Genomic DNA, 47,440 nt, shown 5'->3' on the forward strand with positions numbered 1-47,440 from the left:
GTAAATTCTGGTTCTGAGACGAGTCGACTCCGTTCGCGAAGGCTCAGAACCAGAATTTACTGGCCGCGAGCCCTCTTGTGATGTAGTGCTACCTTCTGAAGATGGCGAAACGCCATCCAAATCTTGATCCACAACTTCCGACAGACCAACATTAGCATCGTAGACCTCTCTTAACAAGGTCAGCCTTGCCTTATCTCGCTGTCTACGCAATTTAACGTCCATTCGCGAATTTGCGAAAGAAGTCAGCGAAAATAACTGATATCTCTTATTTAGCAGTAAAACGTAACGTCGCTCAATCCAATTATCAAAAATATGCCTAAGCATGTTCTCATCTGGCCATTGCCTCACATCGGGATATACCAGGCGTAGAAAGCCTACAACTTCGGTCGGTGTCGCGGGCTGAATTGCACCTAGTCCCCAAAGTAAAAAGCTGATCATTGAATTTAATACTCATGATCCGCTCGGCCTTCCTCTGGAGCTAGTAAACCAGACATTTCGTCGAGTTCTGAGTCTTTCTAATATTGGCGTAGTATCAAAATCAGAAAGATCCCCATGAAGAAGTTTTCCATAATTATCAATTGCCTTCGCTGGACCTTCATTCAAATAAGAGATATCGTCTTTGAACTCCTGATTCAAAATTAGAATAAAGTCAGTTCCTCGTGAATTATCCCTGACATGCTGGTGAGAGAATAAGCCAAGCTCACAAAATGACCCGACGCTAGAGGCAATTAACAGAACAGAATTGCTATGGCCTTTTATAAACTGGAGTTCATTTTCATGAGCCATACCTGAATATTTATGCCTAAGCTCTTCTAACCCGTCGTCTTCTCCAAGTACTACCTCAAACCCATCAGCCTCTAGCTCATTTTTCAGACGTAACCTCAAAGCTGATGCATCATCTTCATTTGCTTTTGATAGAGTCGGCCCACAAAGAAAAACGACATACTTCCTTTCTTCAAACGCCCCTTCTAAATCCTTTGCGAAATTCTGTATAGACTCTTTGAGAGGTTTCTTTCTCACATAATCCTCCCTGAAAAAGCCGCTGCCAATAATGATTGTCTATTGTTCTCTGCTTTAGAAAGCTGAATATCTAGGTCAATGTTCAGCCTATCGATTCCATCGAACTTCTCTGACACAAGTCGCGTTATTTCAGTTTGCTCCTCAAATGGAGGTAATGTTATTTCAGTATTTTTGACATCCTGCTGATTAATACTAGCTTGGTTTACCGCCCATTTTGCGCTCCGTATTAGCTTAGAACGACCGAATTTTGATTGAATGTAATAATCAACGTAATCAGAACTAACATTTGATGATAACTCCGATTTCATCATGTTTGACTCAAACAAACATGGCGTATAATCTTCTTTAACGACCATACATTTACCCAAATGCGTTGGGCTATTAACGCGATTAATAACCAAATTCCCTGTTTGAAGGCTATAGGTCTCAACCTCTGATTTGTTCGCGTTTACCTTTTGCAAATTGTCATAGGGTCGAACATACCCGTCTTGAAAGTCATCAATACGAACTATTGGTACGCCACTTCCGTATTTTGTCTTTGGCTGATACAGCCCATTTTGTGGCCCCCCTACAATTAGCGAATCTAGGCAAACCCACTCCCAATTACCAGGTAGGTCTTCTAGTTCTGCCACATTCTCTAGCTGTACTGGTTCTTTATATTTCTCCTTCCACTTATCATCCTTAGGCGTTTTTCCTTTTGCTTTGAATTTTTCAAGTTGTTGTTCTTCCCACTTTTGGCGGCGTTCTTTGAGGATACGTTCGAGTAGTTGGGAGGCAGGTTCGAGTTCGGTCGCTCCCGGCATCCTGCCTCCCGCGACATTAGCACTTCCTTGTGCGTCATCTTTGAGTCTTGCTTCACGCCATTCTTTGGTGAGCTCACCGGTGACGGCGGCTTTGAGGACGGATTGGCGGTATTGTTTGAGGAGTTGTTTGGCTTTTTTTAGGGCTTCGATGCCGGCGTCGATATGGGAGAAGAGTTCTTCGATTTTGGCGACGATGCGTTTTTGTTGTTCGGGTGGCGCCAATTTAAATGACACCTTATAGGCATCGTTACGATTCAAGCCTGGTATTGCTGTTGATTTATCTAACCTTGCTAGATTCAATTGCCCCAATTGATAGTACAGATATTTAATATCAATACCTTCTGGCGGAATTACATAATAGACTGTATCAATCGGCCAGCACGGCTGATGACTTATAAATATGTTACCAACATTACCTTTTCGACCTACTATCAAGCATGGTTCATCTATATAGGCTTTATTATGGCGCCCAACATCCCCACTGGACCCATAAACTGCCACTTCACCTGTTTCATCGCGTGTCTTTTTCGTTAAAGCCTTTCCATACTCTAGCTTTATTACGTCACCTAACGGGACAGCAGCCCATCCGTTTGGTAATCCACTATTTTCTACAGCACTCATGCAATGAGGTATCCATTTAATTCTTGAATTAAGTTATCCAAATCTTCCCCAAACAACTCCCTCGCCTTTAACAGCCCACCCTCCTGGTTAAAGGGGATATAGTTAAAGTCGTCTACTGTCATTTCGGCATTTTGGGCGATTTGGTCTTTTATTTTGTTTAGCAAGGCTAGTTGGTCTGGGGAGAATCTGTTTGTTTGGAGGTTGTCACCCTCTCCCCGGCCCTCTCCCGTCGAGGGAGAGGGGGTGGTTGTTTGGCCCTTTCCCACTAAGGGTGAGGGGATTTGATTTTGTTGTTTTAGCCAGTTGTCGAAACGCTCGTTGACCAGTTCGGTAAAGGGTTCGAGTACGTCGGTGATACCGGTGGCCAATCTGATGAGGCTGATCAGTATGGGTAATTTGCTCGCGGGCGGCGCGCCTCTTACTTTGGCTTTTTTCAGTTGTTCGTAGGCCTTCCAGACTTCAAACGGGGCGATATGGTACGGCGGTTGCTCGATCTCTTCGACCAGTTGGTTGATCATGTCGTAGCTGAGATGGCGTTTTTGGTAGGGTTGTTTGTAGATTAGCTCGATGGCGTCGATTTCGTTTTTGTGGTCCTGGATGAATTGTTGCCAGTTGTTGATGAGGCCTTCGGCTTTTTCCTCATCGAAACCGGTGCCTTCGATGATTTTATCAGGGCTGTCGTCGATGAGTTGGTCGGTGTCTTTGCGCAGGGTTTCGATGAGTTCTCGCAGGTCCGGGTTGTGGAAGGGTTTGATGAGTTTATCCGCTTTGGGTTTGAAGGTCTTTTGGATCTCTTGTTCGGTGACCTCTTCTTTGCCTACTTTGGCTTGAGCGGCTTTTATCAACTGTTCTTCGTTGGTTGAATGTATTAGGTTTGATGCTAGCGCAGTTAACGTGGTTGGTGGGATTATATCCCCCTCTCCCCAGCCCTCTCCCGCGAGGGGAGAGGGGGTTTGCTGCGTTTCTTTGAGTAGGTCGTTGATGCGTTTACGTTGGGGCTCGTTGAGTTTGAGGTCGAGCCGGATTAGGCGGTTGCCCAGGGCGCGCAGGGTGTCGGCGTGGCGGTCGCCTCGGGCGATCTGTTCCATGAGCTTTAGGGTGGAGACGCTGGGTTTGGTTTCGAGTGACTTGGTTTCGGTTTTGTCGGTTTCGGTGACACCGACGCAATCGACCAGAACAAAGCGACTTTTGCCGGGGGCATCGGGGGTGACTTTGTGCAGTTCGTCGCGGCTGATGATGCGGGTGCCGCGGCCTTTCATCTGTTCGTAGTAGGACTGGCTTTTGACATCGCGCATGAACATGACGCATTCCAGGGGCCGAATGTCGGTGCCGGTGGCGATCATGTCGACGGTTACGGCGATGCGGTATTGGGGATCGGTGCGGAAGGCTTTGATCGATTCTTCTGCGGTTTTTTTGCCGACTTTGTAGGTGATTTTTTTACAGAAGGCGTTGCTTTCGTTGAAGACTTCGCGGACGGCATCGACGATGCGGTCGCAGTGGTCGTCGTCTTTGGCGAAGATTAGGGTTTTGGGGACCCATTCCATGCGTTTTTCACCCTCTCCCCGGCCCTCCCCCGTCAAGGGGGAGGGGGTGTTTGGTTCATGCTTGTCCCGAGTATTTCCTTTCGAGGGTGTTAGGTCGTTTGTTTCACCCTCTCCCCAGCCCTCTCCCGTCAAGGGAGAGGGGGTGTTCGTGTTGCCCTCAGCTGAGGCTGACGAAATATGCCATTGACGTTCTGGGAAGCATTCGGGGAGGCAGCGGCTTTTGTAGGCTTGGATGACGGTACGGATCTGGTTGGGGGCGAGGACACTGCGGTCGAGTTGTTTGGCGAGCCACTCCTCTTCCTCGTCGAGCACTTCGAGGCGTTTTTGTTTGGTGAGGCGGTCGCGGATTTCGACCGCGGTGCCGGCGTCGATTTTGTTGCCCTGTTCGGTGAGCTCACTTTTGATGCGGTAGATGTCGTAGCCCACATTGACCTTGTCGACCACGGCGTCTTCGTGGGTGTATTCGGAGACGAGGTTTTGGTTGAAAAAGCCGATGGTCTTTTTGGTGGGCGTGGCTGTGAGGCCGATCAGAAAAGCATCGAAGTATTCCAGCACCTGGCGCCAGAGGTTGTAGATGGAGCGGTGGCATTCGTCGATGATGATGACATCGAAGGCTTCGATGGGGATATCGGGGTTGTAGCTGACGGGCCTTGGCTCTTTGCTGATTGTTGACCCTTCTACCTCAAAGCCTGAGTGTTCGTCTGCCTCGTCATCCAGCTCCTGGCCGGTGAGTTGGGAATACATGCGCTGGATCGTGGAGATGGTGACCTTGGTGGCGTCGGGAATACCGGCGCGGCCGAGGATGTTGACGTTGTAGTGTTGGGTGAATTTGCGGCCATCGTGGGGGATGACGAATTGTTCAAATTCATCCTTGGCATTGGTGGCGAGGTTGCCCCGGTCGACCAGGAACAGGGCGCGATTGATCTTGGCGAACTTGGACAGGCGATAGACTTGGGTGACGGCGGTGTAGGTCTTGCCGGAGCCGGTGGCCATTTGCAGCAGGGCGCGGGGTTTGGCTTGTTTGAGGCTCTGTTCGATACCATGGATGGCGTCGATTTGGCAGGTGCGCAGGTTTTCGGTGTTTAGCTCGGGTAGCTGTGCCATTCTGGCGCGGAGGGTGTTTTCCTCTTGCAACCAATCGAGCAGGGTTTCCGGGTGGTGAAAATGGAACACGAAGCGTGAGCGTGGGGATGGATCGCGCTCATCGCGGAAGCGGATTTCGTGATTGGTTGCTTCGTAGAGTAGGGGGAGCGGTTGACCCTCGGGCACCCAGCGTTGGATAAATTGAGTGTTTGAGCTGGCGTAACGGGCCGATTGTTCGGCTACCCCACCCAGGTCGGTCCCTTCCCGCTTGGCCTCGATGATGCCGCAGGCCTTGCCATCGACGAAGAGCATGTAGTCGGCGGGGCCGGTACTGGTGTCCATCTCCCTGACAGCCACACCGAGGGATTCATGCAGGTTAATTCGGTTTTTATCCTGGATGACCCATCCGGCGGCGATCAGTTTCTGGTCAATGATCTTGCGGGCTTCTGCTTCGTGGAGTGTCTGCTCGGGGGGTGTCATGGCTGGCACCGCCTGCATTGGCGCTGCTGTTGCTGCTCTTTAAGGGTCTTGAAAGAACGATGTGCTTTTTTATGGCTCAATGGCGTCTTCCATGAAGTCTGGGGCAGAAGTGGGTTTGAACCCGTTCATGTTTAGCTTATTTAACTATTAATATCAATGTAATGGTGAATTGAGGTGATTTGGGTGGGCGGTATAGGAAAGAGGTTCTTTTTTGAGGGGGAGTGTTTTTATTCGTTCCCACGCTCTATGTGGGTAAGAGGAAATGTTGCGGTAGGGTTGGCGTTATCTGGGATAGGTATGGCGGTTGTTTGGTGGGGCCATGCCCCACCTTTTCGAATCTTTGCATAACAGAACAACCTCTCGATTGTGTCTATTCCTATGCTTCATCTGAATGGAACTCTAGCAGTTATAGCAACTCTCAAGTGACCATCACGCTCATTCAAGCTAGAATGCTCGATTGTTCGAGCCGGCCTCTCCATGACGGTTAGAATTTTTCTTAAGCTCCTAATGCAGAAAAAACCATCAGATGTTGATTAAGTACACGCTCCCTACCCTGCTGCTGCTGTTTATTACCGGCTGTTCCAATTTAAACAGTAAATCTGATGACGAAGCTTCGGTCGCTGTTAAAAATAGTTTTCCACCGGGTCACCTGTTGCCGGGAGGCGCCCAGGGTGAACAAGATGCTGGTCTGAAAACCTTTGATCAGGAGAAGCCGAAAGAGAAACAGGCCAGTAAAGATAGAACTGAGATTTTCTATGGCACTGGGCAGTTTGTGAAAAGCGATAAATCGATCGATAAGGCTGCGGCTTCAGCACCTGCAGGCGATATTACCCTTAATTTCGAAAAGGCCGATCTGCGTGAGGTGATTCAGACAATACTCGGGGAGCTACTCGATGAGAGCTATATCCTCGATCCGGCGGTAAAGGGCAATGTGACCATCCAGACAGGAAAATCGTTGAGTCGTGCGGATCTGCTGCCGACCCTGGAGACCCTGCTGAGGATGAATAACGCCGCCATGGTTAATGTGGATGGGGTCTACCGTGTTCTGCCCCTGGGCAAGGCTGTACAGGGGCAAAAGGTGCCCAGGCTTGCTGATAGCAGCGCGCCAATACCGGCCGGGTACGCCCTGCAGATTGTACCGCTGGAGTATATTGGCGCCCGCGAAATGGCAGAGATACTCCAACCGTTAGCGCCGAAAGAGAGCATCATAAGGGTCGATGCAGTGCGCAACCTATTGGTTATGGGCGGTACCGGCGCCGAGATGGCGGGGCTTCTGGAGACAGTCAATCTTTTTGATGTGGACTGGATAAAGGGGCTGTCGGTCGGTTTCTTCCCCCTGAAGTATGCCAAGGTCTCCACTGTCACCAAAGAGCTACAGGCGATAGTCGGCAGTATCGATAGCAACCCCCTGCAGGGCATGTTTCGCATCGTACCGATTGATGAAGCCGATGGTATCCTGGTGGTGACACCACAAAAGCGCTATCTGGATCGGGTGGCTGAGTGGATTCCAAGACTCGATCGGGTCGATACTCAGGACGCCGGAACCGGGCAGCGTCTCTATGTCTACCGGGTACAAAATGGCGATGCAGAAGATCTGGCGGATATGCTTCAGCAGCTCTTCTCATCCGCAGCTTCAACACGCACAAAAAACAAATCTGCCAAGGTCGCACCAGGAAAAACAAAAAAGACGCTGAGCAGTTCAACAGATAGTGAATCAAAGACTGTATCGTCTACATCCGTGACCCGTATGACCCTGACCGGTACAGTGGGCGACTCATCTGATAAAGAGATCAGGGTAGTGGCCGATGCCAAACACAACTCTCTGGTGATCACGGCAACCCCCTCACAATATGCAAGCATGTTGGAAGCACTGGAGAAGTTGGATCAGCGCCAGCTTCAGGTAATGGTTGAGGCGACCATAATCGAAGTGGCGTTAACAGATTCACTAAGATATGGCCTTCAATGGGCATTTAATGGTGGTGTAGATGGTGATAATTTTACTGGTATCGGGGGGCTTACTCTTGGTACCGAGACTGCTAATTTTGGAACAACATTAGCGTACACCCTTCCCGGTTTTAACTTCTCACTGTTACGTAATGCGAGCGATGTTCGCGCGATATTTTCTGCCCTGTCTGAAGACACTTTGGTTCGAGTACTTTCCTCACCCTCACTGATGGTACTTGATAATGAGACAGCCTCTATTCAGGTCGGTGACCAGGTTCCGGTAGTGACTACACAGCAACAGTCTACTACTGACAGTACTGCCAGTTTAATTAACAACGTGAGTTATCGAGATACGGGTGTGATGTTAGAGGTCACCCCAAGAGTCAATCCTGGTGGGTTGGTTACATTGGAAGTCTCGCAAGAGGTCAGTGATGCCTCCACAACCACATCGTCGACGGTTGACTCACCAACCATCTCAACCCGGAAGATCGAAAGCACCGTGGCGGTACAGAATGGAGAGGCTCTGATTCTGGGTGGTTTGATCAGGGATCAGGGCAGCAGTGGTAGCTCCGGTCTCCCCTTTCTAAGCAATTTACCCTTGATAGGTTGGTTGTTCGGTCAGGAGTCAGACAGCAGCAGGCGAACAGAGTTGGTCGTGGTGCTGGTGCCGACTGTTGTCTCTGATTCCAGTGACAACAGAAAAGTGGTTGAGTCTTTCAGAAGAAAACTTGAAGGATTGAAGGGTACCTTTTAACGACCAAGCTCAGCCGTGGCGGCACGTCAGCGCAGACGTCGGCTGGAGCAACTGGTTATATGGATTTGTACACATATTCCCTTCCTACTATTTTCGGGCTATGTTCTTCAAGCAGCCACTCACTCATTTAGCAAAATTACGTTACTCATTTTGTAGCCATATTACAGTGTTGTCTGGAGTACGTTTCATCTTTTGTGAAGCATTCTGATCTAATATAGATTGCTTTGCGCGCGATCCAGACGGCGATAGCCGATAGCTTCACTGATATGTTTGGCGCCAATCTGTGATTGATCCTCAAGATCTGCAATGGTGCGGGCAACTTTGATAATGCGGTGATAGGCCCGCATCGAGAGCCCAAGCTGGTCGATGGCTCTTTGTAACAGGGCTTGGTTGGACTCGGCGATTTGTATGTGAGTCTCGATTTCACTACCGGCCAGGGCCTGGTTGGTCTTACCTTGGCGCTGTTGTTGTCGATCTCTTGCAGCCATAACCCGATCACGTATTGCATCACTCCCCTCCTCTCTATTGGTCTCAGCACGACGCCCAATTTCGATCGGCTGTCGTGGAACTTCAACATGCATATCGATACGGTCAAGCAGCGGGCCGGAGATACGGCTTCTATACCGGGTGATCTGTTCAATAGTACAGTGGCATCGCTGGCTGCCATCTCCAAGATGGCCACAGGGACAGGGGTTCATCGCAGTGATCAATTGAAAACGGGCAGGGTAGTCAACTTGGCGGTTGGCCCTTGAGATGGTGATCGAGCCATTCTCCATCGGCTCCCGCAGCACCTCCAGTACATGGCGGTCGTATTCAGGCAGTTCATCTAAGAAGAGCACACCCTGATGGGCGAGAGAGATCTCTCCCGGCTTTGGGTTGCTACCACCACCGACCAGCGCAACGGCTGAGGCAGTGTGGTGGGGGGCGCGAAAGGGGCGTTGGCGCCAGTAGGCTGAATCAAAAGGTTGTTGCTGGGCGACTGAGCGAATGGCTGCGCTCTCCAGGGCCTCTTGCTCGACCATTGGCGGCAGAATGCTAGGCAGACGAGCGGCGAGCATCGATTTACCTGTGCCTGGAGGGCCTATATAGAGGAGTGAATGTGAGCCAGCGGCACTGATCTCCAAAGCGCGGCGCGCCTGTTGCTGCCCAATCACATCTTTCATGTCCGGGTGTGTCACCGGCGATTCGGTTTTGGGTTGCTGATATATGGGAAGTGGCTGCACCCCATTCAGATGTGCACAGACCTCCAGCAGGTGTCTGGCTGGAAAGCAGCTGAGATCGTTGACCAGTGTCGCCTCAGGGGCATTCTGTTCAGATACGATCAATGATCGGTTTGCATCTCTGGCTGCCAGGGCGGCGGGGAGAATGCCATGAACCCGACGCAGTTCTCCCGACAGCGCCAGCTCTCCTGCGAACTCATAGTCATCTAGTGACTGTTTGGGAATCTGCCCAGAGGCCGCGAGAATGCCAAGGGCGATGGGTAGGTCGAATCTTCCACCCTCTTTCGGCAGGTCGGCTGGTGCAAGGTTGATCGTGATGCGGCGGGCGGGGAACTCAAACTGACTGTTGATCAGGGCACCTCTGACACGATCCTTGCTTTCACGCACCGCCATCTCTGGTAATCCGACGATAGAGAGTGCAGGGAGTCCGTTGGCGAGGTGAACTTCGACTGTGACCAGGGGAGAGCGGATGCCCTCCTGGGCACGGGAGTAGAGTATGGCGAGTGACATCGGTTCCTTCCGTGGTTTCGCAGGTCGATTATTCCGCTATCGACGATGTTTTGATCTGTTGTTGCTGCGCGATAGTGCGTCAGCCGGGCTTATCAGCTTGCAATGAGTGTGGAGCCAGCCAGCCTAGTCCTGTTGCTCTTCCAACGCTTTTACCTGTTGTTCCAGTTGTTTAAGTTTCTCCCGTGTGCGGGATAACACAGCGGCCTGAACCTCAAACTCTTCCCTGGTTACCAAATCTAACTTGGCCAATCCCGATTCCAGACCGGCGCGAAGATTTTTCTTAACATCGCCTTGCAGGGTCTGAATGCCGGCAGGTAGGGCGCTGGAAAGCCGTTGGGCCAGATCATCAATTAGTTTCGAATCAATCATGAAGCAGACAATAGCCAGTGTTGACGCTGTTGTCCAGACGGGCGCACCTGTAGATTAATTGTCTCATTATTACAACAAATATTGGTTGTGTAGTTATCGAGACATGAAGCCGTGACCGGACTCACAGTTTCCGGATTACGCACCGGTTTGGTGCACTGATGCAGTGCATGCCCATTTTTGTGACTACAAATAAGGCACAGAGATTTTATTGATCTCTACTTAACTTCTGAAATATTACAGAAATGTCATGTTTTACAGTCGGTTGCAATGATTGGCACGAAGTCTGATTAGTTAAACGCACATTCGGCTTATCTCACGAAAGAGCTGAACCAAAATTTCAACATTTTAATGATCGATATAAGTAGAGGTATTGAAAACCATGAAAATGAATAAACTTGCTCTGGCCTGTGGTGTTGCATTGCTGGGGTTGTCATCAGTTGCTGCAGCCGAGATCAGTACCAACGTTGGTGTAACCAGCAACTACATCTGGCGTGGTCTTACCCAATCAGGTAACAGCACTGCCTTCTCTGGTGGCGTTGATTATGCTCATGATTCCGGTCTCTATGCAGGTACCTGGATCTCTGAGGCTTGGGATGACTATGAGTTGGATTTCTACGGTGGTTATGGCGGTGAAGTCGCTGGCGTCAGCTACGATGCAGGCCTGATCTACTACTCCTACTCAAGTGATTCAGACTCAGATTTCGCTGAAATCAATGCCAATGTTGGCTGGAATTTCCTCTCTGCAGGTTTTGCCTATGTGATCACTGCTGAAGACGCAGTTGAAGCGGTTGAAGAGGATCTCTACTTCTACCTGGGCGGTAGCTTCGACCTTCCTGAAGATTTCTCAATTGGTCTGACCGTTGGCTTTGTTGAGCCAGATGGTGATGGCGATGATGACGCAGATGACTACATGCATTATCAGATTGACGTATCCAAGGCTACTGGTGATTTCGGTGATGTGACTTTCAGTCTCTCTGATACCGATCTGGACGATACCGATGCAGCGGGTGAAGACTCAGATATGCGTTTCTTCGTCTCCTGGTCAAAAGAGTTCTAAATTTTTTGTCCAGCTAAATCATTTGTCCGCCTTCGGGCGGACTAGGTAACTGAGGAGTAACAGCATGAAAATGATTTCCGCAATCATTAAGCCATTCAAGCTTGATGATGTTAGAGAAGCGCTGTCAGACGTTGGTGTGGCCGGTATTACCGTCACCGAGGTCAAGGGTTTCGGACGACAAAAGGGTCATACCGAGCTCTACCGTGGCGCTGAATATGTAGTCGACTTTCTTCCAAAGATTAAAGTTGAAATTGCAGTTGATGACGAGGTGGTTGATCAAGTGGTTGAGGCGATATCCAATGCCTCTAAGACCGGCAAGATCGGCGATGGCAAGATCTTTGTCACCACCCTCGAACAGGTGGTCCGTGTGCGTACTGGCGAAACCGGTTCTGAAGCACTGTAACCGATTAGTAACTGAATATTGGAGAGTATCGTGGAAGCGATTACACAACTAAGCTACGCATTGGACACCTTCTACTTTTTGGTGTCTGGTGCACTCGTAATGTGGATGGCAGCAGGTTTTGCCATGCTCGAAGCCGGTCTGGTTCGAGCGAAAAATACTACTGAAATCCTCACAAAGAACGTCGCCCTGTTTGCCATCGCTTGTATTATGTACATGCTGATGGGTTACAACATCATGTACCCGGCTGACGGCAATGGAATCTTTCCTGCGCTGGATCTGAGCTTCATGTTTGGTGGTGACAATAGTGTCGAAGATGTATTGGCCAGCAATGGCGATACCTACTACTCCGGCATGTCTGACTTCTTCTTCCAGGTGGTGTTTGTTGCCACAGCCATGTCTATCGTCTCTGGTGCGGTAGCTGAGCGTATGAAGCTCTGGGCATTCCTGGTGTTTGCTGTGGCGATGACCGGTGTCATCTATCCTCTGCAGGGCTACTGGAAATGGGGCGGTGGCTTCCTGGATGCAGCTGGTTTCCAAGACTTTGCTGGTTCCGGTGTAGTGCATCTGTGTGGTGCGTCAGCTGCTTTGGCTGGTGTTATCCTGCTTGGTGCTCGTAAAGGAAAATACTCAGCAGATGGTCGTGTTAATGCGATACCTGGCGCCAATATGCCGCTTGCAACCCTGGGTACTTTCATACTCTGGTTAGGATGGTTCGGCTTCAATGGTGGTTCAGAACTGAAAGTTTCTGATATCGGTGAGGCAAATGCCGTAGCAGCTGTCTTCGTCAACACCAATGCAGCTGCAGCCGGTGGTGTAGTAGCGGCTCTGTTGACTGCCCGCGCACTGTTCGGCAAGGCTGATCTGACCATGGCATTGAATGGTGCTTTGGCTGGTCTGGTAGCGATTACCGCTGAGCCATTGGCGCCAACACCGCTATGGGCAACCATTGTCGGCTCCATTGGCGGCATCCTGGTTGTTTTCGCAATCATCACTATGGATAAGATCAAAGTTGACGATCCTGTGGGCGCTATCTCTGTCCATGGTGTAGTTGGTATGTGGGGTCTGATTGCAGTGCCCTTCTCCAACACCGATGCCAACTTTGGTGCACAGCTCCTGGGTCTCGGCGTCATCTTCGCCTGGACTTTCATTGCCAGCTTTATCGTATGGCTGGTCCTCAAAGTTGTCATGGGTATCCGTGTCAGTGAAGAGGAGGAGTACGAAGGCGTCGACCTTGGAGAATGTGGTATGGAAGCCTATCCGGAGTTCACCGGTAGCCGGGGTTCCGGACTCTGATCTCATATTGATGGGATGACTACACTGCAAAAGGGTGCTTCGGCACCCTTTTCAGTCTCTGCATGTTTCATATCCACTTCTAATCTGCTCCGCCCGCTCGCTCGTGTGAATCACCACACCAGTACATGCTCCTTGTTTTTTGATAGGCTATCGCCTTCATATCGCATTTATTTTCAATTCAAAAATTTTGGTGACAGCTATGGTAAGCCGCACTATCGGGTATTTCGAAAATATAAGGGTATTACTAACCTTCAGAGTAGTAGCGCTCTCTCTCTTCATCGCAATTGTCTACCCTCTAATGCTGCATGCCGGAGTCTATAAGTGGACGGATGAGCAGGGACGGGTTCATTTCAGTGACCGCCCTGTGTCTGAATCATCGACTGAAGTAAAGATCAGACCAGCACCGAGCAATAGTTCAAGCAATGAAATACCGGAACAACGACAGCAGAAAATGAAACGTATGCTGGACAGCTACCAAGAGGATCGAAGCAATAAAAAAGAGGCCCGGCAAAAGGCGAAAAAAGAGAAAGAAAAACGTAAGGCAAAATGTATCTACGCTAAAGACAGATACAACTCTCATAATCGTGCTAGAGGAATATATAATTTCAAGAAGGATGGCGAACGTAGCTATATGAGTGATGCAGAGCGACAAAGCCATATGAAGCAGTTGAAAGCGGATGTGGATCGTTGGTGTAAGTGATGTCGCTTGTTTGTCGTTGAAGCAACATCAAAAAAGGGGCCGTCTGGCCACTGCCGTCCCATTACTTTAACTATTACGTTTGTAACAGATTCATTGCTGTTGGTTTCTATTGCTGATTGAGAATTGAGACATGAAAAGCAGCGTAAAGCAGAGGGTTACGGCTAGAAAAAACGTACAAGTAATCAGTATCTTAAATAGGTGGGGATAGAAACCCCCCTCTCCCCTCGCGGGAGAGGGGCTGTTCTGAGAAGATTGAAAGTTAATGGGGTAGCAGTGGCCGTCTGGCCCCATTATTTGTTCACTTAGTTAACCTTATTCCCAATCAGTGCACACTACCGAAGGATAGATCCAGAGAGTAGGGAGGAAGTGGTATGCCGGCAATTTTACATGCTTGCACGACCGGCCCTCTTGGGAAGAGACTGTAGAGATATTTTTTACCACCCTTCTGCTTGACTTCGCCTGTCATGGCTTTTAGCACCAGCCTTGCACTGCATGTGGCGCCATTCTGTTCACAGTGATGACGTAGAAAATGTATCACTTCCCAATGGGCATCGGTCAGCTCGATATTCTCTTCTGCGGCAAACTTTATTGCTTGATCCTCTGTCCAATCTTCGAAGCCCTCAGGGGTGTTGCTGTTCTCAACAGCCATAGGATTCATATCTGGCATCGGTTTATCTCCAGTGGTGATGGTTGTGATTTCTAGAGGTCATTTATATTCGGTTTTAGTGCCTCCACGCCTTAAAGATAGAACAGATTTCTATAAAGACCAAGAAAAATAGTAGGGTATTTCGCAGTATTAATTTCCTGCGTGACCAGCTAGCGACAAGAAGGGATGTTTTCCGCTACCATGGAGCAGTATAGCCGGCTTGGCTTGTTCAACTATTTTTAGGTGTATCAGTTAGTTATGTCTGACAATCCTCCGTTTGTCCTGGTAGATGGTTCCTCCTACCTTTTTCGCGCCTACCATGCGCTTCCGGAACTCAGTAACTCTAAGGGTGAGCCGACTGGCGCTATTGTGGGTGTGTTGAATATGCTGCGACGACTCTTTAATGACTATCGTCCAGAGCATATTGCAGTCGTCTTTGATGCGCCGGGTGGGAGCTTCAGAAATGAGATCTATCCTGAGTACAAGGCAAACCGCCCGCCGATGCCTGAAGACCTCCGCTGCCAGATTGAGCCGCTACATGAAATCATTCAAGCCATGGGACTCCCTCTGGTAATGGTATCCGGGGTTGAGGCCGACGATGTCATCGGCACCCTTGCTAGCCAGGCGACTGATGAGGGGGTTAAGACGGTGATCTCCACTGGAGACAAGGATATGGCGCAACTGGTCAATCCACTAGTCAGTCTGGTCAATACCATGTCTGAAACGACAATGGATGAGCAGGGTGTGGTTGAGAAGTTCGGTGTCAGGCCAGATCAGATTATCGACTACCTGGCCTTGGTGGGTGATAGTTCGGATAACATTCCCGGGGTACCGAAGTGTGGACCAAAGACAGCGGCAAAGTGGTTAAAAAGCTACGATTCTCTGGATAATCTGATCAGTAAGGCTGACGAAATAGGCGGTAAAATCGGTGAAAACCTACGATCCAGTCTCGATCAGCTGCCTATGTCGAGATTACTGGCAACCATCAAGTTAGATGTCGATCTGGATAAAAAGCCAACGGAATACGTCTTAGGTGAGCAGAATACCGAGTCATTAAGAAGCCACTATGAGCGAATGGAATCCCCACGCCTGCTCTCCACTCTGGATGAGAAAGGGGAGGGGGAGGTAGAGGAAGTGTCGCAACCTCAGCTTGAAACAGACTATCAGGCGATATTCACTAAAGAGGCTTTCCTGGAGTGGATGGATCGCCTCAAGCAGAGTGAGTTGTTTGCCTTCGACACGGAAACCACCAGTCTGGACTACATGCAGGCAGAGTTGGTCGGTCTATCTTTTGCCGTGGTGCCGGGAGAGGCTGCTTATCTACCCCTGGCCCATGACTATCCGGGAGCACCTGAACAGCTCTCTTTGGATTGGGTGCTGAGTCAGATGAAACCTTTGCTGGAAGATCCGCAACAGAAAAAGCTGGGTCAGAACCTTAAATACGATATGAGTGTGCTCGCCCGCTACGATATTCAGATGCAGGGTATCGCCTATGACACCATGTTGGAGTCCTATGTGGTCGATTCCACTGCGACACGGCACGATATGGATTCATTGGCGAAAAAGTATCTCGACCATAGCACCATTCACTTTGAAGATATCGCGGGTAAAGGAAAAAAGCAGCTCACTTTCAACCAGATAGATCTGGAGCAGGCGGTGCCTTATGCTGCTGAAGATGCAGATATTACCTTGCGGCTTCATGAGAAGCTCTGGCCTAAACTAGAGAGTGAGCATTTACTAACAAAACTATTCACTGAGTTGGAGGTAGCCCTTGTGCCGGTATTATCCCGTATCGAGCGCAATGGGGTGAGCGTCAACAGTGAGATGCTGCGGGCTCAGAGTGATGCCTTTTCACGCCAGTTACATGAGTTGGAACAGCGTGCCTATACCCTGGCTGGACATAACTTCAATCTGGGTTCTCCCAAGCAGATTGGCGAGATCTTTTTCAACGAGCTACAGCTGCCTGTAATCAGTAAAACGCCCAAAGGGGCCCCCTCTACAGCTGAATCGGTGCTGATTGAATTGGCTGACCAGGGGCATGACCTGCCGGCAGTCATTCTTGAACATCGGGGCTTGGCAAAGCTGAAGTCGACCTACACCGATAAGCTGCCTGAGATGGTGAACCCAGAGACTGGACGGGTACATACCTCCTACCATCAGGCGGTGGCAGCAACCGGCAGGCTCTCCTCGACCGACCCCAATTTACAGAACATTCCCATCCGCAAAGAGGAGGGCAGACGAATCAGGCAGGCTTTTATACCTCAGCATGGCTGGAAGATGCTGGCAGCAGACTACTCACAAATAGAGCTGCGCATCATGGCCCATCTCTCCCAGGATAGTGGCCTTTTAAAGGCGTTTTCCGAAGGTAAGGATATTCACACCGCTACTGCTGCAGAAGTCTTTGGTGAAGATCTGGACAAGGTCAGCACTGACCAGCGTCGTTCTGCCAAAGCGATCAACTTTGGTTTGATCTACGGTATGTCTGCATTCGGTCTGGCTCGGCAGTTGGGTATAGAGAGAAAGGCTGCCCAGGAGTATGTCGATCTCTATTTCGAGCGTTACCCAGGCGTTTCAGAGTTTATGGACAAAATTCGCGAGCAGGCGCATCAGCAGGGATATGTAGAGACCCTTTTTGGCAGACGTCTCTATCTACCTGAAATAAATGCGCGGAACCACCAGCGTCGTACCGCTGCAGAGCGTACAGCAATCAATGCACCGATGCAGGGGAGTGCCGCAGACATCATCAAGCGGGCGATGCTCTCAGTCGATCAGTGGATTGAGGGTGAAAAGCCTCCGATCAGGATGTTGATGCAGGTTCACGATGAGCTGGTATTCGAGGTGGAGCCTGGATATTTGGAGTCAGCGGAGAAGATTCTACGAGAACGCATGGAGCATGCTGCGACCCTCGCTGTACCCCTGCTGGTCGAGATAGGGGTGGGCGATAATTGGGATGAAGCCCATTGATCTGAAATTATTTTTAAATAGTTGAGCGATTAGCTGAACTTTTTTTCGCAGGCCTAGTCTATGTTTCTGTAAGTTGTACGGCACGGGTCGCTTTCCTCCCTTTGCGACCCACCCCTTCCCGGTAACCCCATCCGGGAAGATCCGGCCCTGATAGTCTCTCCCCTTAGACTACCAGGGCCTTCTTTTTTCTCCATAAAATAATTTGTTTCTCATTGATTCCATTGAATTATTTATTGGAGATTAATCTTTTTTAGCGACTACTGGAATCAGCTCTCTTTTCCAGCTCAAACCAGATGTCCATAACTTCATGACAGGTTTCGATACCCTGTTTTTTCAGCGAGGAGAATCTCTGAACAGTAATCTCAGGGTGATCGTTGAGGCTGCGTTCTACCTTTAATTGGGTGTTTTTTGCTGCACCGCTCTTTAGTTTGTCAGCCTTGGTCAGCAGGATATGAGTCGGAAGCCCGTGATGGGTGTTCCATTGCAACATCTGCAGATCAAATTGGGTCAGGGGGTGACGGATGTCCATCAGCAAAATCAATCCCCTCAAACATTCTCGGTTTTCTATATAGTCAGCCAGACTCTGCTGCCACTGTTTTTTGACCGATTCTGCAACTTTGGCGTAGCCGTATCCCGGCAGGTCGACCAGTCGGCGCTCATCATCCAGTGAGAAAAAATTAAGTAATTGGGTGCGTCCTGGCGTTTTACTGGTTCGCGCCAGAGATTTTTGGCTGCAGAGGGTATTCAGGGCGCTCGATTTTCCAGCATTGGAACGACCAGCAAAAGCGACTTCATAGCCACTGTCTGCCGGTGATTGGGATAATTTGGCCGCACTTTTCAGAAAGTGGGCTTGATGATAGTAGGGGTTCATGGTCATCCTTCGATCGGTGAACCCGTAAGTTTAGCCTGTCTGGGCTGCCGGTCACCAGTCTGGTGTACGTGAAAGCACCAGAAGGTTATGTGGCTATTATGGAAGTTAAATTATCTTTCGGAGAAAGATCAACTCCAGAGGCGTTGAATCCAGGACTTTTTGCTCAATTTGGTTTGAGCCCCAGCCTTGATAAAGAAGCCACTGTATTGCATATCCTCTTCCATAATATGCTTTGTCAGCCAGGTTTTGAGAAAGTGCATCAACTCAAAGCCGATGGCGGTCTTGCCCGTTGAGACCTTCTCCAGAAGGTCAGAGACAGACTCGAGTAGCTCTTCATGGATCTCTTTATGCTCATCGTATCCGGGGTAGTTGAGGATACGCATCAGACTCTCTTCAACAGCAAAATGTATGCGAGTGTATTCAGCCAGATCAGCAAGAATGGCCTGGACTACATCACTTCCATGGCGCTGATGTATCGCTTCATGCATTTTATTTACTAAATCGACCAGCATTTTGTGCTGTTCGTCGATCTCTTCGATGCCGACACTTAAAGTGTCGGTCCACTCTACAAATTTGCCCATATGTGCATCCTTACTACTCGATAATATCTTCTTAGTTTGTCAAATAAACGGCATTATATTGTGACAGGCTTCACGTATTCGCACAAATATAAGCGGCTGTGGTTTTTTAAACTTTAATCACCCCTTTCCCATGTTCCCGATTTTCCACCACTCTTCTCTATAAGCTGAACATTAAGGAGAGACATTCCCCGGTCAACAGCTTTGCACATATCGTATATGGTGAGCAATGTGATCTGAGTGGCACAGAGTGCTTCGATCTCTACACCAGTCTGGCCCTGAGTTTCGACATGGCAACGGCAGTAGATAGTACTGGTCTCTTTTTCCGGGATGAGGTCGATAGCAACCTTGGTCAGGGAGAGGGGATGGCAGAGTGGAATCAGGTCTGATGCTTTTTTAGCTGCCATGATGCCGGCAACCCGAGCGATACCGAGCACATCCCCCTTTTTGTGACGGCCTTCAACGACCATTTCAAGGGTCTCAGCCTGCATCGATATTCGACCTTCGGCAATTGCCTTGCGCCGGGTTGAGGCTTTATCCCCCACATCCACCATGTGAGCCTCACCAGAGGCGTTGAAGTGGGTGAACTCTGCCATCAATATCCTGCCTCGCGTTCAATCTGCTTAGAGATTTCCCGTGCCTCGAAAGTCATTTCTTCCAGGTCAGCCATAACAAAGGTGGCTGGCGATTTACCTACGCCACCTATGGTACCGGGATTGATCAGGTGTGTGGTACCACCTTGGATATTGGTGAATTGCTCAAACCCAAGTTTATGGCTGTGGCCGCAGCAGACCAGATCCCAGTCACCTGTTGCAGCCATCGCCCGAGCATAGTGGGGGTAGTGCACCAGAAAGATTTTTCGACCGGCCAGTTCAACTCCTGCGTCCATACCATGATAGTGAATATTACTGTCATCATTGTTAGCGAGTCTGGCCAGGGTATAGAGATCTCCGGAGTTGTTACCGTGAATCACATGTATAGGCAGGTCATATTTCTGCAGACAATGGAGTGTACTGGGTGCGACGACATCACCGCAGTGCAGTACAGCCTCAGCACCATCCTCCTTGGCCGACTCAACAGCGGCATCCAGTAAGGGAATATGGTCATGACTGTCAGAAACTATACAGACCTTCATATTTCGCTCCTGGATACCTTGACACTATCTCTGGCAATGAACACTTAGAAGTGTGGTTTTTCAGGTGCGTCTTGGAACATTTTCACCGAATTACTAATCTCATTCTTAGCTGCTTCAATGCCATCCCATCCGGAAACACGAACCCATTTTCCCTCATCGAGATCTTTGTAGTGTTCAAAGAAATGGGCAATACGCTCCATAAGCTCCGTAGGCATATCCTCATAGCTTTTTACATGGCTCCAGCGGCTTGAGACGCTGTCTATGGGTACCGCAACAACTTTCGCGTCATCACCGGATTCGTCGGTCATTTTCAAAACCGCAACTGGACGGCAGCGGATTACTGAGCCTGGAATCAGGGGAAATGCAGTAGGCACCATAACATCGCAGGGGTCGCCATCGTCTGACAGGGTATGGGGAATATAGCCATAGTTGGCAGGATAGTGCATGGCCGTACGCAGGATGCGGTCGACGAACATCGCCCCAGTCTCTTTGTCGACCTCATATTTCACAGGTTCTGCATTTGCGGGGATTTCAATTATGACGTTTATTTCGTCAGGAATGTTTTTTCCCGATGAGACGCGGTCTAGGTTCATTTATCTTACCTTGCAGGTGGAAAACAGCTGTTATCGAATCCAGCCGGTTGGGCCGGTGGTGTTTGAGAAGTGAAGAGTACGGATAACCAGAGCAGGTGTCTAGTGCAGTGTCCTATATTGTTTGATGTTTTTAGAGGCCCACAAATGCAGCAGGCTAAGGGTTATCAGGCTAAAAATGGCAGGCCACTATCCAACGAGATGCAAGCAGCTACCTTGCGCTGCACAACTGCACTTACATGGGTTATATCAGTCAAGCTGCCGAATATAGAAACCGGATAACCACGAATTAAGAGTGGCCTTTGGTCACTAAAAAGGGGAGCCGAAGCTCCCCCTGATTCTTGCTTGAAGTGTCCTATTTTAGAGAATAGGCACAATCAACAGTGCAACGATGTTGATAATCTTGATCAAAGGATTGATCGCAGGACCGGCAGTATCTTTGTAGGGGTCACCCACGGTGTCCCCGGTAACGGCTGCCTTATGTGCGTCAGAGCCTTTGCCACCGAAATTTCCATCTTCGATGTACTTTTTCGCATTATCCCAGGCACCACCACCGGCGGTCATTGAGATGGCGACAAACAGACCGGTTACGATGGTACCGATCAGCAAGCCACCCAGCGCCTGGGCACCGAGGAACAGGCCGACCAGCAGCGGTACTGCAATGGGCAGCAGAGAAGGGACGATCATCTCCTTGATGGCCGCCTTGGTCAGCATGTCTACAGCTTTGCCATAATCAGGCTTCTCGCTGTGGTCCATAATCCCAGGTTTCTCGCGAAATTGACGCCGCACCTCATTGACGATTCCACCAGCAGCTCGACCCACTGCCTCCATGGCCATGGCACCGAACAGGAAGGGCACAAGGCCGCCAATGAGCAGGCCAATAAGTACCATGTGGTTGGATAGGTCGAAGCTTATGCCGGAACCGAAATGGCTCTCCAGACTGTGCGTGTAGTCGGCAAACAACACCAGTGCTGCAAGACCCGCTGATCCGATTGCATAACCCTTGGTCACTGCTTTGGTGGTATTGCCCACCGCATCCAGTGGATCAGTGATATTACGGATCTTCTCGTCCAGCTCCGCCATCTCGGCGATGCCACCGGCGTTATCGGTGATAGGACCGTAGGCGTCAAGGGCGACAATGATGCCTGTCATAGAGAGCATGGCAGTGGCTGCAATGGCGATACCGTAGAGGCCGGCCATGTCATAAGCGCCCCAGATTGCTGCGCATATTACCAATACCGGTGCCGCAGTGGCCTTCATCGAGATGCCCAGGCCGGCGATGACATTGGTGCCGTCTCCGGTTGTGGATGCTTCAGCAATGGAGCGGACAGGGGAGTATTCGGTAGAGGTGTAGTACTCTGTGATTACCACCATGGCTGCAGTCAGCACCAGGCCAATCATGGCAGATCCAAAGAGTGCCATTACCGGGTCAGTCACAGCGACACCACCGACCACAATGTTCGCACCGCTCATCATGTAGTCAGTGACAAAGTAGAAGGCTATAGCCGCCAATACACCCGCGACAATCAGACCCTTATAGAGAGCTGGCATCACATTGGTATCGGAATCCTTCGCTTTGACGAAGTAGGTGCCGATGATGGAAGCAATAATGGAGACACCCCCCAGTACCAAGGGGTAGATAACCGCCTCGTTACCCAGTCCTGTAACCAGCAGGCTGCCAAGCAGCATGGTGGCAACTACGGTAACCGCATAGGTCTCGAAAAGATCGGCAGCCATACCTGCGCAGTCACCAACATTGTCACCTACATTGTCGGCGATAACTGCAGGGTTGCGTGGGTCATCCTCAGGGATTCCAGCTTCTACTTTACCAACAATATCAGCACCAACATCGGCACCTTTGGTGAAGATGCCACCACCCAGTCGGGCAAAGATGGAGATCAGTGAGCCACCGAAAGCCAGTCCGACCAATGCATGCAGGGCATGGGCGTCTGAGACACCCATCGCGTTGAGGATGTAGTAGTAACCGGCGACACCCAACAGGGCGAGACCGACTACCAGCATGCCAGTAATAGCACCACCACGGAAGGCGATCTGAAGGGCGGCGTTGATACCATTATGGGCAGCTTCAGCTGTACGCAGATTGGAGCGAACAGAGATGTTCATGCCAATGTAACCTGCCAAACCTGAGAAGATGGCGCCAATCGCAAAACCAATGGCTGTAGCGCTGTCCAGTCCGAAGAAAATAACCACCAGCACGACTGCGCCAACGATACCGATGGCGGTGTATTGTCGGTTTAGATAGGCTTGAGCGCCCTCCTGGATAGCACCGGCGATCTCGCGCATTTTTTCGTTGCCTTCCGGCTGAGCGAGTATCCATTTAACGGATATGAGGCCATAAACCAGTGCAGCTGCGGCACAGGCTAGGGCAAAGATCAGTTCTATATTCACTTAGAGATCCTCCACTGAGTAATGATAAAAGAGTTCAGGTACAAAATAGGTGTGCGACACTTATCAGCCTCCATAGCGTTTATTTTTTCTAAGCACGTACACACAAATAAGGGGGCTGATAAGCCCCCTCTTTGTCGTTGTCTAGAGTTCAAAAGTATCTAGTTTTTTTGGAACTGCTACGCCTTTCATCGTTACGTAGTCAGGCATTCCATTATCTTTATAAGGGGGGTATGCCTCACCTTTGATCAGTGGGTAGAGGTACTCCTTACAGGCATCGGTAATTCCGAAGCCATCCTCGGTAATAAAATCCAAAGGCATCATTTTCTCTACATTGGCGACCTCGCTGAGAGGTGCCTCACCGATATGCCATTTGTAGGGGTTTGATGATTCGCGTACCACTGTAGGCATGATGGAGTTCTTTCCTTCAAGTGCCTTTTCCACCGCAGCCTGGCCAAGGGCATAAGCCTGAGCAACATCAGATTCTGAGGTAAGGTGGCGAGCAGCCCGCTGTAGATAGTCTGCAACAGCCCAGTGGAACTTATGGCCCAGAGCATCCTTAATCATATTTGCTACAACAGGTGCAGCACCGCCTAGTTGGGCATGTCCAAAAGCATCTCTGGTACCCTGCTCAGCAAGGAATTTACCATCTGGCCAGTGACAACCTTCCGATACCACAATGGTGCAGTAGCCATGCTCTTTAACCTTGGCATCGACATTGGCCAGGAATTTATCTTTGTCGAACTCAATCTCCGGGAACAGAATGACGACAGGTATGCCCTCATCCTCTACCAAGCCGCCGGCAGCAGCGATCCAGCCAGCATGGCGCCCCATCACTTCGATGACAAAAATCTTGGTCGAGGTGGCGGCCATGGAGCGTACATCGTAGGAAGCTTCCAGAGTGGAGACCGCGATATATTTCGCTACAGAGCCAAAACCTGGGCAGTTATCTGTGATCGGCAGGTCATTATCGACAGTTTTTGGTACGTGAATAGCCTGTACCGGGAAACCCATCTTTTCAGAGAGTTGTGAGACTTTGTAGCAGGTATCAGCAGAGTCACCACCGCCATTGTAGAAAAAATAGCCAATGTTGTGTGCTTTAAAGATCTCGATCAGGCGCTCATATTCACGCTTATTCTCTTCAAGACTCTTTAGTTTGAAGCGGCAGGAACCAAAGCCACCGGATGGGGTGTGCTTCAATGCTGCGATATCCTCAGCTGACTCCTGGCTGGTATCGATTAACTCTTCAGTCAATGCGCCAATGATGCCGTTACGGCCGGCGTAGACATTGGCAATCTTGTCTGGGTGTTTACGCGCGGTTTCGATAACCCCGCATGCAGAAGCGTTGATTACTGCTGTAACGCCCCCCGATTGTGCATAGAAAGCATTTTTTGCTGTCATGAGTTAGATCCCCTTTATGTTATTGATATTAATATATTTTATTGAATTTGATCTGGCCGTTTAGAGGTCACCTTTCTGCTGGGCCGAATGGTCGGCCTGTGCCTGTAGAAGCGACACAATACACTCTGTCAGGTCGTCATATTCGTGTACCCCGGTACCATACTGCTGATAGCCACGGTAGAAAAACTGGCAGCGATATTTACGACTACCGGTCTTAAAAATGATGAAGTTGCACTCCTCTTGATCCCAGTAGACAACTGGGCAACTGCTCAACTCCCGATCAGATGGCATGAGGCGGATTTCTGCATCCGCGATCTGGGTTTCCACCTTTTGACCATATCGTTCAGTCAATGTGGTTTCGATGATCCAATGCTCAGAATCTGTAATATCTGGGATTTGCGGCATGAGGTTACTCTGCTTACAGTCACTTCGTGAGGCAGAGAAGAATAATCTAATCGAGCCTTTTAGTACATAAAGTCCGTTGACTTTACTGGAAATCTTGGATTAGCTTACCCAACAGAACAAGATTCGGCTAATCCAAAAGTTGGATGGAGTCATGGAATTTCTTAATTATAAATAAGTGAAATCTGTGACTTCATGCCGGTAAATCTTACAAGTCATTGATCTTAGAGCCATATGTTCCATTCCATATACTCTATTTGCCCCCAAAGCCGGGGATACCGAATTGACCAAAATATAGAGCAGCAGTTAGCCTGTGCCGGGTCAAGTGCCATTGATGTGTCTCAACTCTGGTTCGAGCCGGGGCGGGTCACATAGAATACTGAAATGCAAGGGATTATCCGACATTGTGACCTGGCCATGGGGGAAGTGTAAGGAATGCGTATTGTGATACTCGGGGCGCCTGGAGCGGGCAAGAAAACCCAATCAGCCCTATTGGCGGAAAAGCTCAAGCTCTCCATCGTAACGACTGGCGAACTCCTCAAGAGAGCTGTAGCTGAACAGAACCCATTGGGTTTGGAGGCGAAAGCACAACAGGATGCTGGGCATGTGGTGACTGAAGATATTATTCTTGGCCTGCTGCGTGACCATTTTCTGAAACCCACCCTGAGCAGTGGCTTTATTCTGGATGGTTTTCCAAGGAATCTTTTACAGGCTCTGACACTGGATGAGCTGTTAGTCGAGCTCGACATGCCTCTCGATAGGGTCATCCTGCTTGATATCGATGTAGACAATCTGATGGAGCGCCTGGTTGGACGACTTACCTGCCGCAGCTGCAATCAGCTCTACAATGCCTACCGGAACCCACCGCTAGTTGATGACGTCTGCGACAGCTGTGGAGGGCGCCTGCATAAACGTTCGGATGACAATGAAGAGACGGTAAGTAACCGCATCCATGTGTTTGATCATCTGGTCGCTCCCCTCATAACCCACTATGAGAAGAGTAACAGGCTGGCCAGAGTCGATGGTAACGGTGAGCTTGAAACTGTTTTCCAGGGCATGCTTGAGGCCATTGAAGGCTCTGCGCTCAACAGCTCTGAAACAACACCAAAGGGGAATCAACCTGAAGTCTCGGTTGAGCGTGCGAGTGTGGTGCAGATGCCACCTCCAGCAACTGAAGAAGCAAAAAAGCCCGAGGATGAGCAGTCAAAGCCTCAATCAGAGACAGCCTCAGTAGAGAAAAAATCTGGAATTGCGAGAAAAAAGAAGTCAAAAATCGCTAAAAAAGCAAAAGCTGCGGGTAAGAGTGTAGTTAAGAAGAAAAAGAGCGTCCCTGGTGCTGGAACAAAAACGGTTACAAAAAAAGCGGCAAAAAAGGCTGAAAAGGTAACTAAAAAAAGCGCCAAAAAGGTAAAAGCAAAAACGCAATCCAAGTCAAAATCTACTCAAGTGCTAACTAAGAAAAAGAGAAAAGCCGGATCAGGCTCCACGGCAAAGCGCGCCAAGGTGGTAAAAAAGGCAGCGACGAAAAAAAGTCGCTCATCAGTGAGCCGTAAGAGAGCTGTTCAGCTGAAAAAGCGAGTGGCTAAAAAAACCGCAGCCAAGAAAAAGGTAGTGAAAAGAAGCAAGGTTACAGAGGTAGGAAAAAAGGCCAGCAAAAAGGCGCTTCCAAAACAGAAGATAGCAAAGAAGAGCAGTAACAAGAAAGTGGCTGCAAAAAAGAGAAGAAGCAAGAAAAAAACAGTTAAAAAGAGGGCGGCGAAGAGGTAAGTGTGATTCTCGGAAAGTGATCAGAGAGAAGCGATAGTTACAACGCATTAGGTTTAAGCAATTCAATAGATACTAATGTATCGAATTAGCCCAGTACAGTTTTTAGCAGCATGGTGGTAGGGCCGTTGAATTGATAAATCTCAATCAATGTCAATATTTACCCCCAGTGTGGAGTTGCTTTAGCTCATATTAAGCGTCGTTTACATTATACTCGGCAGATGAAAATTCCGGCTCTAAGCAATGTCTCTCCAATTTGGCGGCTCTATTGGCTGCTATCAATCATTACAATCATTTTGTCACTTTTAATCGCACGCTACTTTTATAATGACGTACTCGATGGCAAATTTAGGGATCTCGATCAATTTAATACACTAGTGAAAGAGGGATGGGTAGAGTCACGCCTTTTTGCACAGGAGTCAGTATTAAGAATTCTCTCAGAACGCCTGGTTGAGATGGACGCAATCGCGCACCCTGATCGATCATTGAATCTCTTAGACTCTCGAGTCAAGAACAGCGCCAATATTATTGGAATGGGTCTTTTTGATTCTGAAGGTAATTTGATTATTGCAACCCACAGCAGCAAAGAAAAGTTTCCCAATCTGAAAAAAAATAGTGCAACCGTCAGTACTTTTATAGATACGTTAAACCGCAGCCACATGGTGTTGGGTCATACCTACTACAATCCTTTCTTTGATAAATGGATACTTCCATTACGTTTAGCGTTTCGGTCACCTGAGGGCAAACAGTACGTTGTAGCCTCATGGTTAGATGCGGAAAGTGGAAACGCACTGTTTAACCATGACAATATCCCTGATGATATAGCCTCAGCAGTAATTTCCAATGATTTTTACATGCTGGATTACAAGATCAATTATCCGCGAGATTACATCTTTTTTCAGGTTCCCTTGCCAGAAGCTGTTGTCGATCAGTTTAACTTGCGTAAGCTCAAAGGAAAGCAGCGTATACTTCAAACCTATATAGACCGCAATGAGTATCTACGCTACATATCCGTAACTTATATTCCAAAATATGAGATATATATATCTCTGACTCGCGCTCACAGAGAAGCAATCAAAGGATTCACACCCATCGCGAAAAAAATTGCCCTTGCTACACTCTTTTTCTGGTTGATCCTCTACCTTTTCTTCTACATTGTTTCCAAGAAAGAGAAAAAAGCAATCGCAGCATTAGAGTATCAAGCGAAGCACGATAACGTCACAGGATTGATGAATCGATTTGCGATTAGTCAGCAGATAGGAATTTACATCGCCAAAGAAAAGCAGTTCTGCCTCGCCTTTGTTGATCTCGATAATTTTAAAACCGTAAATGATCTATATGGGCATAGAACTGGAGACAAGGTACTCGCCCAGGTTGCTGAACGGCTCATGACAGTAATTGAGGATGATATACATTGTGCGCGATTCAGTGGAGATGAGTTTGCACTGATAATTCCACAGGTTCCTGAAAAAGCAGTCGATGTCTACCTGAATGTACTTGAATTAATCAAACTCCCATTCGATTTAGAATATAATGCACTACATATCAGCGCGAGTATGGGGGTAACTGTATATCCCTCTGATTCCGATAACTCGGAAGAGCTCATGCGTTTTGCCGATATCGCCCTAAACCAGGCGAAGAAGAAAAAGGATCGCCTTACCTTTTTCGATCAGGATTTTTATAAGAAAATAGAACGTAGATCGATTATCCAAGAGCTTTTTAATTCTGCCCTGGAGCGTGATGAGTTCTACATCGCATATCAACCACAGATAGATATAAAATCCAATTCAGTCATTGGTGTGGAAGCATTGGCGAGATGGAAAAGCCATGATTTAGGAGAGATATCACCCGCTGAATTCATTCCTATAGCGGAGGAGGCGGGCTTTATCATCCCTCTGGGAATGCATATTCTGGAAATTGCGTGCAAAACGACGCAAAATCTTTGGGAACAAACAGATCAGAAATTTAAACTCTCAGTCAACGTCTCTGTACGCCAACTGGTTGATGAAAACTTCATTGCAAACGTCAGCAAAATCATTAACAAGCTAAAGTTTCCGTTTGAAAAACTTGTTCTGGAAGTCACTGAAAGCATCATGATTGACGACAGTGATAAGATTATTCAAACGCTTCAAAGTTTACTAGACCAGGGAATAGGAATCTCTCTTGATGATTTTGGCACAGGCTTCTCCTCATTGAGCATGGTAAGCAAATTACCCATCACTGAACTCAAAATAGACCAAAGTTTTGTTTATAACTTATTAGTCGATGAAGATAGCGCTCATCTATCTGAAATAATCATTCAAATCGGACAACATCTTAACCTGGATATTATCGCCGAAGGTGTTGAACAGAAAGAACACGTCGAACTTCTAAAACAGTGTGGATGCCATATTTTACAGGGGTACTACTTTTCAAAGCCATTGAACGATGAAGACTTAATAACCTATCTACTTGAGCAAAATATCGGTTCAGAGGGTATGTGTCTTTAATATATAAAAAAATAATACCTGAGCAGGCGCAATTTAAAAAAATCAGCAAATTAAGTATTTATGACAAAAAGAAGGGTTGCACGAATTTCCTATCTGTCAACTTTCTTGGATATCGTAAAAATAGTATTCCCACTAGTAAGACTAAGATTTTTAGTCACTGCTGTGCCATTAACTTTAAATCTTCTCAGAACAACGCTGAAAGCCCCTCTCCCTTTACGGGAGAGGGGTTGGGGAGAGGGTGTACGCGAAGCGTTTCATGTGGTTGATAGAGAAAAACTGCATTGATCGTTCATATTTGTCTTGCTGATTTTTGGGGGAAGTAGGGTGTTCATTCTCCCCCTCTCCCCCGGCCCCTCTCCCGCGAGGGGAGAGGGGAGTCTCTCCCTACCTACGTAAGATACTGAGGACTTGTGAGATTGGTAGCTTCGTCTTTTAACCACACTATTTCCCGCTGTGTATGTTGCTACCTATAAATCCATTCGAAAGCCAACTTTAAAAGTTTGTCCGCTCCAGTTGTTGTGTACAAATGAGGTGCCATAGTTGATGTAGGCTTCTGCTCCTCGTTTGAATTTTGCTGAGGTGCCGATCTTTAATCTTAGATAATCTCTGTCGGGATCACTGGTGGTTATTGGAATGGCGTTGCCTTCTGAGTCATAAAGGAAAAAGGCATTAAGATTTTGTGCACTATTTTTGTATTCATGCAGCCAATCGATGCTTGAAAAGGGCATGAGTGTGCCCCAGTTCATATCCTGTGTGTAGCTGAGTTTTCCACCCAGATTCCATGCCAGCCAATGCCGATTGATGGCGCTAGTCCGTGAAGCCCAGCCGCTGCCCTGAGTATTAGTATCTACTGACTGTTCCTTAAATCCATCTACATTCGATCTGATGTATTGTAAATCCATGCGTGGTTCAAAGGTCCAGAATTTATTTCTGAAGTCGTAACCTGAACCGAAAAAAAGAGTAAATTTGTCGCTATTATAGTTAGCCATCATCTGTTGAATGACAGGGTCAGACTGATCAAGTTGATAGCTAATAAGTCGCTGTTGCTGAATATTGTTTATTCCGTAGCTGGCTGCAAAATCGAGATGGTATTTTTCTCTTCCAGAATATGTGCCGTAGAGACTGAAGCTGTAACCTTTTGTATCCAGGTCGCCTGTACCATTCATTAAGCTGGTATTGGTATCTATATAACCGAAAGCGCTGCCTAAAATCAGTCGATCTGTAAAACGGTAGTCTGTACCAAATGTCACGCCCTGAGTATTAAACTTAAGGCTTGAGTCTGGGTCAACTAAACTGCTTTTACTGGTAACGATATCACCGGTGAAGAACACCCCGTAATTTGAGTCGATTCTCAACTGATCTGCATTTAAACCACTCCTCTGTTTACGCTGTTTTTCGTAAGCGTTGTTAATTTTACCAATGGGTAATTTTTGATCATAGATATGTAGATCAAATTCCTGAAGTGACAAACCCCGGCGACCTGTACGCAATGAATTGAATCGGGATTTTAAATTATTAATCTGTGCCACGCTGCCCGCTCTAGCTATCTGATTAGTTTTGCTGGCATGCCTCGGTATAATCTGCAGTAGGGCTGAGGTGGTTTGAGTGTCATTTTCTCGTGCAGCATTGATCAAGGCATTGCAGTCTTGCTGTAAGCGCGGGCTTTTCATTTTATTCATACAGGTCTCTGCAATGGCGTAACTGATGGGGAGTGCATTAGTATTGCCTGATAAATATGGCTGCAGAAGGTTTGAGATAGAACTGACTGTGTCATGCTCCGTATCGTGCCGAGAGGTAATATTACTATTCAAGTCATTCTCAACTATCTGTTGATCTGAGTTTATATCAGATAGCTGTGGTGTTGTTGAGGTAAGTAGATTGCAGGGGCTACTACTATTTAGGCAGGCATCGATCTGTTGTGTCAGTGCATACTTAGGAATTAATAGCATAAGAAAGAGTATGCAATGAACTGCATAAGTACGATCGAAGTACCTTCCTGTAGTATTTTTGCTGAATATAAGCATGTCAATCCTTAGCAACTGAGCTTTAGTAAAAACTCTGCTGTTCCATGCCCTGAATATATGACCTGCTGATAGTCTGGGAGTTGTTCGCAGTACGCGTGTAACAGTCTGTTGCGCCTCTTAGGCAAGGTTAAAAACAGGTTTTAAGTAGTAAAACCTATCGTCATTTCAAGGTGAAATCTTTAGGTGCTCTGCAGAAAATGGAGCAATTTGAGGGGTTTTTCAGGAAGTGGAATCTTTTTTAAGCGTTAGGTTTCCACCTGTGAAATGGTTAGATGGATAGCGTCAAAAAAGAAAAAGAATAGGAGACCCCATTTCGATAACACGATCTAAGCACTGTACTTTCAACGTTTACCGCCAAGTCGGTAAAATCCTATTAAGCACCTATCCATCTCTGTTTATCAGGTTTTGAATGTTTAGTTTTATCTGACTCAAGCGAGAAACTGTTTCTTTTGCAAGGTTATGAGTGAAAACTCTTAACCATAGGTGGAAATGCCTCCTGCACAGTAGCGGGGACCGTGCTGGTTCGGTCCCCGCAGGCGGGTTAACAGGCGTCGTCTTTCTTCTCGCACTCTTCGTCGAAACAGCAGGCATCGAGGCTTTGGGGCGTACAACTGCGATCACAACAGCACTCGCTGCAGCCACACTCGTCGCAATCCTTTCTCGGTGCTTTTTCCCAGACGGTGTAAGCGAGTAGGTCAAGGGTTGTTTTCGGGTTTTGTGGATCGTCACTCTTGATCACCAGACCCTGGGCCCGTGGGCATTTCTCCTCAGCTTTGTAACGTATGAGGATGTCGAGGCTTGCGCCTGGCTGGAGCGTTGCAGGGAATGGGTTGTTGACCAGTTTCCAGTACTTGCTCTGACGAGCAAGACCGACATGGGTGATTTGAAGCTGGCAGTGGCCTGTATTCGTGAGGGTGAGTATCTGCTCTCCTACACAGCAGGCCTTGACGCCGCCAATACAGGTCGAGCCGGTGATCGACAGACGCCCTGGAGGCGCAGTGCCAGTGACCTTAATCTTCTTCGGTCCCTGGGGATCGTCACTGTTGATCGTGAGCATGCCCGTCTTTGCACCGAAATCGGATGGCTGCAACCGAATAGGCAGTTGGAGGCTGTCGCCCGCACCGATGATGATGGGGTAGCTCTGCACGCTTGGGAGGACAAATTCGGCGCTCGACGAGGCGATGCTCTGGATCGTCAGCGGACAGTGGGCGCTGTTTGAGAGGGTCAACATCCGGTCGGTGAAGTCACCGATGCAGGTGTTGCCGAAATCACCATTGTCAGCGATTGCTGAAACCAGGCGTGGCGGCGCTGCTTTACCAGAGACGTTGAGTACGCGAACCCCGTCAGGGTCGTTGGAGAAGACTCGGATTAACCCCGCCTTATTACCGAAAGAGGTAGGCTGGAAGCGTATGGGTAAGTCAATGCTGTCTCCAGAGGCGATCACGATAGGGTAGGCGATTACGCCGGGCGCAATGAATTCCCCCGAATTCGAAACGATGTTGGTTATCGAGAGCATGCCAAACCCACTATTGGAGAGCGTCAGCATCATATCTTTTGATCTGCCGACACAGACATTCATGAAGGCGCCAGTATCAGGCAGTACGGTGACAAGCCGTGAGCGGAGTTGTACTGTGCGGATTGCGATGTTGTTGTCATTGGGAACGAGTCGCCAATCCTCGATGGTGCGACCTGCATGGTATTTGTCTGCGTTGTCCGGATCACCCTCGGCCGAGACCACCATCATCATGCTGTCATCGCCGTCTTCGTTCGGGTTCGGAACCCATGCGAAGGGGCCGACTACGATCTCTTCGCTGTCGTTCGGCTGGATCGTGGCTGCGCCAATCTCCGCAGTCTCCATGGCTTTGAAATCTGTGGGCCAGAGATGTCCCTCAAGCGGCTTGCAATGGAAACCCCGGACATTGACCTGATTGGCGGTCGAGCTACCGCGGTTTTTGATCCGGACATAGGCGTAGTTGGTACCGATCACTGGTTCCTGATGCGCGCTGCTGCCATCGGGCTGGTGACGGTTCCAGATGGTGGTGGTGGCGCGGTGGTCGGCGAGATATTCATATTCGCCGCCGCGCCCGTCGTCGATATAGACGTCAACTAAGGGTGGATCACCGTCGTTCAGATCCTGTCTCTCGAAAGACCATTCTAATACCTTGGTGTAGGCGCCACCCGAGAGGCCGTGTGTTGTCCAGTCGCCTGCATCGGCGGTCAGTAGTGCATCGAGGAAACCTGCCGGGGAGTTTGGGTTTGTCCCAGGGGATAGGGTGCTGACAGCGCGGAGTATAAGATAGGCCATAAGATGGGCCGAGAATTCGCGTCGGGTCAGCGCTGTGGAATCACCGCCGATGCTGCGATAGGCGCGGAACAGCGTTGTCGACAGGATCTGCTCGGAGGAGTAGCTACCGACATCATTGGCGCCACCCCAGCCCCAGCCAGCGGCGGGGTCGCGGTCTGAGCGTCGGCCTAAGGCGGAATAGGGCCAAAGCAGGAAGCGGTCGTTGTTGCCGCCATTGTGCCATCCGGAATAGGGGTCATTCAGAATCATGCCAAAGCTATCGCCAGCACTGTGCGCGAAGCCAAAATTCGGGCCGTTCACATGGTCGTAGAGGATGCCGTGCCCACCCAGCTCGTGCAGTACCAGATACCAGTCCGAGGCATTGCCTGTGGGGGTTCCGCCGGTGTTGTCGATTCGGCCGTAGCAGGTATGGTCTATGCCATCTCCATCACCGATGCAATGGCCGTTGTTGCTGCCACTGAACCCTCTGTGGTCGACGTTGATTGGAAAACTCGTACCGTCGAAATAGGTATCGAGTGGGAATCCTAGATCCTGAACCAGACGGAAAAAACGGTCGTTATGATAGTAGGCGTTGACCGCAAGAAACTCATCAGTGCGAACATCGTAGTCAAAATCAACACCCTCAGGCTGGGTGGGTGGTGCAATGTTGGGGTTGTGCACATTGGTCACTTGGACATATTCACCTGTAAGTGATTGTGTACCGCCTACAGCTGGGTCAAGCCCAAGAAGCTCGACATCGTCCCGCAGCGGATTGAGCACAGCATTGCTTTGGCTGGCGTCGTTTGCTGTGTCACCTGTCGAAACAATCGGGTCGTAAGTGAAGACGAGTCCGTTCACATGAGAGGTGAGCGCCCGCATGTAGAGAATGTCACCTGTTGCGACACTGACCAGAAGCCGCCAGTTCATCCGATGTCCCTCGTAAGGTAGTCGGATGATAAGTTCTGCAACAAGATGCCAGCTACCCTCGTTGATTGAGTCGGGGAGTTTGGGGAGTGGCAGGGTTGGAAGGTCTTCATGCTCAATCTGTTCAGCAGGGTTTTTCTGCTGATTTTGAAGTGGTTCAAGGTAGTCCTGCTGACGTCGTGCGCGGTCAAACTGGTAGACGTAGAAACGCCCGGAGATAAGTTCCGGTGTTACACGCTCTTTGCCCTTTGCGTAGCCATCGAGGCATGAGCCGAGAATCTCGGAGAGTTGTGATGTCGGAGCGCCTGGCGTCTGTTTCGATGAGCTTTTAGCAGAGTTGGGGCCTGACTCACCAGCAGAGAAGAGTTTACGGTAGCGGTTGATGTCACGGGCTGGGGGGAGTTCGGCATACATACCCGTTTTGCTTGTGTTGACTATCGAAATGATGCGCCCGGTTTTATCATTTCTGGTCGCTGTGATACCGGCGCCCCAGACAGGTGTATCGAGATAGGTCTGGGCATAGACGTAGGTGGTGGTATCAAAGAAGCGCTTTTCATCGGCGAGATGAAAGGAGGGGCCTGATCTTTTGGGCTCGACATGGGTCGCATGACGGTCAAGCTCCCTGAGTTCACCGATGTCGATGCCGATTTCGCCAGCGAGGCGGCGAAGATGGGACTTCGCTGAGGTGTTATTCGGTGTAGACGAGTTATTGTCAGTAAAAGTGAGTGCCCGTATGGTGCCGTTATCATCGCGGGTAATCGTGGCGTTCAGATCTGTTTCTAGACGGTGTTTCATCGCTCTTCTCCATTAATAAGGCAATCAAACTTGTTGGAAATCACGAACAAATAAGCATCCTGCTAACTTCTCGAGCAAAACTTTATACTCAGCTTTCTTTGCCATTTAACAACTATTGTTTCTCCAGCTGGCGTTAGCCGACCCTGAGATGTAGTGGGCCTGAAACCAAGCAGATGAATCGTCGAAACAGAGAACACAGGGCAATGTTCAATCCCTTTGAAGGTCGAACCTAAATTGGTGTACTGTTCATTGAAATGGCGCTTTGCTCAGTCCAAGGTGCCCCACCGGCCATGTTAATCAGGGGTCGAAACCTCTCTCCTGCTGAGTTGACGACGACTCTGGAACGCTTGCGTGGGAAGTTAAATCCTAGTGTAGGAAGAGTACAGCGTCCTTTCAAAGTGAAAGTTACCGTGCAATTGAACGAACAATCATGTATGGGATTTTTATCCTGGATCGGTTGAATATCGACCCGGAAGCTTGACTCGATAGCGTAAAAAACTATGGCAACAAATACAACACAGTGATCGATATAAGGAAGGGATAAAGCAGTTAATTCAAGCAGGAAGAAAATGGTTCAGCGTGAGTGGGTTTTCGTTGCAGATCTATCAGACATCGCCCGCCTGAAATCTTGTAAACCCAGCCTCAGTCAAACGGTAACTGACCTTGAAATCTTGAATATCCCTCCTATCATTCGTTGGCGATGCTCTCCAAATAGGAGAAAGGTAAACCTCTCAGCCAACTTAGGCCAGGGGTGCCAGCTCCCGCCCGGTGCTCATTAACTCCGAGAGGCCATCTTGATTGGCTTGAATCTCCTTCACCGCCTTTTTGTAGAATCCCCGAAGATGCTTTTTCAGGTGCCTGCTTACCGTTGCGTTCGGGATCTCTTTCAATACCGCAAAGAGTGCCAGAGCATAAGTCGCCTCATACTCACTGAGTGCCGCCTGACGGACTGCACTTGGGTTATAACAACTACCGCATCCCCCCTTGAAGGTGAAGGCGCTATTGGCGAACATCAGCCCAAAGCCCATAAAGATAGCCAGCAGTTCCGTGGTTTCCGGCCAATAATCAGCGCCCCCGGGAGGTGGCTCCTGACTCATCTGTCCTAGATAGTAGGCAAGGATGTGTGCGAAGCTTGCAATCATTCCTTCCGGGTTATTGATCTGTTGAGGGTTATAGGGAATTGAGAGGCGTTGCGACTGATCTTTCACAATACTTCCCTCTACATCCCCGCCTCTGATAGGGCCTTGTAACAGTAACGGCCTCTGGTCAATTACTGGACACTGGTTTTGATCGATAACCGAGGTTGGCCAATGCCTGACCCCGGCATATTGTTTAACCTGTTCAAAGATCAGTTTCGCCATGCCTTCCGTGCTATCCACAACACCTGGAAAGTACTCGTTGGTCGGCAACACCAGTCGGGTATCCTTATGGAAAAAATCGGCGTTAAAGTTTCTTAATGACCAGCCAAAGGTCGCAAGCAACCAATCCATGGAAGCTTGATTCAGCAGAGGTTTGTTCTTGATCAGACCAAACATTTTCAAAATGACTACCCCATTCAATAGCCTATCACTCAGCCCACGACATACAGATTCGGCGCCGTTGTATATTGGGAAAGGTATCAACGACATAAAAGCCCCTTTTCCAACTATCTTGAGTATCCAAGGTCACCGGGCGGTCGTCAAATTACCATGTGATGAATGGCGAACTCTGCAAGGCCTTTGTTACCTTCCTGCACATATCGACTGATCCATTTATTTGTTGGTCGACTGACGCCCTAATATCTCGCTAGCTCAGACTTGCTGAAATCACCACTTAGCCAATCGCCTATTAACATCATTTTTTGATCCATTGGGGTCTCTCGTTTTCAGGGCATAGGTCTTTCCTCCTTACCTATGCATTATCTACCTGTAAACGATCTACCCGGTCTAATCTGTAAATGATGTTACCGGTTTGTACCGAAACTCCCCTCTACCCTCGCGGGAGAGGGGCTGGGGGAGAGGGGGAGAGGGGGAGAATGAACACCCTATTTTCCCCAACAATCAGCAAGATGAATATAAACGATCAAAGCAGTTTTTCTCTTTCAACCACATGAAACGCTTCGCGTACACCCTCTCCCCAACCCCTCTCCCGTAAAGGGAGAGGGGCTTTCAGAGTTGTTCTGAGAAGATTTAAAGTTTTTGGGACACCAGTGGGCCCGTAGCCCCCTTTGCATCAGAGCCAATGGCTTTGCTGACTGAAGTGATCAGTCATTTTCTTACCTTTGCGAAACTTACCCCAGTTGCGGTCTTCTTGATAATTATCGTAAGAATGCTCCTCTTTGTTTCTACAGAAAAGCATGTAGTTATCTGGTTTGGAATCTATGACAAATTTATTTAGAACAGGCAACATTTGTTCAAAGTAGGCGCCTACCTGGAGGGGGAAGGCTTCAAGCGTCCGAGTATTCGGTATTTGGTACTTGCCCAAGTATTTCCAGTATTTGTAGCTGTGGTACCGCTGAGTCCGGATAAGCTGTTGGCCAAGCTGGTGCAGCTGACTATAATGCTAGTATGACCTTTGCCTAGCCGAAGCGTTGCTCGACGAGTTGAGTGCGTGGGTGACGGGCAGCGATATGGAAGATGCAGTAGGTTAAATCATCGCTAAGGTAGACCTGTTCGAGATCAGTGAAGAACTCGCTCTGATCACCTTCTTACGCACGCAATTGCAGGAGAAGACATGAACAAAACCGGCAATGAAAAACCATTAATCCTCATCGTTGATGACATTATTGAAAACCTCCAGTTGTTGATGGCTATTCTGCGCAGCGAATTCGAAGTGATTGTTGCCAACAATGGTGCAAAGGCCTTGCAATTGGCGGCCGACTCGCCACCCCCTGAGCTGATCCTGCTGGATATCAGGATGCCTGTCATGGATGGCTACGAAGTGCTGCGCCGACTCAAGGACAATCCCCTAAGCGCTGAGATTCCTGTCATCTTCGTCTCGGCATTGTCAGATGAGGCAAACGAGGCACAGGGACTGGACCTGGGTGCAGTGGATTACATTACCAAGCCGATAAATCCCGCTATTACCCTATTGCGGGTGCGCCATCAAATCGCACTAAGGAGAGCGCAGTCGGATCTGCTCAAGAGCCAGCAGGCGAACATACAGGCGGGGCGATTGGCTTCTATCGGGTATCTAGCAGCTGGTATTGCTCATGAAATTAATACACCAGCCCAATATATTACTAACAACCTGGCATATATTGGGGAGTCAATGGACTCAATTCGTTCGGTCCTTGAAGCCGCACAGAAGCTTGCTGAATCCACACCAAATGCAGAGGGAATTAAAGTCTTCAATGAAGTCTGCACACCCGAGGATATCGAATTCATCCTTGAGGACCTTCCCGAGGCCATAAGACAATCTCAGGAGGGAATCACCCACATTGCCAAAATCGTCCAATCCATGAAAGAGTTTTCTCCTCAGGGAGCAGCTGAGAAAGCTATCGGGAATATACATAATGTGCTCGACTCGGTCATTACAATCACCCACAACTCTTCCAAAAATGTGGCCACCGTGACTAAGCACTATGCCCCAGACCTTCCGGAAATTCTCTGTAACATAGATGAACTGCGCCAGGTTTTCCTGAATTTAATCATCAATTCAATCCAGGCAATTGAGACATCAGATAAGCGGGGGGAGAGCCTGGGTCAAATCGATATCACGACAGAATTGCAGGGCGACTTCGTGTCTATCTCCTTTGCCGATACGGGAGATGGCGTACCGGAAGAGATCCGCGATCACATATTTGATCCGTTCTTCACCACAAAGGATGTCGGCCAGGGAGCTGGTCAGGGGTTGAGTATCTGCTACGACATCATCGTCAATAAACACGGGGGTAAAATTGAGGTCGAGAATATTGCGGATTCCGGGGCCGTCTTTACCATCCATCTGCCGAAATGAGGATTATTACAAATTCTTGTAGCGCTAATGAGTTCACTCAGTGGGTGAAATAATCCAGATCATTGATATGGCATAATAATGCCTATATCACATGATCAAAAATAGCTAGGTTAGCAAGAGCACTAACATCGCTTGCAGGGACACGAAAACCAGAGCGAAGGTTTAGAGCAAGTACTTGACCGGCTTGTTCGTTATGTGTTTTAGAGACATGCGCTAAAAATTGAATACACCGCCTAATAAGAGAACTAATAGGCAAACACCCAGCATGATAAATGTTTCTTTACCATATGCAGTGTCTATTGAAGCCATTTTTTTACTTTTTGTTTTATCAATTTTATAGCTCTTAATCATCCATACGCTTTTGTATAGGAAATATATTATAAATATTGCAAAAGCTATGTAACTACTAATCACGATTTAACCTTAGGAGCTCTTAGTGCTGCGAGTGCTTCGAAAATGAGCACCTTGTTATGTGGTTTGAATATTACCGGGGGAGGTTCAATTCTTTGTGCAGTAACTTGTTATGCGCAGGACTCTCAAGCTTAAAGTTGTTTTTACTCACCGGTGCCGACGAATCCCACCATACGCGAAATTTTCTCTCCCTCTTTTTCTATAAAATATTGACCAAGTTGAACTTGTTCGTTTCCATCAGGGCCCATTCCACTGAAAGCGACAGTGACACGTGTAGCATTGGCGGTAGTATCGCTTTTAACTACCTTTGCTGACCAACCCGGAGCATTTGCACTAAACATGCCTACGTAATTATTTAATGCAGCAATGCCATTCAGAGTTTCAGGTGTACGAGGGTCGTCGTAGCGTATATTTTCAATGGTTGCACTAGTTATTTTAGCAAGTCTAAGTTCGTCTTCCTCGATTTGCCAGGCGTCAAAGAAGTTTGTGATGCATTCAGACACGTTATTCTCCTAAATATATTTCAAAAGTAACGGTTAACGCTCAGCTCTGCGGCTGGAAAAAAGTTAAGGTGAAGCCGGAGCTTTTGCCTGTTCGAGTAAAATTACATTACTATGCGCTTGCGCGTAGTGCATCAATATCATGAAGATCAACTGGTCGTGCAAGAGCTTTTTTATAGTTGATTAAGTCTTCTTTTGCCATTAATGGAATGTTTATGCCATAGACTGAGCGGTACTCAATTTTTGAAAAATCGACCTCTAACTCAACCCATTCTTTGAGCGATGTGTCGAATATTTCAATGTCCTTCGAGCTACCAACTTCTATCTTAGTTTCTCCGTACTTGAACTGGACGTATTTAACATTCCAGCCCTCAGCTTCATCGATGTAGTGTTTTGCAGGCTTAGAGACATAATTATTACCTAGGTTGACTACATGATTAAAATATTCTTCAGGTACAAATATGTCGATGTCGTTAATAGCACGCTTTGAACAGTACATGAACGCTAACATATATTTTTCCTCGATCTTGGAAATGCAAGCGAGCACGAATTGCTCCGCTAGCATACTCGGGACCAAATGAACCAAACTCAATATCGTAGATGCCCCCGTATAGATAAGTTTTAAATATTTCAATTTTCGATATTAATTCGTCATAAGCGTTATAGCCTACATATACCTTTTGAACGAAAAGAGACAGACCATCTGAAGATGAAATCTGAAACTCATACATATCGTCGTCATGCCAAATATTTTTGATTTTGATTCCAGAATTCATTTGAATGATCGCCTAGCGCATTTAATCAGCTGCGCGCGCCTTTGAGTGACATGACTTTCTTGTTACAGATTTTCACTTGGAAATATATGCACTGACTACAATTTGAGTAACATTCCGTTTAAGAATCATAGTATGATTTTGGCTTTTTTCCTCCTTTGGACCGAGTTTAACAATTATTGTACTTTCACCGACAACCTCGTTTGATACTGCATCATCGATTCTTCGTCTTCTGTGCGCACGAATTTTTACAGTTGCCTCTTGTACAAAATCACCATTGTTTGTAATTGTGTAGCTCACAAGGCATTCTCTAGCATTATTATTCTCACAATCCCACGTATAATCCACTACTTCGATTGGGCCGTTAGAACAGCCAGCAAGAGATAAAAATATGATTGTTGTTATTATGTGTCTATATAACTCCATTTTAATCTCTACAGCCAATTAAAGGGACAATGCCCTTTTAAAATATCTTGTTGGGATGACCTTTATAATTATTGTGTTATCTTCTCTGAATTCCATGTGTCTGTAATCCTTGATGATTCTACGACATAATTGTGGCATGGCCTGTCAAAAAGGACAATGTCCTCTTTAATTTTCTTGAGTTCGTCTTTTCTTAGGGCGTCCTGTATTCTTCAGCCGCTACGAAGGGAATCGTGGACATGTCTAAATCATCACCGTTTCTTGCATCCATCACCAACTATATGTCTGTATGGCGGTACAGTAGAAGAACCATTGATTCATACACCTATTGGATCAAGTACTTTATTGTTCGCCATAAAAAGAGGCACCCGGATGAGATGCACGATTCCGAGGTTGAGCAGTTTTTTCACTCATTTGGCAAAGGATCTTAGTGTAGCCGTCGCAACCCAGAAAATTGCATTGAATGCGTTGGCCTTTCTATATAATAAATTCCTCGACAAGCCTTTGGGTGATGTCAGTCAGATCAGGCGTGTGCGTAGACAACCTAAAATACCAACTGTCCTGACTCGCCAGGAAGTCGCTTCTTTAATGCCTCGTGATCTGAACATACCTGGATGACCGGTATGCAAAGCGCCAAGAATATCTAAAAATACGATAAAAACAGGTGTAACCGAAAGGGCTGAGGCTATTTATCCGCACTGCAGCCTTATCATTCACTCCAACTACCGAAAAGTAGTCTCTGTTATAACGTGATGCAATCTATGATTGCTTGTGCTTGATTTAAAGTTTGTATTAGAAAATAGAGAGTTTCCTGACAAGGCTGAACTATATATTTTGAACTTCTTTTTCAGCTTGGGTCGAACAGGTAGTTAATTCGAGTACAATGGCGCTATTCTATGAGTTGTGATGAGAAGGGCGCAAGAGTGGAGATATTTTATGTGGGATAGAGTTTTAATCATATGTGCAGTTCTGCTTTTTCCAGTGGCACTCAATGCTGGGGATGTTGGTTCTGAGCCTGGTCGATCCGCTGCACAGAGTGATAAATCATTCAGCCTGGAGGATTACCGGGGTAAAGTGGTGTTGATCGACTTCTGGGCCTCCTGGTGTGCGCCTTGCCGAACAGCATTTCCTTGGTTGAACAGGATGCAGCAGAAGTATCAAGCCCTGGGGTTTGAGGTTGTCGGTATAAATATTGATGAGGATCTTTCGCAGGCAGATCTTTTTCTAAGCAAGGTGCCTGCTGATTTTACCATTGCCTATGATCCTGAAGGGAAGTTGGCAAAAGAGTATGATCTCCAGGGAATGCCCGCCTCCTATCTCATCGACAGAGAGGGTCAACTCATCAAGAGTCATTTCGGGTTCTTTGAATCGGAAACTGAGATGCGTGAGTCTGAGATCAAGCAGGCTATCAAGCAGTAGGTTTCGTGATCTTCCAGATAAAGAGAGTTGGTCTATGAAGTGATCAGTCGCAGCTGAAGTATATTACCTGGTTAGTTCATGGCTGAAGTTTGTTGCAATCCCTTGCTGCAGCAACGTACCAGATCTGTCTATTAATCTTGAGTAAAACCGTATGGATCTTGGTCTCTGTCAGATGAGGTTAAGGTTCACTTAATAAAACTCTGCCACTATGGCGCATTCTGGCCATAGCTATTGATTGAAAAGGAGAAATCCCTGTATGGAACTTAAATTGACCGTGTGCTTTCTTCCGGTCGTTCTATTGCTATCGGGTTGTAGCAGCCTGGGAGTAGAACCCTGGGAACGAAGTACTCTTGCTAAACCAGAGATGCAACTGATTTCGGACCCTGTCAGTTCCGGTCTTGATGACCATATCTATTTCAGTAAAGAGGGATCAAGTGGTGGACGTGGTTTTGCCGGGGGAGGTTGTGGGTGCAATTAAAAAAACACAAAAAAATAAAACACGCCTTGACAGCGGCTACCTGCACTTTGCTGGGTGTTGATGCAACTGACTCTATTGCTGAGGAGGGTGATTGGGCTTTCGATAGCGCAGTGCTCTACTATTCTGAAGTTGATCGAGTGGATGCTGTTGAGCCAGTGATTTCCGCCACGCGGGATTTTGGTGATGAAAAGCTTCTCAATATTAAACTTGTTTTTGATGTTCTGACTGGCGCCTCAGCCAATGGGGCAACTCCTAGCGATCAGCCACAAACCTTTACCCGCCCTTCTGGTAAAGGCGCCTACACCTCATCGGCAGAAGAGACACCGCTGGATGATACCTTCAAAGACACGCGGATTGCTCTCAGTTCGCAGTGGGAACAGCCGATCAACCGAGACTACAAGACAGGTTTTGGTGTTAACTTCTCCACCGAGTATGACTACACCTCTTTCAGTGCCAATGGAAATCTCTCCAGGGATTTTAATAAAAGCAATACAACCCTGAGCGCAGGACTTTCATTAGCCTATGACACGATCAGTCCCGAGGGGGATATCCCGATCGCCTTTTCCTCAATGGCTATCGATTCCGGGCAAGATGACTTCAGAACTGAATTCAATGCCACCCGTGGGGATGGTGAAGATACAAAAGATACTGTAGATCTGGTGTTTGGTTTAACTCAGGTAGTTGATAAAAATACAGTGATGCAGTTGAGCTACTCATTCAGTGATGTGAATGGCTATCTCACCGACCCTTTTAAGATTGTCAGCGTTGTCGACAATAACGGTCGCCCCGTTGATTATCTCTATGAAAAGCGTCCTGATTCCCGCAATAAACAGAGTCTTTTCTGGCAGGCCAAGCATCACTTTAAATCGGATGTTGTTGATTTCTCCTATCGATATTTCTGGGATGATTGGGGGATTACCTCTCACACAGTCGATCTACGATATCGCTGGAAGTTAGGACGTAAAAGTTATCTGGAACCACACATCAGGTACTACGATCAGAGTGAAGCAGATTTCTACCACCGCTTTCTTAATGAAGGGGATAGCCTGCCTGATCACGCCTCTGCAGATTACCGTTTGGGGGATCTGAATGGGATCACAGTTGGTGTGAAGTATGGCGTGGCGTTAGCTAATGAACAGGAGTTGAGCTTGCGCCTGGAATATTATCTGCAAAGTAATGACAATACCGAAGGGGCGCTTCCGGGTATCCTGAATGATGTTGATCTATACCCTGATGTTGAGGCGATAATTTTTCAGCTCAGCTATAACTTTTAGGGTGTTGCTGTAGTTAGTGATTGAGGGGAGAGAGATCGATCATTTAGTTAATTTGAAAGCTGAAGAGGGGTATTGGCTCGGATCTTTTGAAGCCATGGCCAGTCCGTGTGAGATTTTCATGGAAGTTGAGGATCAGAATCTGGCGGCAAGATTGCTCGATATTGCTTCGGTTGAAGCTTGGCGAATTGAATCTAAGTTCAGCCGATACCGTAGCGATAATATCGTTCATCAAATTAACAACAGCAAAGGTCGGCCTGTAAAGGTCGATGATGAAGTTGCCCACTTGCTCGATTTTGCACAACAGTGCTGGATGCTAAGTGAGGGCATGTTTGATATCACATCTGGTGTTTTGAGACGCGTCTGGCATTTTGATGGTGGATCGAGACTACCTGAAAAACAGGATGTTGATCAGGTGTTGTCTCATGTGGGTTGGCATAAGCTCACATGGTCGAGACCCTATCTTACCCTTCCTGATGGCATGGAGATCGACTTTGGTGGGCTGGGTAAGGAGTATGCGGTTGATAGATCACTGTTGCTTCTGCAAAAAGAGACCCATGGCGCAGTTCTGATCAACTATGGTGGAGATATCAATGCCAAGGGTCAGAGAAAGGGGGGCAAGCCCTGGTCCATCGGAATCGAAAACCCCGGCCAACTCAATACCCCCATGGGAGTGCTCAAAGTCAATCAGGGTGCTCTTGCCACCAGTGGTGATGCACGCCGTTTTATTCTCAATAGTGGCCGTCGCTATGGACATATACTCAATCCGAAAACCGGTTGGCCTGTTGAAGGTGCGCTTCGCTCGGTAACTGTTGCGGGCAGTAGTTGTACCGAGGCGGGTCTGCTGGCCACACTGGCCCTGCTTCAGGGTGAAGATGCAGAGAGCTTTTTGCAAACCCAGGATGCGGTTTTTTGGGTTAATCGCTGATTTTGCATTTTTCAGAGTGGCAGTCAGAGCGACCAGTCTATTGCCATGATTTTCGATTTGGCCTGGAAGTGATATTCTGTCTGTTGCTGTGCTTAGCGCTACCAGGGCATGACATGAGTTTATAGGGATAGATTTAATTAAAGGATTATTTATGAATAAACTGTCTGAATGGCGAAAGCTCGCCTTTAACTTCAAGTTATTTGCACCTTCTGTCGTAATTTTACTGCTGCTGTCAGCATGCGGCAGTGGCGATAGCGATACGCCGAATACTAACACTCCTACAGAGGATTCAGGGCGCTATCTGTTCTATACCAGTGGTTCGGTTGATCAGGGTAACCTGTTCGCAATCGACCCTGACTCTCCCGCTGTATCGATTCCAGTTGAGGCGGGGAGCGATATAGTCGGGTGTGGTGATGATTTGGATCTTGATCTGTGTAGTTTTTCATCGGGGAAATACGAGAACAGCACCAATAGGGTTTCAGACTATATGGCAGATAGCCTGGTCTATATCAAGACTGATGGCAGTTTCTATAAAGTGAGCAGTATAAAGCGTGGTGATTTGACGCCACAGCAGCTCTCCAGTGAGACTGAAGCGGATCAGATCTGTCGTTCAGATATATATGGTGGCGTCTACCGTGCCGGGGATTTCTCGGATATCAATCAATCACAATTGGTTTACCATCTCCCTGGGGAGGATGGTGACTGTTTATCGAGTAGTGACAATATCTGGAAGATGATCCGCCTGGGAATGGGCGAATCCGATACGCCCATTGATGCACTTCATCCAGTGGTCTGGCTCAGAAATCTCGACAGTGATGCCTCAATTAGTGGTTGGCTGGTTAATGATGAGGGGACTCTGCGAAGATGTGATGAGAACTTTTTGAATTGCAGTGACGCTTTGGCTCAAGTCGACACTTCTATGCGTATGGTTTTCGGGTTGGGACGAAATAGTTATCTGCTTGAAATAGATGGGCAGAATTATGTCTACAATGGTGAAGTTAACAGCCTTTCGAACTCTATTTTCACCCCGCCGCAGAATGAGGTGTTCAGTAATCATGTAGCTGATGATAACTTCATCTATTTTGTAAATTCAAACCGTTTCTACAGGGCGCCTATCGATGGCAGTACAACCGCCACGCAGATTGCTGAAGAGAGTGAGGATGCATCCCTCAATATTTGGATATTTTCCGCGATGGAGAGCAGATTGATCTACACAATAGATGCAGGTACAGGAAATGATGCGGAGATTAAGGCGATCGATAAGACAGGGGGCGAGCCGATAACCCTTGCTACCCTGGATGATGCCGACAGGGCAGTATTTTTTACAAATCAAAATTTAATTTTCTACTACTTTTATGAGTATTACGTGACCTCTGGCTATGAAATGATTCCGCTTCTTGCAGGAATAATGGATGAAGATGGCAATTCTCAATTTGAAACAGCCGGTGCAGAATGGGTGGGCTTCAAAAAATCCAGGACCTATGATTTAAGCAATAACATTTATGACTTATGGGCGGATGATATGTTTATTTTAGGCGAGCGAACCAACCGGGAAATTTCCGGTATGACACTTCGGGGGTTCGATGGTGTGAGTGGAAATGAGCTAGTCAATCTTGGTGATGTTTCCGAGTTGGAGGATCTGAGGGGTTTTATCTGTTACACGAATTCCCAAGAGGATATGTTGTGTGAGGTGACATTAGATCGATCTCCAGTTGCCGAACCGCCCGCTGAGACTACGCAGCAGGATATCTTCTATCTCAACACCTCGACCAGTGACTCACTGGTAAGAGTGACAGATACGCCTGAGACCTCGGAAGCCGCAGTCATCCAACACTAAGCGTCTGAACCTTTATGGTACGGCATGGCCTCATCCACGCTACGGGTTGCCGTATTCAACGAGGAGAGTGATTCGCCGGGGAGCGAAACTGAATCGTGATGACTCCCGAAATAAATTCACCTGTAGGGTGCGGCCCTGCCGCACCCTACGATTCATCATGGCCCTAGCCTCAACAAAATCGTCTAGATCGAAAAGCAAGGTAGCCTGGATGGAGTGAAGCGGAATCCGGGAAGATTGGTGCAGTGTTCTCCCGGATTCCGTTGCACTTCATCCAGGCTACGGGTTGCTGTATTCAACGAGGAGAGTGCCTCGCCGGGGGGGGGCGGAAACTGAATCGTGATGACTCCCGAAATAAATTCACCTGTAGGGTGCGGCCCTGCCGCACCATGT

38 protein-coding genes are annotated in these 47,440 nt (G+C 48.0%); 16 read left to right on the forward strand and 22 right to left on the reverse strand.

Features of this window, described 5'->3' with window-relative positions; translation table 11 throughout:
* From AC4IFB_RS11715 to AC4IFB_RS11730, 4 genes are all read right to left on the reverse strand, one after another.
* Positions 1-222 (reverse strand): hypothetical protein (locus AC4IFB_RS11715; RefSeq protein ID WP_490780258.1); only part of this gene is annotated, 222 nt, incomplete at its 3' end.
* 228 nt (positions 223-450) lie between these two features.
* Positions 451-1,020: a hypothetical protein gene (locus AC4IFB_RS11720; RefSeq protein WP_490780259.1), complete on the reverse strand. Its 570-nt coding sequence runs from the start codon at positions 1,018-1,020 to the stop codon at positions 451-453.
* Positions 1,017-2,444: a restriction endonuclease subunit S gene (locus AC4IFB_RS11725; protein WP_490780260.1), complete on the reverse strand. Its 1,428-nt coding sequence runs from the start codon at positions 2,442-2,444 to the stop codon at positions 1,017-1,019. The genes AC4IFB_RS11720 and AC4IFB_RS11725 overlap by 4 nt, the downstream gene beginning before the upstream one ends.
* Positions 2,441-5,551, reverse strand: coding sequence for a type I restriction endonuclease subunit R (locus AC4IFB_RS11730; protein WP_490780261.1), 3,111 nt, complete (start codon positions 5,549-5,551; stop codon positions 2,441-2,443). The genes AC4IFB_RS11725 and AC4IFB_RS11730 overlap by 4 nt, the downstream gene beginning before the upstream one ends.
* Before the next feature lie 526 nt (positions 5,552-6,077).
* Here AC4IFB_RS11730 and gspD point away from each other — a divergent pair.
* The gene (gene gspD / locus AC4IFB_RS11735) at positions 6,078-8,249 is read left to right on the forward strand and encodes a type II secretion system secretin GspD (protein ID WP_490780262.1); all 2,172 of its coding nucleotides are present in this window, start codon (positions 6,078-6,080) and stop codon (positions 8,247-8,249) included.
* 209 nt (positions 8,250-8,458) lie between these two features.
* Here gspD and AC4IFB_RS11740 read toward each other — a convergent pair whose 3' ends face one another.
* Both AC4IFB_RS11740 and ubiK read right to left on the reverse strand, forming a co-directional pair.
* The gene (locus AC4IFB_RS11740; RefSeq protein ID WP_490777615.1) at positions 8,459-9,979 is read right to left on the reverse strand and encodes a YifB family Mg chelatase-like AAA ATPase; all 1,521 of its coding nucleotides are present in this window, start codon (positions 9,977-9,979) and stop codon (positions 8,459-8,461) included.
* Between the two features lie 123 nt (positions 9,980-10,102).
* Positions 10,103-10,348: a ubiquinone biosynthesis accessory factor UbiK gene (ubiK, locus tag AC4IFB_RS11745; protein WP_490777614.1), complete on the reverse strand. Its 246-nt coding sequence runs from the start codon at positions 10,346-10,348 to the stop codon at positions 10,103-10,105.
* A gap of 379 nt (positions 10,349-10,727) precedes the next feature.
* Here ubiK and AC4IFB_RS11750 point away from each other — a divergent pair, with 379 nt between their 5' ends.
* The 4 genes from AC4IFB_RS11750 (at position 10,728) to AC4IFB_RS11765 (ending at position 13,801) form a co-directional block, all read left to right on the forward strand.
* Positions 10,728-11,405: a TorF family putative porin gene (locus AC4IFB_RS11750; RefSeq protein ID WP_490777613.1), complete on the forward strand. Its 678-nt coding sequence runs from the start codon at positions 10,728-10,730 to the stop codon at positions 11,403-11,405.
* 64 nt (positions 11,406-11,469) lie between these two features.
* Positions 11,470-11,808, forward strand: a complete 339-nt coding sequence (locus AC4IFB_RS11755; RefSeq protein WP_490777612.1) for a P-II family nitrogen regulator — start codon at positions 11,470-11,472, stop codon at positions 11,806-11,808.
* Between the two features lie 30 nt (positions 11,809-11,838).
* Positions 11,839-13,101 carry an ammonium transporter gene (locus tag AC4IFB_RS11760; protein ID WP_490780263.1) on the forward strand — a complete coding sequence of 421 codons (1,263 nt, stop codon included), beginning with the start codon at positions 11,839-11,841 and terminating at the stop codon, positions 13,099-13,101.
* A 199-nt stretch (positions 13,102-13,300) separates the two neighbouring features.
* The gene (locus AC4IFB_RS11765; protein ID WP_490780264.1) at positions 13,301-13,801 is read left to right on the forward strand and encodes a DUF4124 domain-containing protein; all 501 of its coding nucleotides are present in this window, start codon (positions 13,301-13,303) and stop codon (positions 13,799-13,801) included.
* A 322-nt stretch (positions 13,802-14,123) separates the two neighbouring features.
* Here AC4IFB_RS11765 and AC4IFB_RS11770 read toward each other — a convergent pair whose 3' ends face one another.
* Complete coding sequence (locus AC4IFB_RS11770) at positions 14,124-14,468, reverse strand: TusE/DsrC/DsvC family sulfur relay protein (RefSeq protein WP_490777609.1); 345 nt, start codon at positions 14,466-14,468, stop codon at positions 14,124-14,126.
* A gap of 237 nt (positions 14,469-14,705) precedes the next feature.
* On the opposite strand from AC4IFB_RS11770, the gene polA reads away from it, so the two are divergent.
* The gene (polA, locus tag AC4IFB_RS11775; protein ID WP_490780265.1) at positions 14,706-17,411 is read left to right on the forward strand and encodes a DNA polymerase I; all 2,706 of its coding nucleotides are present in this window, start codon (positions 14,706-14,708) and stop codon (positions 17,409-17,411) included.
* Positions 17,412-17,661: 250 nt separating this feature from the next.
* On the opposite strand, the gene yihA is transcribed toward polA, so the two are convergent.
* The 8 genes from yihA to AC4IFB_RS11815 all read right to left on the reverse strand — a co-directional run bounded on the left by yihA (position 17,662) and on the right by AC4IFB_RS11815 (position 24,797).
* Positions 17,662-18,282, reverse strand: coding sequence for a ribosome biogenesis GTP-binding protein YihA/YsxC (gene yihA, locus AC4IFB_RS11780; RefSeq protein ID WP_490780266.1), 621 nt, complete (start codon positions 18,280-18,282; stop codon positions 17,662-17,664).
* A gap of 128 nt (positions 18,283-18,410) precedes the next feature.
* Positions 18,411-18,863: a bacteriohemerythrin gene (locus tag AC4IFB_RS11785; RefSeq protein ID WP_490777606.1), complete on the reverse strand. Its 453-nt coding sequence runs from the start codon at positions 18,861-18,863 to the stop codon at positions 18,411-18,413.
* A 113-nt stretch (positions 18,864-18,976) separates the two neighbouring features.
* Positions 18,977-19,456, reverse strand: coding sequence for a cyclic pyranopterin monophosphate synthase MoaC (moaC, locus tag AC4IFB_RS11790; protein WP_490777605.1), 480 nt, complete (start codon positions 19,454-19,456; stop codon positions 18,977-18,979).
* Complete coding sequence (locus AC4IFB_RS11795) at positions 19,456-19,995, reverse strand: metallophosphoesterase family protein (RefSeq protein ID WP_490777604.1); 540 nt, start codon at positions 19,993-19,995, stop codon at positions 19,456-19,458. Before AC4IFB_RS11795 ends, moaC begins: the two co-directional genes overlap by 1 nt.
* Positions 19,996-20,039: 44 nt before the next feature.
* A complete protein-coding gene (gene ppa / locus AC4IFB_RS11800) occupies positions 20,040-20,588 on the reverse strand; it encodes an inorganic diphosphatase (protein WP_490777603.1) in 549 nt (182 codons plus the stop codon).
* Between the two features lie 357 nt (positions 20,589-20,945).
* Complete coding sequence (locus tag AC4IFB_RS11805; RefSeq protein ID WP_490780267.1) at positions 20,946-22,994, reverse strand: sodium-translocating pyrophosphatase; 2,049 nt, start codon at positions 22,992-22,994, stop codon at positions 20,946-20,948.
* A gap of 141 nt (positions 22,995-23,135) precedes the next feature.
* A complete protein-coding gene (locus AC4IFB_RS11810; RefSeq protein ID WP_490777601.1) occupies positions 23,136-24,392 on the reverse strand; it encodes a 6-phosphofructokinase in 1,257 nt (418 codons plus the stop codon).
* 60 nt (positions 24,393-24,452) lie between these two features.
* Entirely contained in the window at positions 24,453-24,797 is a 345-nt protein-coding gene (locus tag AC4IFB_RS11815; RefSeq protein WP_490777600.1) for a hypothetical protein, read from the reverse strand.
* Positions 24,798-25,229: 432 nt separating this feature from the next.
* Here AC4IFB_RS11815 and AC4IFB_RS11820 point away from each other — a divergent pair, with 432 nt between their 5' ends.
* Both AC4IFB_RS11820 and AC4IFB_RS11825 read left to right on the forward strand, forming a co-directional pair.
* Positions 25,230-26,561: an adenylate kinase family protein gene (locus AC4IFB_RS11820; RefSeq protein WP_490780268.1), complete on the forward strand. Its 1,332-nt coding sequence runs from the start codon at positions 25,230-25,232 to the stop codon at positions 26,559-26,561.
* Positions 26,562-26,779: 218 nt separating this feature from the next.
* Positions 26,780-29,047, forward strand: a complete 2,268-nt coding sequence (locus AC4IFB_RS11825; protein ID WP_490780269.1) for a bifunctional diguanylate cyclase/phosphodiesterase — start codon at positions 26,780-26,782, stop codon at positions 29,045-29,047.
* 467 nt (positions 29,048-29,514) lie between these two features.
* Here AC4IFB_RS11825 and AC4IFB_RS11830 read toward each other — a convergent pair whose 3' ends face one another.
* From AC4IFB_RS11830 to AC4IFB_RS11840, 3 genes are all read right to left on the reverse strand, one after another.
* Complete coding sequence (locus tag AC4IFB_RS11830; RefSeq protein ID WP_490780270.1) at positions 29,515-30,726, reverse strand: autotransporter outer membrane beta-barrel domain-containing protein; 1,212 nt, start codon at positions 30,724-30,726, stop codon at positions 29,515-29,517.
* An 886-nt stretch (positions 30,727-31,612) separates the two neighbouring features.
* Complete coding sequence (locus tag AC4IFB_RS11835) at positions 31,613-35,074, reverse strand: choice-of-anchor D domain-containing protein (RefSeq protein ID WP_490780271.1); 3,462 nt, start codon at positions 35,072-35,074, stop codon at positions 31,613-31,615.
* Between the two features lie 740 nt (positions 35,075-35,814).
* Complete coding sequence (locus tag AC4IFB_RS11840) at positions 35,815-36,702, reverse strand: hypothetical protein (protein WP_490780272.1); 888 nt, start codon at positions 36,700-36,702, stop codon at positions 35,815-35,817.
* A 1,084-nt stretch (positions 36,703-37,786) separates the two neighbouring features.
* On the opposite strand from AC4IFB_RS11840, the gene AC4IFB_RS11845 reads away from it, so the two are divergent.
* Positions 37,787-39,010 (forward strand): sensor histidine kinase, encoded by a 1,224-nt coding sequence (locus tag AC4IFB_RS11845; protein ID WP_490780273.1) that lies wholly within the window; start codon positions 37,787-37,789, stop codon positions 39,008-39,010.
* Between the two features lie 554 nt (positions 39,011-39,564).
* On the opposite strand, the gene AC4IFB_RS11850 is transcribed toward AC4IFB_RS11845, so the two are convergent.
* From AC4IFB_RS11850 to AC4IFB_RS11860, 3 genes are all read right to left on the reverse strand, one after another.
* A complete protein-coding gene (locus tag AC4IFB_RS11850; RefSeq protein WP_490780274.1) occupies positions 39,565-39,924 on the reverse strand; it encodes a hypothetical protein in 360 nt (119 codons plus the stop codon).
* Between the two features lie 109 nt (positions 39,925-40,033).
* Positions 40,034-40,432 (reverse strand): hypothetical protein, encoded by a 399-nt coding sequence (locus AC4IFB_RS11855; RefSeq protein WP_490780275.1) that lies wholly within the window; start codon positions 40,430-40,432, stop codon positions 40,034-40,036.
* A gap of 337 nt (positions 40,433-40,769) precedes the next feature.
* Positions 40,770-41,120 carry a hypothetical protein gene (locus tag AC4IFB_RS11860; RefSeq protein WP_490780276.1) on the reverse strand — a complete coding sequence of 117 codons (351 nt, stop codon included), beginning with the start codon at positions 41,118-41,120 and terminating at the stop codon, positions 40,770-40,772.
* 278 nt (positions 41,121-41,398) lie between these two features.
* Here AC4IFB_RS11860 and AC4IFB_RS11865 point away from each other — a divergent pair, with 278 nt between their 5' ends.
* From AC4IFB_RS11865 to AC4IFB_RS11895, 7 genes are all read left to right on the forward strand, one after another.
* On the forward strand, positions 41,399-41,548 hold the full coding sequence (locus tag AC4IFB_RS11865; RefSeq protein ID WP_490780282.1) for a phage integrase N-terminal SAM-like domain-containing protein: 150 nt from the start codon (positions 41,399-41,401) through the stop codon (positions 41,546-41,548).
* Positions 41,490-41,735, forward strand: coding sequence for a phage integrase N-terminal SAM-like domain-containing protein (locus AC4IFB_RS11870; protein ID WP_490780277.1), 246 nt, complete (start codon positions 41,490-41,492; stop codon positions 41,733-41,735). Before AC4IFB_RS11865 ends, AC4IFB_RS11870 begins: the two co-directional genes overlap by 59 nt.
* Before the next feature lie 318 nt (positions 41,736-42,053).
* Complete coding sequence (locus tag AC4IFB_RS11875) at positions 42,054-42,536, forward strand: TlpA disulfide reductase family protein (protein WP_490777588.1); 483 nt, start codon at positions 42,054-42,056, stop codon at positions 42,534-42,536.
* Positions 42,537-42,792: 256 nt separating this feature from the next.
* Positions 42,793-43,014, forward strand: a complete 222-nt coding sequence (locus AC4IFB_RS11880; RefSeq protein WP_490777587.1) for a DUF4266 domain-containing protein — start codon at positions 42,793-42,795, stop codon at positions 43,012-43,014.
* Positions 43,005-44,288 carry a DUF3570 domain-containing protein gene (locus AC4IFB_RS11885; RefSeq protein WP_490780278.1) on the forward strand — a complete coding sequence of 428 codons (1,284 nt, stop codon included), beginning with the start codon at positions 43,005-43,007 and terminating at the stop codon, positions 44,286-44,288. The genes AC4IFB_RS11880 and AC4IFB_RS11885 overlap by 10 nt, the downstream gene beginning before the upstream one ends.
* 16 nt (positions 44,289-44,304) lie before the next feature.
* Complete coding sequence (locus AC4IFB_RS11890; RefSeq protein ID WP_490780279.1) at positions 44,305-45,213, forward strand: FAD:protein FMN transferase; 909 nt, start codon at positions 44,305-44,307, stop codon at positions 45,211-45,213.
* Positions 45,214-45,364: 151 nt separating this feature from the next.
* Positions 45,365-47,050 carry a hypothetical protein gene (locus AC4IFB_RS11895; protein WP_490780280.1) on the forward strand — a complete coding sequence of 562 codons (1,686 nt, stop codon included), beginning with the start codon at positions 45,365-45,367 and terminating at the stop codon, positions 47,048-47,050.
* Positions 47,051-47,232: 182 nt separating this feature from the next.
* Here the strand turns inward: AC4IFB_RS11895 and AC4IFB_RS11900 are convergent.
* On the reverse strand, positions 47,233-47,440 hold a 208-nt coding region (locus tag AC4IFB_RS11900; RefSeq protein ID WP_490780281.1), incomplete at its 5' end, for a hypothetical protein.

The sequence above is a fragment of the Candidatus Thiodiazotropha sp. AKIB8 genome (genome assembly GCF_058244675.1).

What these genes read in the sequence shown, in the direction of transcription:
- AC4IFB_RS11870 (WP_490780277.1), top strand. Translation starts at nt 41,490, where the DNA reads ATGAGATGCACGATTCCGAGGTTGAGCAGTTTTTTCACTCATTTGGCA.
- AC4IFB_RS11740 (WP_490777615.1), bottom strand. Translation starts at nt 9,979, where the DNA reads ATGTCACTCGCCATACTCTACTCCCGTGCCCAGGAGGGCATCCGCTCT.
- AC4IFB_RS11785 (WP_490777606.1), bottom strand. Translation starts at nt 18,863, where the DNA reads ATGGGCAAATTTGTAGAGTGGACCGACACTTTAAGTGTCGGCATCGAA.
- AC4IFB_RS11770 (WP_490777609.1), bottom strand. Translation starts at nt 14,468, where the DNA reads ATGCCAGATATGAATCCTATGGCTGTTGAGAACAGCAACACCCCTGAG.
- AC4IFB_RS11825 (WP_490780269.1), top strand. Translation starts at nt 26,780, where the DNA reads ATGAAAATTCCGGCTCTAAGCAATGTCTCTCCAATTTGGCGGCTCTAT.
- ubiK (WP_490777614.1), bottom strand. Translation starts at nt 10,348, where the DNA reads ATGATTGATTCGAAACTAATTGATGATCTGGCCCAACGGCTTTCCAGC.
- AC4IFB_RS11840 (WP_490780272.1), bottom strand. Translation starts at nt 36,702, where the DNA reads ATGTCGTTGATACCTTTCCCAATATACAACGGCGCCGAATCTGTATGT.
- AC4IFB_RS11820 (WP_490780268.1), top strand. Translation starts at nt 25,230, where the DNA reads ATGCGTATTGTGATACTCGGGGCGCCTGGAGCGGGCAAGAAAACCCAA.
- AC4IFB_RS11875 (WP_490777588.1), top strand. Translation starts at nt 42,054, where the DNA reads ATGTGGGATAGAGTTTTAATCATATGTGCAGTTCTGCTTTTTCCAGTG.
- AC4IFB_RS11755 (WP_490777612.1), top strand. Translation starts at nt 11,470, where the DNA reads ATGAAAATGATTTCCGCAATCATTAAGCCATTCAAGCTTGATGATGTT.
- yihA (WP_490780266.1), bottom strand. Translation starts at nt 18,282, where the DNA reads ATGAACCCCTACTATCATCAAGCCCACTTTCTGAAAAGTGCGGCCAAA.
- AC4IFB_RS11880 (WP_490777587.1), top strand. Translation starts at nt 42,793, where the DNA reads ATGGAACTTAAATTGACCGTGTGCTTTCTTCCGGTCGTTCTATTGCTA.
- AC4IFB_RS11835 (WP_490780271.1), bottom strand. Translation starts at nt 35,074, where the DNA reads ATGAAACACCGTCTAGAAACAGATCTGAACGCCACGATTACCCGCGAT.
- AC4IFB_RS11860 (WP_490780276.1), bottom strand. Translation starts at nt 41,120, where the DNA reads ATGGAGTTATATAGACACATAATAACAACAATCATATTTTTATCTCTT.
- gspD (WP_490780262.1), top strand. Translation starts at nt 6,078, where the DNA reads ATGTTGATTAAGTACACGCTCCCTACCCTGCTGCTGCTGTTTATTACC.
- AC4IFB_RS11795 (WP_490777604.1), bottom strand. Translation starts at nt 19,995, where the DNA reads ATGAAGGTCTGTATAGTTTCTGACAGTCATGACCATATTCCCTTACTG.
- AC4IFB_RS11750 (WP_490777613.1), top strand. Translation starts at nt 10,728, where the DNA reads ATGAAAATGAATAAACTTGCTCTGGCCTGTGGTGTTGCATTGCTGGGG.
- AC4IFB_RS11815 (WP_490777600.1), bottom strand. Translation starts at nt 24,797, where the DNA reads ATGCCGCAAATCCCAGATATTACAGATTCTGAGCATTGGATCATCGAA.
- AC4IFB_RS11865 (WP_490780282.1), top strand. Translation starts at nt 41,399, where the DNA reads ATGTCTGTATGGCGGTACAGTAGAAGAACCATTGATTCATACACCTAT.
- moaC (WP_490777605.1), bottom strand. Translation starts at nt 19,456, where the DNA reads ATGGCAGAGTTCACCCACTTCAACGCCTCTGGTGAGGCTCACATGGTG.
- AC4IFB_RS11730 (WP_490780261.1), bottom strand. Translation starts at nt 5,551, where the DNA reads ATGACACCCCCCGAGCAGACACTCCACGAAGCAGAAGCCCGCAAGATC.
- AC4IFB_RS11845 (WP_490780273.1), top strand. Translation starts at nt 37,787, where the DNA reads ATGAACAAAACCGGCAATGAAAAACCATTAATCCTCATCGTTGATGAC.
- polA (WP_490780265.1), top strand. Translation starts at nt 14,706, where the DNA reads ATGTCTGACAATCCTCCGTTTGTCCTGGTAGATGGTTCCTCCTACCTT.
- ppa (WP_490777603.1), bottom strand. Translation starts at nt 20,588, where the DNA reads ATGAACCTAGACCGCGTCTCATCGGGAAAAAACATTCCTGACGAAATA.
- AC4IFB_RS11830 (WP_490780270.1), bottom strand. Translation starts at nt 30,726, where the DNA reads ATGAATAAAATGAAAAGCCCGCGCTTACAGCAAGACTGCAATGCCTTG.
- AC4IFB_RS11855 (WP_490780275.1), bottom strand. Translation starts at nt 40,432, where the DNA reads ATGTTAGCGTTCATGTACTGTTCAAAGCGTGCTATTAACGACATCGAC.
- AC4IFB_RS11895 (WP_490780280.1), top strand. Translation starts at nt 45,365, where the DNA reads ATGAATAAACTGTCTGAATGGCGAAAGCTCGCCTTTAACTTCAAGTTA.
- AC4IFB_RS11810 (WP_490777601.1), bottom strand. Translation starts at nt 24,392, where the DNA reads ATGACAGCAAAAAATGCTTTCTATGCACAATCGGGGGGCGTTACAGCA.
- AC4IFB_RS11725 (WP_490780260.1), bottom strand. Translation starts at nt 2,444, where the DNA reads ATGAGTGCTGTAGAAAATAGTGGATTACCAAACGGATGGGCTGCTGTC.
- AC4IFB_RS11765 (WP_490780264.1), top strand. Translation starts at nt 13,301, where the DNA reads ATGGTAAGCCGCACTATCGGGTATTTCGAAAATATAAGGGTATTACTA.